Annotated in this window: 46 protein-coding genes; 22 read left to right on the top strand and 24 right to left on the bottom strand. The window is 73.4% G+C overall.

The genetic code is table 11. The annotated features are described in order from the left end of the window. The 15 genes from FHL80_RS13090 to flhA all read left to right on the top strand — a co-directional run. Window positions 1–894, top strand: an 894-nt coding sequence (locus tag FHL80_RS13090; protein WP_216870691.1) for a flagellar hook-length control protein FliK, incomplete at its 5' end; no start/stop codon positions are given. Window positions 895–907: 13 nt separating this feature from the next. Beyond that, on the top strand, window positions 908–1360 hold the full coding sequence (locus FHL80_RS13085; protein ID WP_138733850.1) for a flagellar hook assembly protein FlgD: 453 nt from the start codon (window positions 908–910) through the stop codon (window positions 1358–1360). Between the two features lie 49 nt (window positions 1361–1409). Beyond that, window positions 1410–2678, top strand: coding sequence for a flagellar hook protein FlgE (locus FHL80_RS13080; protein WP_138733849.1), 1269 nt, complete (start codon window positions 1410–1412; stop codon window positions 2676–2678). Window positions 2679–2819: 141 nt separating this feature from the next. Further along, window positions 2820–3107 (top strand): flagellar FlbD family protein, encoded by a 288-nt coding sequence (locus tag FHL80_RS13075; protein WP_138733848.1) that lies wholly within the window; start codon window positions 2820–2822, stop codon window positions 3105–3107. 3 nt (window positions 3108–3110) lie between these two features. Beyond that, the gene (locus FHL80_RS13070; protein WP_138733847.1) at window positions 3111–3881 is read left to right on the top strand and encodes a flagellar motor protein; all 771 of its coding nucleotides are present in this window, start codon (window positions 3111–3113) and stop codon (window positions 3879–3881) included. Continuing rightward, on the top strand, window positions 3878–4846 hold the full coding sequence (locus tag FHL80_RS13065) for a flagellar motor protein MotB (RefSeq protein ID WP_138733846.1): 969 nt from the start codon (window positions 3878–3880) through the stop codon (window positions 4844–4846). The genes FHL80_RS13070 and FHL80_RS13065 overlap by 4 nt, the downstream gene beginning before the upstream one ends. Window positions 4847–4919: 73 nt before the next feature. Further along, entirely contained in the window at window positions 4920–5387 is a 468-nt protein-coding gene (locus FHL80_RS13060) for a flagellar basal body-associated FliL family protein (protein ID WP_138733845.1), read from the top strand. A 142-nt stretch (window positions 5388–5529) separates the two neighbouring features. Continuing rightward, window positions 5530–6504: a flagellar motor switch protein FliM gene (locus FHL80_RS13055; protein WP_138733844.1), complete on the top strand. Its 975-nt coding sequence runs from the start codon at window positions 5530–5532 to the stop codon at window positions 6502–6504. Then, entirely contained in the window at window positions 6501–7247 is a 747-nt protein-coding gene (gene fliN / locus FHL80_RS13050) for a flagellar motor switch protein FliN (RefSeq protein ID WP_138733843.1), read from the top strand. The genes FHL80_RS13055 and fliN overlap by 4 nt, the downstream gene beginning before the upstream one ends. 5 nt (window positions 7248–7252) lie before the next feature. Further along, window positions 7253–7690, top strand: coding sequence for a FliO/MopB family protein (locus FHL80_RS13045; RefSeq protein ID WP_246078650.1), 438 nt, complete (start codon window positions 7253–7255; stop codon window positions 7688–7690). Further along, window positions 7687–8559, top strand: a complete 873-nt coding sequence (gene fliP / locus FHL80_RS13040; protein WP_138733841.1) for a flagellar type III secretion system pore protein FliP — start codon at window positions 7687–7689, stop codon at window positions 8557–8559. The genes FHL80_RS13045 and fliP overlap by 4 nt, the downstream gene beginning before the upstream one ends. Window positions 8560–8640: 81 nt before the next feature. Further along, on the top strand, window positions 8641–8916 hold the full coding sequence (gene fliQ, locus FHL80_RS13030; protein WP_026847580.1) for a flagellar biosynthesis protein FliQ: 276 nt from the start codon (window positions 8641–8643) through the stop codon (window positions 8914–8916). Window positions 8917–8923: 7 nt separating this feature from the next. Then, window positions 8924–9688, top strand: coding sequence for a flagellar biosynthetic protein FliR (fliR, locus tag FHL80_RS13025; RefSeq protein WP_138733840.1), 765 nt, complete (start codon window positions 8924–8926; stop codon window positions 9686–9688). Continuing rightward, window positions 9689–10819, top strand: a complete 1131-nt coding sequence (locus tag FHL80_RS13020; protein ID WP_138733839.1) for an EscU/YscU/HrcU family type III secretion system export apparatus switch protein — start codon at window positions 9689–9691, stop codon at window positions 10817–10819. A 205-nt stretch (window positions 10820–11024) separates the two neighbouring features. After that, a complete protein-coding gene (flhA, locus tag FHL80_RS13015) occupies window positions 11025–13067 on the top strand; it encodes a flagellar biosynthesis protein FlhA (RefSeq protein WP_138733838.1) in 2043 nt (680 codons plus the stop codon). A 629-nt stretch (window positions 13068–13696) separates the two neighbouring features. Here the strand turns inward: flhA and FHL80_RS27075 are convergent. Beyond that, entirely contained in the window at window positions 13697–14629 is a 933-nt protein-coding gene (locus FHL80_RS27075; protein ID WP_216870693.1) for a pentapeptide repeat-containing protein, read from the bottom strand. A gap of 1459 nt (window positions 14630–16088) precedes the next feature. On the opposite strand from FHL80_RS27075, the gene FHL80_RS13000 reads away from it, so the two are divergent. Continuing rightward, entirely contained in the window at window positions 16089–16331 is a 243-nt protein-coding gene (locus FHL80_RS13000) for a hypothetical protein (RefSeq protein WP_138733837.1), read from the top strand. A gap of 56 nt (window positions 16332–16387) precedes the next feature. On the opposite strand, the gene phoH2 is transcribed toward FHL80_RS13000, so the two are convergent. The 7 genes from phoH2 to FHL80_RS12965 form a co-directional block, all read right to left on the bottom strand. Continuing rightward, entirely contained in the window at window positions 16388–17683 is a 1296-nt protein-coding gene (gene phoH2 / locus FHL80_RS12995) for an RNA 5'-3' helicase PhoH2 (RefSeq protein WP_138733836.1), read from the bottom strand. Window positions 17684–17905: 222 nt separating this feature from the next. Further along, on the bottom strand, window positions 17906–18712 hold the full coding sequence (locus FHL80_RS12990; RefSeq protein WP_138733835.1) for an ABC transporter permease: 807 nt from the start codon (window positions 18710–18712) through the stop codon (window positions 17906–17908). Further along, window positions 18709–19737 carry an ATP-binding cassette domain-containing protein gene (locus tag FHL80_RS12985; RefSeq protein WP_138733834.1) on the bottom strand — a complete coding sequence of 343 codons (1029 nt, stop codon included), beginning with the start codon at window positions 19735–19737 and terminating at the stop codon, window positions 18709–18711. The genes FHL80_RS12990 and FHL80_RS12985 overlap by 4 nt, the downstream gene beginning before the upstream one ends. 48 nt (window positions 19738–19785) lie before the next feature. Continuing rightward, window positions 19786–20397 carry a PadR family transcriptional regulator gene (locus tag FHL80_RS12980; RefSeq protein ID WP_138733833.1) on the bottom strand — a complete coding sequence of 204 codons (612 nt, stop codon included), beginning with the start codon at window positions 20395–20397 and terminating at the stop codon, window positions 19786–19788. A 50-nt stretch (window positions 20398–20447) separates the two neighbouring features. Beyond that, window positions 20448–20624, bottom strand: coding sequence for a hypothetical protein (locus FHL80_RS25525; RefSeq protein ID WP_216870690.1), 177 nt, complete (start codon window positions 20622–20624; stop codon window positions 20448–20450). A 4-nt stretch (window positions 20625–20628) separates the two neighbouring features. After that, a complete protein-coding gene (locus tag FHL80_RS12970; RefSeq protein WP_138733832.1) occupies window positions 20629–21846 on the bottom strand; it encodes a DUF885 domain-containing protein in 1218 nt (405 codons plus the stop codon). A 49-nt stretch (window positions 21847–21895) separates the two neighbouring features. Continuing rightward, window positions 21896–22675, bottom strand: coding sequence for an isoprenyl transferase (locus FHL80_RS12965; RefSeq protein WP_138733831.1), 780 nt, complete (start codon window positions 22673–22675; stop codon window positions 21896–21898). Between the two features lie 115 nt (window positions 22676–22790). On the opposite strand from FHL80_RS12965, the gene trhA reads away from it, so the two are divergent. Continuing rightward, window positions 22791–23618: a PAQR family membrane homeostasis protein TrhA gene (gene trhA / locus FHL80_RS12960; protein WP_138733830.1), complete on the top strand. Its 828-nt coding sequence runs from the start codon at window positions 22791–22793 to the stop codon at window positions 23616–23618. Between the two features lie 7 nt (window positions 23619–23625). Here trhA and FHL80_RS12955 read toward each other — a convergent pair whose 3' ends face one another. The 3 genes from FHL80_RS12955 to FHL80_RS12945 are packed head-to-tail and all read right to left on the bottom strand — an operon-like array spanning window position 23626 to window position 27549. Further along, window positions 23626–24870, bottom strand: coding sequence for a geranylgeranyl reductase family protein (locus FHL80_RS12955; protein ID WP_138733829.1), 1245 nt, complete (start codon window positions 24868–24870; stop codon window positions 23626–23628). A gap of 37 nt (window positions 24871–24907) precedes the next feature. After that, entirely contained in the window at window positions 24908–25492 is a 585-nt protein-coding gene (abmR, locus tag FHL80_RS12950) for an ATP-binding transcription factor AbmR (protein ID WP_138733828.1), read from the bottom strand. Between the two features lie 50 nt (window positions 25493–25542). Then, window positions 25543–27549, bottom strand: coding sequence for a thioredoxin domain-containing protein (locus FHL80_RS12945; protein WP_138733827.1), 2007 nt, complete (start codon window positions 27547–27549; stop codon window positions 25543–25545). Window positions 27550–27694: 145 nt separating this feature from the next. On the opposite strand from FHL80_RS12945, the gene FHL80_RS12940 reads away from it, so the two are divergent. Both FHL80_RS12940 and FHL80_RS12935 read left to right on the top strand, forming a co-directional pair. After that, a complete protein-coding gene (locus FHL80_RS12940; protein WP_216870689.1) occupies window positions 27695–28084 on the top strand; it encodes an ArsR/SmtB family transcription factor in 390 nt (129 codons plus the stop codon). 123 nt (window positions 28085–28207) lie between these two features. Beyond that, complete coding sequence (locus FHL80_RS12935) at window positions 28208–29227, top strand: cation diffusion facilitator family transporter (protein WP_138733826.1); 1020 nt, start codon at window positions 28208–28210, stop codon at window positions 29225–29227. Between the two features lie 133 nt (window positions 29228–29360). Here the strand turns inward: FHL80_RS12935 and FHL80_RS12930 are convergent, their stop codons facing one another. The 7 genes from FHL80_RS12930 to FHL80_RS12900 all read right to left on the bottom strand — a co-directional run bounded on the left by FHL80_RS12930 (window position 29361) and on the right by FHL80_RS12900 (window position 37145). Further along, a complete protein-coding gene (locus FHL80_RS12930; protein ID WP_138733825.1) occupies window positions 29361–29993 on the bottom strand; it encodes a DUF305 domain-containing protein in 633 nt (210 codons plus the stop codon). A gap of 91 nt (window positions 29994–30084) precedes the next feature. After that, window positions 30085–30558 carry a DUF6153 family protein gene (locus FHL80_RS12925; protein WP_138733824.1) on the bottom strand — a complete coding sequence of 158 codons (474 nt, stop codon included), beginning with the start codon at window positions 30556–30558 and terminating at the stop codon, window positions 30085–30087. Window positions 30559–30638: 80 nt separating this feature from the next. Further along, window positions 30639–33074, bottom strand: coding sequence for a heavy metal translocating P-type ATPase (locus FHL80_RS12920; protein ID WP_138733823.1), 2436 nt, complete (start codon window positions 33072–33074; stop codon window positions 30639–30641). Window positions 33075–33149: 75 nt separating this feature from the next. Continuing rightward, entirely contained in the window at window positions 33150–35510 is a 2361-nt protein-coding gene (locus FHL80_RS12915; RefSeq protein ID WP_138733822.1) for a heavy metal translocating P-type ATPase, read from the bottom strand. A gap of 45 nt (window positions 35511–35555) precedes the next feature. Beyond that, entirely contained in the window at window positions 35556–36545 is a 990-nt protein-coding gene (locus FHL80_RS12910) for a DUF8832 domain-containing protein (RefSeq protein WP_138733821.1), read from the bottom strand. A gap of 15 nt (window positions 36546–36560) precedes the next feature. Beyond that, on the bottom strand, window positions 36561–36842 hold the full coding sequence (locus FHL80_RS12905) for a metal-sensitive transcriptional regulator (protein ID WP_138733820.1): 282 nt from the start codon (window positions 36840–36842) through the stop codon (window positions 36561–36563). Between the two features lie 93 nt (window positions 36843–36935). Next, on the bottom strand, window positions 36936–37145 hold the full coding sequence (locus FHL80_RS12900; RefSeq protein WP_138733819.1) for a heavy-metal-associated domain-containing protein: 210 nt from the start codon (window positions 37143–37145) through the stop codon (window positions 36936–36938). A gap of 985 nt (window positions 37146–38130) precedes the next feature. On the opposite strand from FHL80_RS12900, the gene FHL80_RS12895 reads away from it, so the two are divergent. After that, window positions 38131–38706 (top strand): AMIN-like domain-containing (lipo)protein, encoded by a 576-nt coding sequence (locus FHL80_RS12895; protein ID WP_138733818.1) that lies wholly within the window; start codon window positions 38131–38133, stop codon window positions 38704–38706. 39 nt (window positions 38707–38745) lie between these two features. Here the strand turns inward: FHL80_RS12895 and FHL80_RS12890 are convergent, their stop codons facing one another. Further along, complete coding sequence (locus FHL80_RS12890) at window positions 38746–39066, bottom strand: hypothetical protein (protein ID WP_138733817.1); 321 nt, start codon at window positions 39064–39066, stop codon at window positions 38746–38748. Further along, a complete protein-coding gene (gene mca, locus FHL80_RS12885; RefSeq protein ID WP_138733816.1) occupies window positions 39063–39950 on the bottom strand; it encodes a mycothiol conjugate amidase Mca in 888 nt (295 codons plus the stop codon). The genes FHL80_RS12890 and mca overlap by 4 nt, the downstream gene beginning before the upstream one ends. Before the next feature lie 232 nt (window positions 39951–40182). Between mca and greA the strand changes: the two genes are divergently transcribed. Then, window positions 40183–40689, top strand: a complete 507-nt coding sequence (gene greA / locus FHL80_RS12880) for a transcription elongation factor GreA (RefSeq protein WP_138733815.1) — start codon at window positions 40183–40185, stop codon at window positions 40687–40689. A gap of 8 nt (window positions 40690–40697) precedes the next feature. Beyond that, window positions 40698–41042 (top strand): RNHCP domain-containing protein, encoded by a 345-nt coding sequence (locus FHL80_RS12875; RefSeq protein WP_138733814.1) that lies wholly within the window; start codon window positions 40698–40700, stop codon window positions 41040–41042. A 120-nt stretch (window positions 41043–41162) separates the two neighbouring features. Here FHL80_RS12875 and FHL80_RS12870 read toward each other — a convergent pair whose 3' ends face one another. From FHL80_RS12870 to ilvA, 4 genes are all read right to left on the bottom strand, one after another. After that, window positions 41163–43247: a M3 family metallopeptidase gene (locus FHL80_RS12870; RefSeq protein ID WP_138733813.1), complete on the bottom strand. Its 2085-nt coding sequence runs from the start codon at window positions 43245–43247 to the stop codon at window positions 41163–41165. Window positions 43248–43385: 138 nt separating this feature from the next. After that, on the bottom strand, window positions 43386–44189 hold the full coding sequence (locus tag FHL80_RS12865; RefSeq protein WP_138733812.1) for an ABC transporter permease: 804 nt from the start codon (window positions 44187–44189) through the stop codon (window positions 43386–43388). After that, window positions 44186–45190, bottom strand: a complete 1005-nt coding sequence (locus FHL80_RS12860) for an ATP-binding cassette domain-containing protein (RefSeq protein ID WP_138733811.1) — start codon at window positions 45188–45190, stop codon at window positions 44186–44188. Before FHL80_RS12860 ends, FHL80_RS12865 begins: the two co-directional genes overlap by 4 nt. A gap of 178 nt (window positions 45191–45368) precedes the next feature. Next, window positions 45369–46595 (bottom strand): threonine ammonia-lyase, encoded by a 1227-nt coding sequence (gene ilvA, locus FHL80_RS12855; RefSeq protein ID WP_138733810.1) that lies wholly within the window; start codon window positions 46593–46595, stop codon window positions 45369–45371. Between the last annotated feature and the right edge of the window lie 129 nt (window positions 46596–46724).

Genomic DNA, 46724 nt, shown 5'->3' with positions numbered 1-46724 from the left:
GCCCCGGCCGCCCCCGCGGTCCCGGCCGCTCCGGCCGCTCCGGCCGCCGTCTCCGCGGCGCCCAGCCTCCCGGCGAGCGGCGCTCCCCCGGCACCGTCGGCGGCGCCCGGCGACGCCCCGTTCACCGTCGTAGCCGCCGTGGCCACCGCGACCCCGGCGTCGGCCGGGGCCGGTCCCTCGCCCACCCCGTCACCCGCTGCCGACGCGCCGGCCCCGGCCGCCGGTGTGCTGCCCGGCAGCGCCGCGGGCACCCCCTCCGGCGGCGGTGCGGCGACGTCCGAGGGAGGCACCGGTGGCTCGGGGGCGGGGTCCTCGCGCACGGCGGCCGCGCCGGCACCCGACGTCGACCCGGTGTTCGCCGGGGCGCCCACCGCGCCGGCCGTCCCGGTCGCGCCGGCGACCGCTGCCCCGGCGGCCGTGGTGCCGGGCGGCGAGCCGCCGGTCGCGGCCCAGCTGGGGCGCCAGCTCGCCGTCCTGACCAACGCCCCCGACGGCAGCCAGACCATGACCCTGGTCATCACCCCCGACGACCTCGGGCCGGTCACCATCCAGGCCACCATCACCAACGGGACGCTGGACCTCACCCTGCACGGCGCGCACGAGCACGGCCGGCACGCCCTGGCCGACGCGCTGCCCGACCTGCGCCGCGACCTCGAGGGCGCGGGCGTCTCGCTCAACCGGCTCGAGGTCGGCGCCGACGCCGGCGAGGAGAGCAGCCCGTGGGCCCGGGCGGCACAGCAGCAGCTGGCCGACTCCCAGCAGCGGCAGGGCCGGTCCGGCCAGCCCGCCGCCGGGCCGCGCAGCTGGGCGCTGACTGGTGACCACCCCGGTGCGGGCAGCACTGCCCGCACCTCCGACCTGTCCACGTCGTCCGGCGTGGACGTCCTCGCGTGAGGGAGACCCCCAGATGACCGCCCCAGTCAGCGGCCCCGGGCAGGTGGCGACCCACAACGCCACCACCCAGGTGAGCGGCGCCAACGGGTTCGACTCCGAGACGTTCCTGAAGCTGCTCGTCGCCCAGCTGAAGTACCAGGACCCCAGTGACCCGGCCAGCAGCAGCGAGCTGATGGCGCAGACCGCGACCCTCGCCCAGGTGCAGAGCCTGGACGCGATCGCGAAGCAGAACAGCCAGTCGCTGACGCTGCAGAAGTCGCTGAGCGCCGGTGCGCTGGTCGGCCAGACCGTCTCCTACACCGACTCCGACGGCGCCACGAGGACCGGCGTGGTGACCGCGGTCAAGATCAGCAGCGACAGCACGGCGGAGTCCCAGGCCGTCATCGGCGGCGTCGACGTCGACCTCGCCCGCATCTCCCAGGTGGCGCTGCCGACCCCCGCCACCGGCACGTCCGCGACCAGCTGACGACGGCGTCCCCGCCCCGCATCCCCGTCACCGACCCGAGGAGCTCCCCATGCTGCGTTCCATGTTCTCGGCCATCTCCGGCCTCAAGGCACACCAGACCAAGCTGGACACCGTCGGCAACAACATCGCCAACGTGAACACGGTGGGCTACAAGTCCAGCCAGACGGTCTTCCAGGACACGCTGTCCCAGGTGCTGAGCAACGGCTCGGCGCCCACCGAGACCACCGGTGGCACCAACCCGGCCCAGGTCGGTCTGGGTGTGAAGGTCGCCGGCATCACCACCAACTTCAGCCAGGGCTCGACGCAGAGCACCAGCCGGTCGACCGACTTCATGATCAGCGGCGACGGCTTCTTCGTCACCCAGTCCGGGAACGAGCAGCTCTTCACCCGGGCCGGCTCGTTCGACTTCGACGGGCAGGGCCGGCTGGTCACCTCCGACGGGTCGATCCTGCAGGGCTGGACGGCCACCGACGGCGTCGTGGACACCAACGGCTCCATCGGCGACCTGTCGGTGCCCTACGGCCAGGTGATGCCGCCCTCGGCGTCGACCAAGGGCGGGTTCACCGGCAACCTCACCAGCGGGGCGGCTCCCAACGACGCGGTGGAGAGCCAGATCACCATGTACGACGCGCTGGGCAACGCGCACCAGGTCACCGCGACGTTCACCAAGACGGCGACCCCCAACGCCTGGTCGCTGACGCTCAAGGACGAGAACGGGGCCGACCTCACCCCGGACTCCGACGCCGGCACCGCCGGCGTGCAGGCCCCGGTGCTGAACTTCGACGCCGGGACCGGCCAGATCGCCGCGGCGGACCGGACGCTGACCTTCCGGCCGTCGGCCGCCACGGCCGCCAGCTGGCCGCAGCCCGCCGGCGGTGGCCTCACCCTGGACCTGAGCACGATCAGCCAGTTCGGTGCGAAGAGCTCGCTGAAGCCCACCACCACCGACGGCTACGCGATGGGCACGCTGCAGTCGTTCTCGCTCAGCTCCGACGGCACGATCGTCGGCGTCTACTCCAACAGCCTGCGCCAGGACATCGGCAAGCTCGCGTTGGCGACGTTCTCCAACCCCGGCGGGCTGGAGAAGTCGGGCAACTCCTCCTACCGGGTGGGCAACAACTCCGGTGTCGCCGTCATCGGCGCCGCCGGGACCGGCGGCGCCGGCACCCTCACCGCCGGCGCGCTGGAGATGTCCAACGTCGACCTGGCGTCGGAGTTCACCGACCTGATCATCGCCCAGCGCGGCTTCCAGGCGAACAGCCGCGTGATCACCACCTCCGACGAGGTGCTGCAGAGCCTGGTCCAGCTCGGCCGCTGAGCACGGACCTCCCTCCTCCCGGCCCGGTCACCTCGCGGGGTGACCGGGCCGGTCCCCGCTCAAGCACCGGCGCCGCGGCGCCGATGACACCACTGCGGCGGCGACGACGCCCGCCACCCCGACCCTGTGAGGACCCCTCCCGTGATCCGTCTGACGCGCCTCAACGGCGAGCACTTCGTGCTCAACGCCGAGCTCGTCCAGCGCGTGGAGGGGCACCCCGACACCGTCATCACGCTGCTGGACGACACCAAGTACGTCGTCGTCGAGGCCGTCGACGAGGTGGTCCGGGAGATCCGCGACTACCGCGCGGGCATCCAGGCCGTCGCCTTCCAGATGGACCGCGGTGAGTACCGCCCGCCGGTCACCCACACCCGGGAGGCGACCACGGACTCCTCCGTCGTCCGCTTCCCCTCGCGCGAGGAGCGCTGACCGATGGACCCGGCCACCCTGATCGGCATCGCCCTGGCCATGGGCGCCATCCTGCTGACGATGATCCTCGAGGGCTCGTCCCCGATGGCGATCATCCTCATCCCGCCGCTGGTCCTCGTCTTCGGCGGCACCTTCGGTGCGGCCATCGGCGGCATCTCGATGAACGACGTCAAGAAGATCGGCGCCTGGTTCAAGCTGGCGCTGATGCCACCGGCCCTCCCGTCGGTCAGCGAGCGCATCCAGACCCTGGTCACCCTGGCCGAGAGGGCCCGCAAGGAGGGCCTGCTGGCCCTCGAGGCCGAGGTCAAGAACATCGACGACCCGTTCCTCAAGCGCGGGCTGCAGATGAGCATCGACGGCACCGACCCGGAGGACCTGCGCATCATCCTCGAGGGCGAGATCTCGGCGAAGAAGTCCGAGGACAAGACCGCCGCGAAGTTCTTCAACGCCATGGGCGGCTACGCCCCCACCATCGGCATCATCGGCACAGTCATCGGGCTGATCCACGTCATGGAGAACCTGCAGGACCCGGAGTCCATCGGCCCGCTGATCGCCAGCGCCTTCGTCGCCACCCTGTGGGGCGTGCTCTCGGCCAACGTCTTCTGGCTGCCGATGGGCGCGAAGATCACCCGCACCAGCGAGCTGCAGGCCGCGGCGATGGAGCTGCTGGTCGAGGGGATCGCGGAGATCCAGGCCGGCACCAGCCCGCGCACCGTCCGGGCCAAGCTCTCCTCGCTCGTGCCGCCGAGTGAACAGCAGCGCGAGGCGGCATGAGCAGGAACTCCGGGCACGGCCACGCCCCCAAGGGCCGGCGGCCCAAGAAGCACGAGGAGGAGGAGCACGAGAACCACGAGAGGTGGCTCGTCTCCTACGCCGACATGCTGACCCTGCTCTTCGCGCTGTTCGTCGTGCTGTTCGCGATGAGCCAGGTGGACGTCACCAAGTTCAACTCCTTCGCCGAGGGCCTGCAGGAGGGGTTCGGCGCGCCGGTCACCATCCTCAGCGACGGCGCGGTGCTGGACGCGCAGAGCCAGACCCCGCTGCAGCCGGTGCAGGTCGCCGAGGACGCCGCCATCGACGGCACGGCGCAGACCGACGCGGAGAAGGCAGCCGCGGCGGAGGCCGCCGCGCAGCAGGCGCAGCAGACCGCCGCCGAGGCCAAGGCGGCCTACGACCAGCTGTCCCAGGCCGAGCAGGCCCTGCAGCAGGCACTGGCGGCGGCCGGCCAGTCCGGCGCGGCCCAGTTCGTCATCGACGAGCGCGGCCTGGTCGTGCACGTGGTGTCGGACCCGGTGCTCTTCGCCCCCGAGTCCGCCGCGCTGCTGGACAGCGGCGCCACCGTGCTCGACGCGCTCGCCCCGACGATCGCCCGGCTGCCCAACCAGGTCCGGGTCGAGGGGCACGCCAACTCGCTGCCGGTCACCAAGGGCGGCCCGTGGCCGTCCAACTGGGAGCTCTCGGCGGTGCGCGCCACCACGGTGCTGCGCCACCTGTCCGAGGCCGACGGTGTCCCCGAGGACCGGTTGTCGGCCGCCGGCTACGGCAGCACCCGGCCGCTGGTGCCCGACTCCGACCCGAGCTACGTCACCGTCAACCGGCGGGTCGACATCGTCGTCGTGTCCACGGCCTCGGCCGACGCCAACGCCCTGCTGCCCGGCATCGAGGCCGCCGCGCAGGGGACCACCAGCACCACCACCGCCAGCCAGGACGACCACGACTCCGAGGGGGGCCACCCGTGAGCGAGCTCGCGAGCGAGCCGATGGACACAGCAGCGGCGCGAACGCGACCGACGAGCGCCAGCGAGGAGGAGCAGTGAGCAGGAAGCAGCAGCAGGAGAAGACAGCGCCCGAGGAGGAGGACGCCCCCAAGGGCGGCAAGAAGAAGCTGCTGATCATCGGGCTGGTCGCCGTCCTGGCGCTCGGCGCCGCGGCGTACTTCTTCGTCTTCAGCGGCGGGTCGGCCGAGGCCGAGCCGGCACCGGAGGCCGGCTCCGTGCTGGCCGTCGAGCCGGTCGCCATCAACCTGGCCGGCGGCAGCTACCTGAAGTTCGGGTTCACGCTGCAGTACACCGTCGCCTTCGACGAGGGCGGCGGCCACGGCGGGACGGTGCAGGACGGCTCCAAGGCGCTGGACATCGCGATCAGCCAGTTCTCCGGGGCCTCGCTCACCGACGTGCAGACCAACCGCGAGGCGATGATGGCCGCGTTCACCGAGGCCGTCGTCCACGCGTACCACGACGAGGTCATGGACGTGTACCTCACCGAGTACGTCACCCAGTAGTCGAAGGACCCCGTTGCCCCCCGGCAACGGGGCCGCTCCAGCGCCTCACCGGGCGCAGCTGCACCAGCCGGGGCCGGCACCGCCGGCACCGGCTGGTCAACGGCGGTCAGGGTCGACCGGGCCCCCGCCGATGAGGACAGGCGTGAGCTTGTCCGACATCGTGGCCGACGCGCCCAGCGTGCCTGCCCCCCGCACCCCCGAGGGACAGGGCCGCTCGCGGCGGCGTCAGCCGCGCACCTACGACTTCCGCCGCCCCACGAAGCTCTCCCGTGAGCACGTCCGGATCCTGCAGATCGCGCAGGAGAACTTCGCCCGCCAGGCGACGACCATCCTGACGTCGATGCTGCGCACCGGCGCCCGGATGGAGCTCGTCGGGATCGAGCAGTACTCCTACGACGACTACATCGCCACGCTGCCGCTGTCCTGCTTCGTGGCGACGTTCACCCTCGAGCCGCTCCCGGGCAAGGGCGTCCTGGCCTACCCGCTGGACACCGCGATGGCCATCGTCGACCACATGCTCGGCGGTGCCGGCGCCGGCGACCAGCCGGTCCGGCCGATGACCGCGATGGAGAGCGCCATCACCAGCCACCTGCTGGAGCGGCTGCTCGGCGAGCTGGCCGAGGCCTTCGCGCACATCACGCCGCTGACCCCGGTGCTCGACGGCGTCGAGTACAACCCGCAGCTGGCCCAGGCCGCCGCGGGCTCGGAGACGGTGATGGTCGCGACCTACTCGATGCGCATCGGCTCCCGCGAGCCCGACGCGACGCTGGTGCTGCCGTTCTCCGCCTTCGCCGCCTCGCTGAACAACGCCGCCTCCCCGCAGCTGTCGGACTCGGCGAAGCACAAGCGGCTGCGCGCCGCCGAGGCGCTCAAGGAGCGGCTGGCCGAGGTCCCGGTCGACGTCAGCGTCCGGTTCAACCCGCTCGAGGTCCCCTCCGGCGACCTGCTGTCCCTCGCGGTCGGTGACGTGCTGCTGCTGCGTCACGCGCAGGACACCCCGCTGGAGGTCACGACCAACGACGTCATCTTCGCGCACGCGCTCCCGAGCAACCACCGGCGCCGCCTGGCGGCCGAGATCGTCCCCGGCACCGCGACCAGCGGGAAGGAAAACGCATGACCACCGCCTTCGGCACTGACCGTTCGTCGGACTCCGAGACCATCGCCACGGCCGTCGCGGCCGCGGCGCGGGCCGCTGCCGCCGCGATGCCCGCCGAGCTGGACCTGCGCCCCGGGGACACGGTGGCCGACCCCGAGTCGGTGCCGCTCCCGCCGGCGCCCGGCGCCGCGGTCACCGCAGCGCTCGGCGGCGAGGTCAGCGGCGACATCGTGCTCGTGCTGTCGGAGGAGATCGTCGGCGCGCTGACCAACTCCCCCGTCGGCGCCATGGACGTCGCCACCGCCCTGCGCCCCGCGCTCGAGGCGGCCGCCGGTGCGCTGGGCCGGGTGCGGGTCGCCGCCGAGCGGGTCGAGGACGTCGTCGCCGCACTGGACGGGCTGCGGGACAAGGGCGTCTTCCTGGCCGTGCCGCTGATCGCCAACGGCGAGGTCTCCGCCACCCTGGCGCTGCAGGTCACCCTGCCGCGGCCGCGCGAGCGCCGCGGCAGCCTGGACCTGCTGCGCAACGTGGCCATGGAGGTCACCGTCGAGATCGGCCGCACCCGGATGACGGTCTCCGAACTGCTCTCCCTCCACCCGGGCGAGGTCATCGAGCTGGACCGCGCCGCCGGGGCACCGGCCGACCTGCTCGTCAACGGCACGCTGATCGCCCGCGGCGAGATCGTCGTCGTCGACGAGGACTTCGGGCTGCGGATCAGCGAGATCGTCACCGACGCCACCGAGTACGGGACGCCGGCGTCGTGACCTGGATGATCCTGCGCCTGGTGCTGTGCCTGGCGTTCATCGCCGCGGTGCTGCTGTTCGCCAGCCGGGTCGCCAAGAAGCGCGGTCTGGGCGGGGCGACCGGTGTCATCGAGGTCGTCGCCCGCCAGCGCATGGGCCGCGCCAGCAGCGTGTCGGTCCTGCGGGTCGCCGGCCGGGTGCTGGTCGTCGGCACCACCGAGGAGCAGGTCACCCTGCTGGCCGAGGTCGAGGACGAGGAGCTGGCGGCCGCCCTGGACGCCCAGCTCGCCCGGTCGGCCACCACCGGTCCGGCCGGCGTGGACGACGACCCGGCCACCGGGGTGCTGACCCGCCGTCCGGCGCTGCCCGCCCGCTCCGGTGGTGCACTGGCCGGCTCGGTGCTCGACCGCGGCACGTGGACGTCGGTGGTGCAGGAGCTGCGCGAGCGGACGGTGCGCCGATGACCGCCGCGCTCCCCGTCCTGCTGCCGGCCGCCCCCCGGACCGCCGAGCAGGTCTCCGCGGCCCGCGGTCGCCGGATCGTCTGGCTGCTGCCGCTGCTGGTGCTGACCGTCGTCGCCCTGTGGTTCCTGCTGGCCGACCCCGCCTCCGCGGCACCCACCGCGCCCACCGCGCCCACCGCGCCCACGGCCCCGACCGCCCCGGTGGTCGACGGCAGCGGGGTCGACATCAACGTCGGTGGCAACAGCCCCAGCCAGGCCGTCACCCTGATCCTGGCGATCACGGTGCTGTCCATCGCGCCGTCGGCGCTGCTGCTGGTCACCTCGTTCACCAAGATGCTCGTGGTGCTGTCGCTGACCCGCAACGCCCTGGGCCTGGCGTCCTCGCCGCCCAACCAGGTGCTCACCGGGATCGCGCTGTTCCTGACGATCTTCGTGATGGGCCCGGTGTTCGGCGACATCAACGACGTCGCCGTCCAGCCCTACCTCGACGGCACGATCACCGCCTCGCAGGCCTACGACGTCGGCGAGGCACCGCTGAAGACCTTCCTGCTGGACAACACCCGGGACGACGAGCTGAAGCTCATGATCGGCCTGTCCGGGGAGGAGAAGCCGGCCGACGAGGAGTCGGTGAGCATGCTGACCCTGATCCCGGCGTTCGTGCTCTCCGAGCTGAAGAGCGCGTTCATCATCGGGCTGGTCATCTTCATCCCGTTCCTGGTGCTGGACATGCTGGTCAGCGCCGCGCTGATGTCGATGGGCATGATGATGGTGCCGCCGTCGGTCGTGGCGCTGCCGTTCAAGCTGCTGCTGTTCGTGATGGTCGACGGCTGGGCGCTGATCACCACGGCGTTGGTGGGGTCCTACTCGTGACCGACAACTCGAAGACGACGGCAGAGCGAGCATCGCAGGGAGCGCCAGCGACCGAGGAGCGGAACGAAGCCGGAGTCGAGAATGACTGACACCGACGTCACCGAGATCGCCACCCAGACGATGCTGGTCGGGGCCAAGGTCGCCGCCCCCATCCTGCTGACCGCCCTGCTGGTCGGGTTCATGATCTCGCTGTTCCAGGCGGCGACCCAGATCCAGGAACAGACGCTGTCCTTCGTGCCGAAGATGATCGCGGTCGCGATCGCGCTGCTGGTGACCGGCAACTGGGTGCTCTCGGAGCTCATCTCCTTCACCCACCAGCTGTTCGACTCGCTGCCGCGGCTGCTCGGCCAGAGCTGAGGCTGCGGTGGACCTCCAGGTCCCCTCGGCGACCCTGGCCGCGCTGCTGCTGGCCACGGTGCGCGCCAGCGGGTTCGTGATCATGGCGCCGCCCTTCAACTCGGCGGCCATCCCGGCCGCGGTGAAGGGCGCGCTGGCCATGGCGCTGGCCATCGTGGTGTTCCCGCACATCAGCGGCGACCTGCCGGCCATCACCGCGGGCTTCCTGATCGTCAGCGCGGTCACCGAGGCGCTCATCGGCGCGGCACTGGGCTTCGTCATCCAGGTGCTGTTCACCGCCGTCCAGCTGGCCGGCGACCTGATCGACCTCTCCGGTGGCTTCTCGCTGCAGCCGGCCTACGACCCGCTGTCGCTGACCACGCACTCCTCGATCGGCAAGCTGCACTACATGCTGGCGACCACGCTGCTGTTCACCAGCGGTGGGCACCTGCTGCTGGTCCGCGGCTTCGTCACCTCCTACGAGGGGCTGCCGGTGGGCGGCTCGATGCCCACCGACCAGCTCGGCTCCACCCTCGTCACCGTCTTCTCGATGATGTTCCTGGCCGCCCTGCAGATCGCCGGACCGATGGTCGCGGTGCTGCTGCTCGCCGACGTCGCCCTGGCCCTGCTGTCCAAGGCCGCCCCGTCGCTGAACATCTTCGCGTTCGGGTTCCCGGTGAAGATCCTGCTCACCCTGACCCTGCTCGGGCTCACCTTCCCGCTCCTGCCGCCCGCCCTCGACGCGCTGATGCACACCGGCCTCGAGGCGATCACCTCCTTCCGGAGCGGGTAGATGGCCAAGGACGGACCGGGTGGTGAGAAGACAGAGAAGCCGACAGCGCAGAAGCTGAAGCAGGCCCGCAAGGACGGGCAGATCCCGCGGACGCAGGAGCTGGGCACCTGGCTCGGCGCGGCCGCCGCCAGCGTGCTGCTGCCGATGATCGTCGGACGTGCGTTCGGGTCGGTCCGCCAGCTGTTCGTGCAGATCGGCACGGTGGCCGACGACCCGCAGCCGGCGGCGCTGTCGGCGCTGATGGGCCAGGCGCTGTTCGCGTTCCTCGGTGCGGTCCTGCCCATCGCGCTCGGCATGATGCTGGTCGGCACGCTGGCCTCGGCCGCCCAGGGCGGGGTGGTGCTCAGCGGCAAGGGGATCAAGCCGACGTTCTCCAAGCTGAACCCGCTGCCCGGGCTCAAGCGGATGTTCGGCACCCACGGGCTCTGGGAGTCGATCAAGGCGCTGATCAAGACGATCGCGCTCGCCGTCGTCATCTGGGCGACGTCGGACAAGGCCCAGCACCTGGTGTCGGCCTCCGGTGCGCTGCCGCTGTCGGAGGTCACCCGGGTCTTCACCGAGTCCGCCGTGCTGATGTTCCGGGTCGTGGGCATCACCGGTCTCGCCATCGCCCTCGCCGACTACCTGGTGGTCCGGCACCAGACCATGAGCAAGCTCAAGATGAGCCAGTACGAGATCAAGCAGGAGCACAAGAACTCCGAGGGCGACCCGCACGTGAAGGCCCAGCGCCGGGCCACCCAGATGGCCATGTCGCGGAACCGGATGATGTCCGAGGTCGCCGACGCGGACGTGCTGCTGGTCAACCCCACCCACGTCGCGGTCGCGCTGAGGTACGAGCCGCTGCGCGGCGCACCCCGGGTGGTCGCCAAGGGCTCCGGGGAGGTCGCCACCCGGCTGCGGGCGCGGGCCGAGGAGTGCCGGGTGCCGATGGTCCAGGACATCCCGCTGGCCCGGGCGCTGCACGGCTCCTGCGACATCGGCCAGGAGGTGCCCGCGCAGCTGTTCACCGCGGTCGCCCGGGTGCTGGCCTTCGTGATGCACCTGTCCAACCGCGGGGTCCGCGGCGGCGTCCACCGGCCGGGCTTCGAGGCCCCCGACGTCGCGGGGCTGCCCCGGGCGAGGCGCCGCTGAAGGAGGCCGCACCTGCACCGTCCGCACCGGACGCCCCACCTGGCCGATCGGTCTGGGGCGCCCGGCACTGGTGGTGCGCGTGGGTCGGGGTGGCGACCCGGCGCGGCCGCTGCGGTACGGACCGTTCCGGGGACTGCCGAGAACGGCGTCGAGGGCGTGATGCGCCCTCTCGCCGTCCGGCGCCGCTGCTCAGGAACGAGGTCTCGTGGGAAAGCTGACGAAGGCCGCCGTCCCCATCGGGGTCGTCTCCATCGTCCTGATGCTCGTCGTCCCGCTGCCGGCCGCCGTGCTGGACCTGCTCCTGGGCTTCAACATCACCGCGTCGCTGCTGATCCTGCTGGTGTCCATGCAGATCAAGCGGCCGCTGGACTTCGCCGTCTTCCCGTCGCTGGTGCTCATCGCCACGCTGATGCGGCTCGCGCTGAACGTCTCCTCGACCCGGCTGGTGCTCAGCGACGGCTACGCCGGCAAGGTCATCGAGTCCTTCGGGCACTTCGTCATCGGCGGCTCGCTGATCGTCGGCCTGGTGATCTTCGTGATCCTCACGATCATCCAGTTCGTCGTCATCACCAACGGCGCCGGCCGCGTCGCCGAGGTCGGCGCCCGCTTCACCCTCGACGCCATGCCCGGCAAGCAGATGGCGATCGACGCCGACCTCAACGCCGGCCTGATCAACGAGACGCAGGCGCGCAAGCGCCGCCAGGAGGTCACCTCCGAGGCCGACTTCTACGGCTCGATGGACGGTGCCAGCAAGTTCGTCAAGGGCGACGCCATCGCCGCGATCATCATCACGATGATCAACCTGATCGGCGGTTTCGCGATCGGGATCATGCAGAACGGCATGGCGCCCGCCGACGCGGTCTCCACCTACTCGCTGCTGACCGTCGGCGACGGCCTGGTCTCCCAGATCCCCGCGCTGCTGATCTCCACCGCGACCGGCCTCATCGTGACCCGCGCCGCCTCCTCCGGCGACATGGGCTCGGACCTGCTGCAGCAGCTGGGCCGCAACAAGCAGCCGGTGCGGATCGCCGGCGGCGCCGCGCTGGCGCTGTGCCTGATCCCCGGCCTGCCCAAGCTGCCGTTCCTGCTCGTCGGTGGTCTCTTCCTGTTCCTCTCCACCCGGCTGACCGAGAAGCCCGAGGACGACGACGAGGCCCTGGCCGCGGCGGACGCCCCGGAGGAGCCGCAGCCGGACTCCCCCGAGGCGATCGTCGAGCGGATGCGCGTGGACCCGCTGGAGCTCGAGGTCGCCTTCGACCTCGTCGAGCTGGTCGACACCGCCCGCGGCGGCGACCTGCTGGACCGGGTGAAGGCGCTGCGCCGCAAGGTCGCCATGGAGACCGGCCTGGTGATCCCGCTGGTCCGCACCCGGGACAACCTGGACCTGCCCGGCTCGCAGTACGTCATCTGGCTCAACGGCGTCCCGGCGGCGCGGGGCAACTCCCCCGCCGGCACCGTGCTGGCCATCGGCGACCACCTCGAGGGCCTGCCGGGCAAGCCCACGACCGAGCCGGTGTTCGGGCTGGCCGCCAAGTGGGTCCCCGCGGAGCTGCAGCGGCAGGCCGAGATGGCCGGCGCGACCGTCGTCGACCGCTCGTCGGTCATCACCACCCACCTGGCGGAGGTGGTCCGGCAGAACGCGTCGGCGCTGCTCGGCCGGGAGGACGTGAAGGTGCTGGTGGAGATGGTCCGGCGCTCGCACCCCGCCGTCGTCGAGGAGCTCACGCCGAGCCTGCTCAGCCTGGGCGAGGTCCAGCGGGTGCTGCACGCGCTGCTGGACGAGGGCGTCTCCATCCGCGACCTGGTCCGCATCTTCGAGGCGCTGTCGCTGCGGGCGAAGAAGTCGACGGACCTCGACGGTCTGGTCGAGGCGGTCCGGGCGGCGCTCGGTGGCGCGATCAGCCAGCCGTACGTGACGCCCGACGAGCGACTGCACGTGATCACCCTGGACCCGGCCTTCGAGCAGCGTCTGCTCGAGGCCGTCCGCCCCACCGAGAACGGTCAGGTGCTGGCCCTGGACGGCCACACCGTCGACACCCTCGTCCGGGGCTGCACCGAGCTGCTCGACCAGGCGGACCGGCTCAACCTCTCCCCCGTGCTCGTCTGCTCCCCGCAGGTGCGCGCCGCACTGTCCCGCCTGGTCCGCCAGGTCCTGCCCCGGCTGTCGGTGATCTCGTACAACGAGGTGTCCCGCACGGCCCAGATCGAGTCCCTGGGAGTGGTGAACGGTGCCTTCGCAGTCCGTTGAGGCCGCCACGCGTGACGAGGCCATCGCCGCCGCGCGTGAGCAGTTCGGCCCCACCGCACGGATCGTCGGGGTGCGCCGCATCCGCTCCGGCGGCATGTTCGGCTTCTTCACCAACGAGCGGTTCATCGCCGAGGCGGAGGTGCCCGAGGCCGACCCGGTCAAGGGCCCCGACACCGGCTCGCTGTTGAAGACCGGCGCCCGGGACGCGCGGCCGGCCGCGTCGCTGGACGACCGCATGCAGGAGCTCGCCGAGCTGCTCGGCTCCGCGTCGCAGGAGCCGCAGCCCGTCGGTCTCTACGGCCGGGCGGGTGTCGCTCCCGCCGCGGCGCCGACGGTCGCCGAGCGGCCGGTGCGGCGCTCGGCTGCGCCTGCCTCGACCGGCGCCACGGCGCCGTCGTCGGTCCGCACGGCCACGCCGGTCCGCGCCGCCGCGCAGGCCCGCGCCGCCACGCCGGTGCGCGCGACCCGGGAGCCCGCTGCCGCGCCGCGCCGGACGGCGGACGCCAAGCCGTTCACCCCGACCAAGCACACCCTGATGCTGTCCCCCGAGGACCTCGCTCCCGAGCCGGTCGAGCCGGCCCAGCCGGTGGCCGAGAAGCCGTCCGGCCCGTCGCCGTTCGCCGCCGCCCTCACCCGGATGGTGGCCTCCAACCCGGTGCAGGCCGCAGCCGAGGCGGCCGCCGAGGCCGCTGCTGCCGAGGCGGCGGCCAGTGAGCTCGCCGCCGCCGATGCGGCTGCTGCCCAGGTCGCCGCGGTCGAGAGCGCTGCCGCAGAGGCGGCGCGCGCCGCCGCTGCCCGGGTCGACGCCGCTGCCGCCGAGGCCGCCCGGCTGCGGGCTGAGGCCGCTGCTGCCGAGGCGGCCCGGCTCCAGGCCGTCGCCGCCGCTGCGGAGGCCGCCCGTCGTGAGGCCGAGGCCGCTGCTGCCGAGGCAGCCCGGCTCGAGGCCGAGGCAACGGCTGCGGAGGCCGCCCGACAGGAGGCGGAGCGGCAGGAGGCGGAGCGGCAGGAGGCGGAGCGTCTCGAGGCCGAGCGCCTCGAAGCCGAGCGCCTCGAAGCCGAGCGCCTCGAAGCCGAGCGCCTCGAAGCCGAGCGCCTCGAAGCCGAGCGCCTCGAAGCCGAGCGCCTCGAAGCCGAGCGCCTCGAAGCCGAGCGCCTCGAAGCCGAGCGCCTCGAAGCCGAGCGCCTCGAAGCAGAGCGCCTCGAAGCAGAGCGCCTCGAAGCAGAGCGCCTCGAAGCAGAGCGCCTCGAAGCAGAGCGCCTCGAAGCAGAGCGCCTCGAAGCAGAGCGCCTCGAAGCAGAGCGCCTCGAGGCCCAGCGTCTGGAGGCCGAGCGGGTCGAGGCAGCCCGGGTCGAGGCAGCCCGGGTCGAGGCAGCCCGGGTCGAGGCAGCCCGGGTCGAGGCAGCCCGGGTCGAGGCCGAACGGCTGGAGGCGGAGCGCCTCGAGGCGGTCCGCATCGAGATCGACCGCCAGGAGGTCGCCCGCCAGGAGGCCGCCCGGATCGTCGCCGAGCGGCTCGCGGCCGAGCGCCGCCAGGAGGAGTTCGCCGCGCAGGCCGGTTCACCGGTGTCCATGGTGGAGTCCGTCCGCAGCGCCGACGAGGCGCTGGCGGCCCTGCTGGAGGAGGTCCTGGCGGCGAACGGCTCCGGCCGCGGCCGGCACCGCCTCCCGGAGGTCGGCGCGGCGCTGACCGTCGCCGAGGCCCCGCTCGCTGCCGAGCAGGACGTCGCCCAGCCCTCCGCCTACGACGCCCGCGGCCTCGAGTCGAGTGCCTACGACACCGGCGCCTACCGGACCGACGCGTGGTCCGGCCCCGGCTGGACCAGCGACGCCCGGGTGGCGCAGCGTGCGGCGCAGGTCGCCGCCGCGCAGGCCCTCGTCGTCGACGCCGTCGTCGTGGCCGAGACCGCCGCCGAGGAGGTCCGGGTCACCGGGCCGCGCCCGATCGAGGTGCCCGTCGCGGTGGCCGTCGAGGAGCAGCGGTTCGCCGTCCCGGTCTCGCTGAGCCCGGTCATGGCGCGCACCGCCAGCGACCCGGCTCCGCTGCCGATGGACGCCACCCTCGTCCTGCCTCGGCTGGGCATCACCGGTGGCTCGTCACCGCGGTCGCAGCGACCCGCCGTCCCCCCGGCCCGCCGCGGACGTCCCCCGCTGCCGGCTGCCCGGCCGGCCGGCGCCGACCGCCCGGCGGTCCTCACCCGGCCGGTGCCGATCCCGGTGCCGATCAGCTCGCGCCGGCCCGCGGCGGAGCTGCCGGCCGTCCCGGAGACCAGCACGCGGCTCGCCACGGTGACGCGGCTGGTCCCGGCGGTGTCGCCGTCGACGGCGCTGGCCCCGTACAGCATGGACGGCGCCGAGGAGCTCGTCGTCCGGCTGCTGACGCTGGGTCTGCCGGACTTCCTGCTCGGCCCGGACTTCACCGACGACGCCGCGGTCCGCGGGGTCTACGCGGCCCTGACCCGGACGCTCGCCGAGCGGCTGCCGACCGCGCCGCACCTGCCCGCGCAGCCGGGCGACGTGCTCATGGTCGTCGGCCCGGGTGCGGAGACCTTCGCCGCCGCCCGGTCGCTGGCCCTCTCCCTGCGGCTCGAGCCGGAGGACGTGCAGTGGGCTGCCTCCGGGGCGCTCGCCGGCCTGGCCCCCGAGGGCAGCCGGATCACCTCCCTGGAGACCGCCGCGGAGCGGCAGCAGGCCAGCACCGTGCGCGGCACGGTCACGATCATCGCCGTGGACGCACCGCTGCGGACCTCGGGCGGCCCCTGGCTGGAGCACATGCTCACCATCTGGTCGCCGACCGCGGTGTGGGGCGTGCTCGACTCGACCCGCAAGCCCGAGGACCTGGTGCCGTGGCTGGACGGGCTGCCCCGGCTGGACGCCGTCGTCGTCCAGGACACCGACTCCACCGCCGACCCGGCGGCCGTCCTCGACCACGTGTCGGTGCCGGTGGCGCTGGTCGACGGCGCGCGGGCCACCGCGCACCGCTGGGCGTCGCTGCTCTGTGAGCGGCTGGAGGAGATGGAGGGGTGACCAGCCCGCTCCGCGGCGACGTCCTGCTGACCGGCTTCGTGCTGGCCGTCCCGGTGTTCCTGCTGGGGCTGCGCGGGGAGCTCACCGCGCAGGAGGTGGTCCACCGGCTGCTGTGGTGTCTGGCCGCCGGCTGGGCCGTGGTCGCCGTGGTGCGGTTCGCAGGCACCCCACCCCCGCCGCCTGACCCGCTGCCCGACGCGCTGCTGGGCCCGACCGATGGCCCCTCCGGTGTGGGCTGAGGCCGGGTCCCCGCACGAGGGACCCGGCCTCAGGCGCACAGGGGCGGTCAGCGCCGTCAGAGGGGCAGGTCCTCCAGCATCTCGGTGACCAGCGCGGCGATCGGCGAGCGCTCCGAGCGGGTCAGGGTCACGTGCGCGAACAGCGGGTGGCCCTTGAGCGCCTCGATCACCGCCGTGACGCCGTCGTGCCGGCCCACCCGCAGGTTGTCCCGCTGCGCCACGTCGTGGGTCAGCACCACCCGGGAGTTGGTGCCCAGCCGCGACAGCACGGTGAGCAGCACCCCGCGCTCGAGCGACTGCGCCTCGTCGACGATCACGAACGAGTCGTGCAGCGAGCGCCCGCGGATGTGGGTCAGCGGCAGCACCTCGATCAGGCCGCGGGCCACGATCTCCTCCACGACGTCCCCGCTGACAAGCGCACCCAGGGTGTCGAAGACCGCCTGCGCCCAGGGCGCCATCTTCTCGCCCTCGCTGCCGGGCAGGTAGCCGAGCTCCTGGCCACCGACGGCGTACAGCGGCCGGAAGATGACCACCTTCTTGTGCGCCCGGCGCTCCATCACCGACTCCAGCCCCGCGCACAGCGCCAGCGCCGACTTGCCGGTGCCCGCGCGACCGCCCATCGAGACGATGCCGATCTCCGGGTCCATCAGCAGGTCCAGCGCGATCCGCTGCTCGGCGGACCGGCCGTGCAGACCGAAGGCGTCCCGGTCACCGCGGACCAGCCGCACCGACTTGTCCGGCAGCACCCGGCCCAGCGCCGAGCCGCGGGCGGACAGCAGCACCAGGCCGGTGTGGGTGGGCAGCTCGGCGGCGGCGGGCAGGTGCGCCGCCCCCCGCTCGTACAGCGCCTGGATCTCCGCTTCCTCCAGCGACAGCTCGGCCATCCCGGTCCAGCCCGCGTCGACCACGCCGAGGCCGCGGTACTCCTCGGTGGCCAGCCCGACCGCGGCCGCCTTGACCCGCAGCGGCACGTCCTTGGTGACCAGGCAGACGTCCCTGCCATCGGCGCGCAGGTTGAGCGCGACCACCATGATCCGGCTGTCGTTGCTGTCGTTGCGGAAGCCGGCCGGCAGCACCGAGGGGTCGCTGTGGTTCAGCTCGACGTGCACCGTGCCGCCCAGGTCACCGATGGGCACCGGGGAGTCCAGCCGGCCGTGCCGCACCCGCAGGTCGTCGAGGATCCGCAGGCTCTGCCGGGCGAACCAGCCGAGTTCAGGGTGGTCGCGCTTGTCCTCCAGCTCGCCGATCACCACGAGCGGGACCACCACGTCGTGCTCGTCGAACCGGGAGAGCGCACCCGGGTCGGAGAGGAGGACGGAGGTGTCGAGGACGTACGTACGGCGAGTGCTCACGAGTCGGCTCCCGTGGGGCGCACAGCGCGCCCCGGCTCGAAGGCGGCCGGGTCCCGGCGCAGGGGCCGGGACACGGCCCCTCTGGCTGACTGACCTCGTCGCACCAACCGGGCCTCCCGTGGAGGACGAGGTCAGCTCGCCCTCCACCGCGGACGCTAGGCCCAACCGCCGACAAAAGGAGCCCCTCGACACGCCAACGGGTGACACGTGGGACCCAGTTCTTCAGCTCGACTCCTGCCGGAAACGTCGGACGCCGAACCACCAGCCCAGCAGCCCCATCGCCACCGTCAGCCCGGCACCCCACCAGGCGGTGCTGCTGCCGTAGTCGCCGTCGAAGAAGGACCGGGCGCCCTCCACGACGTGCTTGAGCGGGTTGACGTCGCTGACCGCCTGGAGCCAACCGGGGGCCAGCGTCATCGGCAGCAGGATCCCCGACAGCAGCAGGACCGGCAGGACGACGGCGTTCAGCAGCGGCGCGAAGGCGTCCTCGCTCTTGAGCGTGAGCGCGAGCGCGTAGGAGACCGAGGCGAACGCCGCCCCGAGCAGCGCGATGACGACGAGGGTGAGGACGACCCCCAGCACCGGCGCACGCAGCCCGAGCGGGATCGACACGAGCACCAGCAGCGTGCCCTGCACCAGCAGGACGACGACGTCGCGCATCACCCGGCCGAGCAGCAGCGCCGTGCGGCTGGCCGGGGTGACCCGCTGGCTCTCGATGACCCCGGCCCGGTACTCGGCGATCAGGCCGAAGCCGACGAACAGCGCGCCGAAGATGCCCAGCTGCACGAGGATCCCCGGCACGAACAGCTGGTAGGCGTTGCCCGAGCCCAGCTGGCTGCTCAGCGGCTCCAGCAGCGGCCCGAACAGCACGATGTACAGGACGGGTTGCATCAGGCTGATCACCAGCCACGCGGGGTTGCGCAGCGACATCCGCATCGCCCGGGCGAACACCGTGTAGGTGTCCCGGGCGACGCTGCTGGTCGGCCCGGTCGTCGCCGGGCTCGGCGGGGCGGTGGTCGCGGTGCTCATCGGGCCATCTCCTGCGGCTGCTCGGCGGCGGCGCGGCCGGCCGGGGCGGCCGGAGCACCGGGCCCTCCTGGGCCGCCGCTCTCCCGCAGCGACCGGCCGGTGAGGTCGAGGAAGACGTCGTCCAGGCTGGGCCGGCGGCTCTCGATCCCGGCGACGGGGATCCCGGCGGCGTCGAGCTCGCGGACCAGCCTCATCAGCGCCGCGCCGCCCTGCGGCGCGCGGCCGACGACGCGGGTGTCGAGCACCTGCGGGACCTCGGCGCCCGGCAGCGCGGCCATCAGCGCGGCGACCCGGCCGGCGGTCTCCGCGCGCTCGACGGTGACGGTGAGGACGTCCCCGCCCACCTGCGACTTCAACGCGTCTGGGGTGCCCTCGGCGACGATCCGGCCGGCGTCGATGACCAGGATGCGGTCGCAGAGGGCGTCGGCCTCGTCCAGGTAGTGCGTGGTGAGGAACACCGTCGTCCCCCGCTCCTCGCGCAGGCCCCGGATGTGCTGCCACAGGTTGGCCCGCGCCTGCGGGTCCAGCCCGGTGGTCGGCTCGTCGAGGAACACCAGCCCGGGCACGTGCACCAGGCCGACGGCGATGTCCAGCCGGCGCCGCTGGCCGCCGGACATCGACTTCGGCTGCCGCTCCCACAGGCCGTCGAGGTCGAGCTCGCGGAACAGCTGCTTGCCGCGGGCCGTCGCCTCGGCGGTGCTGATCCCGTACAGCCGGGCGTGGTCGACGACCTCCTCACCGGCACGGGCGTCGGGGTAGGTGGCGCCGCTCTGCGACACGTAGCCGATCCGCCGGCGCACGCCCACCGGGTCGGTGACCAGGTCGCAGCCGGCGACGGTGGCGGTGCCGGCGGTCGGCGCGAGCAGGGTGGTCAGCATCCGCAGGGTGGTGGTCTTGCCGGCCCCGTTCGGGCCCAGGAAGCCGACGATCTCCCCGGCCTCGACGTCGAGGTCCACGCCGACGACGGCGTGCACCTCCTGCTTCTTCTTCCGGAACGTGCGGGCGAGCCCGCGGGCGTGGATCACGCTGCCAGTGTTCAAGTTTGACTAACCAGGGTCAAGCGCGTTCTCGGGTCAGGCACCGCCCGGCGGGTCGGGGACGGCGGCCGGCCAGAGCCCCTCGACCGGCCGGTCCGGGCCCTGCGGGTCGTCGGCGAACCGGTAGTGGCCGGCGTCGATGCGGGCGCAGACGTCCCGGACCCAGCCGCGCTCCCCGTCGACCCAGGAACGGGTCGCATGGAACAGCTCCACTGTGCTGGCCGGTGCCATCCGGGACGACTCGACGCCGCGCACCGCCGAGTCCATGCCGGACACCATGGCCTCCAGCACGAGGTCCCGGGCGCGCAGCGCCTCGCGGACCTCGTGGCGGGGCAGCGTGGTGAAGAAGCACAGGCCCCCGAGCAGCCGGCTCGGGTCGCCGGGCTCGGGCTGGCGCAGCGCACTGCTCAGCAGGCGCTGGTACTCGACCTCACCGTCCGCGGTGAGCCGGTAGGACACCGGCTCACCGTCGGTCTCCTCCAGCAGCCCCCGCTTGGCCAGCGTGCGCAGACCGGAGTAGATGGACCCCGGGTTCAGGTGCGCCCAGTCCTGGACCTGCCAGGTCAGCAGCTCGCGGCGGAGCAGGTAGCCGTGCACCGGCTGGAAGATCCGCACCGCCCCGAGCAGGAGCAACCGCGTGGTCGACATGGGCCAACTCTGCCCGCTGCGCCGCGCGACCGGCGGCACCGGTCCGCGGGTCACCCCTCCCGGCGGGGCCGCAGCGCCACCAGCGCCCAGACCACCGGCACCAGCAGCACCGGCCACTCCACCCCGACGTTGCCCACCCAGAACAGCCCGATGAGCAGCAGCAGCGCCAGCCAGCCCGCCGTCCACAGGCCCAGCAGGCGCCGCTCCTGCGGCGTCCCCCGTGCCACGGCGTCAGGCGACCGGGAGCTCGGCGGTGATCCCGGCAGGGGTCAGCGGCTCGTCCAGCAGGCGCACGAAGCGGTCGGCCAGCGACTGCTCCGCGGGGCGGGCGGCCAGCCAGGACGACAGCAGGTCGAAGCCCTCGACGTAGGTGGAGATGTAGGCCCGCCACAGCGGGTCGGTGAGGAAGCGCAGCTGCTGGGCGGCCCGGTCGGCGCTGACCAGCGCCCAGCGCTGCAGGTGGGCGATCACCTCGTCGGGATCGGCGCCGCGGTCGTGCAGCATGATCGCCGCGTCCTGCCGGACCCGGTTCAGCGGCGCCGCCGCCACGGCCACCTGCTCGGCCAGGTGCCCGTCGAAGCGCAGCCCGAGGTCGCCCAGCACCTCGGCCGCCCACGGCCCCCAGCCCGCCCCGATCGACGCCTCGACCCCGAGGTCGGCCAGCCCCTCGGCCATCAGGCACTCGGGGGTGTTGACCAGGAAGACGGTGTGCTCCAGGTGCTGGTCGCGCTCGACGAGCCCGCGCTCCTTGCGGCAGTGCTCGGTGTGGTGGCCGGGGTAGGCCTCGTGGGCGACCAGGTGCGGCAGCTGGCTGAGCCGGTGCGGCAGGTCGGCGTTGATCGCCACCCGGGAGCGGTAGTCGCCCTCGTAGTAGTTGAAGCCCGACCACGGCTTGTCGGTGACCACCTCGTACCGGACCGTCTCGACCTCCGGCAGGCCGTACTGGCCGCGGACCCGGTCACGCAGGGCCGAGGAGAGCGCGTGCACCGCGGCCTCCAGCCGCTGCGGCGGGCACTCCTCCCGGCGCCGGTGCGCCGCGTAGCGCTCGGCCAGCCTGCCGCTGCCGGGCAGCAGCTGGTCCAGCGCGGCGTGCGCGGCGGCGTAGTCGGCCGGGTCGCCGAGGGTGACCTGCACCTGGAAGTAGGCCTGCACCTCGGCGATGAACCCGACCGGCTCCCCGCCCAGCTTGCGTGCGCTGCACTCCAGCCCGGTCAGCTGCCCGCGCAGGTACGCGGCCCGGTCGGCCGGCAGCTGCGCGGAGTCCAGCTCGCCCAGCAGCGCCCGGGCCTGGTCGCGGAGCCGGTGCGGGGTCGGCGCCGGCTCGTCCGCGACCGCGGCGCGGAGCCGCGGGTCGCCGGTGTACGCGTCGACGAAGCCGGGCTCCAGCCGGTCGAAGCGCAGCCCCAGCCGCACGTACTCGAGGGGGACGTCGACCGCGCCGGCTGCCATGCCGCCGATCCTCTCAGCGCCCTCCCCCGCCCTCTGCTGCCGGGGCAGGTCAGCTGCCGAAGCGGCGGTGCCGGGCGGCGTAGTCCCGCAGCGCCCGGAGGAAGTCGACCCGCCGGAAGTCCGGCCAGTACACGTCGGTGAAGTGGAACTCGGCGTTCGCCGTCTGCCAGAGCAGGAAGCCCGAGAGCCGCTGCTCGCCGCTGGTGCGGATCACCAGGTCCGGGTCGGGCTGGCCGCGGGTGTAGAGGTGCTCGGCGATGTGGTCGACCTCCAGCGCCTCGACCAGCTCGGGCAGCGTCGTCCCCCGTCCGGCGTGCTCGGCCAGCAGCGACCGGACGGCGTCGGCGATCTCCTGCCGGCCGCCGTAGCCGACCGCCAGGTTGACCGACGCGCCCGGCCGGCCCCGGGTGTCCTCCTCGGCCTTCTTCAGCACCGCCGCCGTCTCCGCCGGCAGCAGCTCGAGCGCGCCCATCGCACGCAGCTGCCACCGCCGGCCGGGCCGGGAGAGGTCGGTGGCAACGTCCTCGATGATCGACAGCAGCGCGCTGAGCTCTGGCTCCGGCCGGCCGAGGTTGTCGGTGGAGAGCAGGAACAGCGTCACCACCTGCACGCCCGCGTCGTCGCACCAGCCGAGCAGGTCGACGATCTTCTCCGCACCGCGGCGGTGCCCGTGGGCGACGTCCTCGAGACCGATCGCCCGCGCCCAGCGGCGGTTGCCGTCCATGATCACGCCGACGTGCCGGGGCAGGTCGGCGCCGGTCAGCGATCGGGCGATCCGGTGCTCGTACAGCACCGTGAGCCTCTCGCGGACCCACGCGCGCACCCCCACGCAGCCACCCTAGGACCCGGGTGCCCCACCGGCTGACCGCAGGGGCGATCGAGGGCCGGGAAGCTCACAGTGCCTCCAGGATGACGGCCCTCCCACCCCTCCGTAACCTCGGGTCATGACCGTCTCCTCGGACCGCGACGACTCCGTCCGGGTCACCGCCGACGGCGCGGAACTGGAGGCGCCGCTCCGCGACGCGCTGAGCGCCGTCCGCGACGAGGGCGTCCCGGTCGAGGGGATCACCCACCAGGGCGACTGGGCGCTGACCGACTACGGCGACCGGGACTACGACCACCCCGACACCCGCCCCCGGATGCGGGGCTGGTTGCACCTGTTCGCGTTCTTCGGCGCGATCGCCGCGGCGGCGGTGCTCATCCCGCTGGCCTTCGTGCAGGGGCCCCGCGCGGGCTGGCCGGTGACCGTCTACTGCCTGACCATCCTGGGGCTGTTCGGGGTCAGCGCGCTCTACCACCGCCGCCGCTGGTCACCCCGCGGCTGGAAGCTGATGAAGCGCGCCGACCACTCGATGATCTTCGTGTTCATCGCCGGCACGTACACGCCCTTCTCGTTCCTCGCCGTCCCGGAACCGACCGGCTGGTGGCTGCTGGGCACGGTGTGGACCGGAGCGCTGCTCGGCGTGGCGCTCAAGATGGTCTGGCCGAACGCCCCCCGCTGGCTCGGCGTGCCCATCTACCTCGCGCTGGGCTGGGCGGCCGTCTTCGTGCTGGTCGACATCCTGGACCTCGTCGGGGTGACCGTCCTGGTGCTGATGGCGGTCGGCGGGCTGCTCTACAGCGCCGGGGCGATCGCCTACGCGTCCAAGCGCCCCAACCCCTGGCCGGGGACCTTCGGCTACCACGAGGTCTTCCACGCGATGACGATCGTGGCCGCCACCTGCCACTACATCGCCGTCTACTTCGCGGTCTACAACAGCCCGTTCGTGTAGGCGGAGCTCAGCTGAACGGCTTGCGGTCGTCCAGCCGCACCGAGAGCCGCCCGGCCAGCCGCCAGGCGCGGGCCACCACGTCGCGGTCGGCGTCGGTGACCAGGTTGCCCATCACCCGCAGGGCCACCGTCATCAACGCCCGGGACCGCATGCCCACCGGCCCGGCCGCCGGCAGCAGCCGCGGCACGGTGAGCAGCCCGGCCAGCCGCCGGGCGATGGAGAACGCCTCGCCGTAGTGCCGGCGCAGGACCGCGGGCCAGGCGCCGGTCCAGTCGTCGGTGCCGAGGAGCTCGACGACGCTGCGCCCGGTCTCCAGGCCGTAGTCGATGCCCTCCCCGTTGAGCGGGTTCACGCAGCCCGCCGCGTCGCCGATCAGCGCCCAGTTGCGCCCGGCGACCCCGGAGACCGCCCCGCCCATCGGCAGCAGAGCGCTGGCCGGGGCGCGGACGGCGCCGTCGAACTGCCACTCGTCGCGCCGCTGATCGGCGTAGAGGTCGAGCAGGCTGCGCAGCCGGACGTCGGCCGGGCGGCGCTCGGTGGCCAGGGTGCCCACACCGACGTTGACCTCGCCGTCCCCGAGCGGGAAGACCCAGCCGTAGCCGGACAGCAGCTCACCCTCCGCGCCGCGCAGCTCCAGGTGCGAGGAGATCCACTCGTCGTCGCTGCGGCCGGAGCCGATGTAGCCGCGGGCAGCGACACCGTAGGCGGTGTCCCGGTGCCACTCCCGCCCGAGCACCCGGCCCAGCGGGGAGCGGGCGCCGTCGGCCACGACCAGCCGACGGCAGCGCACCGTCGTCGTCGACTCGTCGGGACGGCGGAAGACCACCCCGGCCACCCGGTCGCCGTCCCGCTCCACGTCCACCGCGCGGGCACCCTCCAGCGGCTCCGCCCCCGCGGTCAGGGCCACGTCGCGGACCTGGGCGTCGAGCTCGGTGCGCGGCACCGCGCCGCCGTGGTCGGGCAGCGAGCCGCCCGGCCAGGGCAGCAGCAGCTCCTGACCGAAGCCGGCCGCGCGCAGGCCCCGGTTGCGGCCCCTGGACCGCACCCAGTTCCCGAGGCCGAGCCGGTCCAGCTCGCCCATCGCGCGCGGGGTCAGCCCGTCGCCGCAGGTCTTGTCCCGCGGGAAGACCGCTGCGTCGGCGAGGACGACATCGGCGCCGGCGCGGGCCGCCCAGGCAGCGGCAGCGGACCCGGCCGGTCCGGCTCCGACGACCAGGACGTCGGTCTGGGTGGGCACGACGTCGGTGGTCACACGGCCCAGTGTCCCAGGTGACGCGCGGGGTCCTCGCTCAGTCGACCCGGGGTCCCTGCGCGCGGACCTGCTCGACCGCGGCCATCGCCTCGCGCAGCTGGGACAGCCAGTCGTCGGTGTGCTGCCCCACGAGCCGGACCGCCCAGGCGAGCGCCTCGGACCGGGAGCGGGCGACACCGGCGTCGACGAGGGTGTCCAGGACCAGCCGCTCGGGCTGGCGCAACCGGGTCATCACCGGTACGGACAGCGTGGTGAACAGCTCGCGGACGTCGCCGCAGGAGGCCCCCCAGGCGACCGAGCGGCCGTACCGCTCCTGCGCCGCGTCGGCGATCGCCATCCGGGCCGAGCGGGTCTGCTCGCGGAACCGGGCGATCCGGCCGGCGCGGGCGGCCGCCGGGTCGCCGTCGCCGGCGTCCGGTTCAGCCACGGCACCGATGACGGTGATCTCGTCCCGGTCGATGACCAGCTCGACCGGGCCGGTGAACCACTCGTCGGGCAGCCGGCCGGCGAACCAGCCGGCGACCTCGGCGCGCTCGACCGGCGGCGGGGCGTCGGCGGCGCGGCCGCGGGCGCGGCCACGGCCAGGGAAGCCCTCGGGCGGGAAGCGGTGGTGTGCGTGCACGGTGCCCTCCTCAGGACGACGGCTCTGCGTGCACCACTGTAATCGTGTAATCAGTCAGCCGCAGGAGTCATCGCTGCGCTCAGAGCGGACACGTCGGTGACCGGCGCGGAGCAGACGAAGCCGCGGCAGACGTAGGCCGCCGGAGCACCGCCGACGAGGGGACGGTCGGCCAGCAGCGGCACCCCGGGCGCGCCCGGCTCCCCCGCGACCACCACCGCGCCGGGGCTCGTCGCGCGGCGAGCGACCTGCTCGAGGGCCGCGCGCTCCGCGCCGGCCGGCCCGCTGACCGCTACCTCCAGCGGGCCGGCGAGCAGCGCCTCCCCCACGGCCGCCGCCCAGCCGCCGGCCTGCGGCGCGTGCGCGACCAGCCGGGCCAGCGACCCCAGCGCCTCCTCGCCCCGGGCCCGGTGCTCGGGCGACCCGGCCAGGGCCGCGTGGGTCACCAGCGCGCCGGCCGCCGCCGCGACCCCGGCCGGGGTCGGCCCGTCGGCCGGGTCGAAGGGCCGGTGGACGAGCGCCTCGGCGTCCGCGGCCGTGTCGTGCCACTGACCGTCGGCGTCGACGAACTGGGCGGCCACCACGTCGAGCAGCTCACCGGCCCAGCCCAGCCAGCGGGGCTCGGCAGTCGCGGCGTGCAGCGCGAGCAGCCCCTCGGCCAGGTCGCCGTAGTCCTCCAGGACGCCGGCGTGCGCACCGACCGCGCCGCCGCGGGAGGCCCGGCGCAGCCGTCCGTCGACCCAGTGGACCCGGTGCAGCAGGTCGGCCGCCCGACCGGCCGCACGGACCAGTCCGGCATCGCCGGTGAGCGCACCGTGGTCGGCGAGCGCCGCGATCGCCAGCCCGTTCCAGGCGGTCACCACCTTGTCGTCCCGGGCCGGTTGGGGGCGCCCGGCCCGGGCCTGCGCCAGCGCGGCACGCACCCGGGCCAGCCGCTCGCCGTCGTCCGGGTCGCGCGGCAGCTGCAGCGTGGACGCGCCGTGCTCGAAGGTCCCCTCGGGCGTCACGCCGAACACCTCCGCGGCCCAGGCGCCGTCGTCGTCGCCGAGCACGTCGCGCAGCTGGGCCGGCGTCCAGACGTAGGTGAGCCCCTCGACGCCCTCGGTGTCGGCGTCCAGGGCGGAGGCGAAGCCGCCCTCGGCGGTGCCCAGGTCCCGCGTCAGGAAGGCGGCGGTCTCGTCGGCGACCCGCCGGGCCCAGTCCACGCCGGTCGCGCGCCAGAGGTGCGAGTAGACCCGCAGCAGCAGCGCGTTGTCGTAGAGCATCTTCTCGAAGTGCGGCACCACCCACCGGTCGTCGACGGAGTAGCGGGCGAAGCCACCGGCCAGCTGGTCGTAGATGCCGCCGCGGGCCATCGCCTCCGCGGTGACCTGCGCCATGCCGAGGGTGTTGGCGTCCCCGCGGCGGGCGTGCGCGCGCAGCAGGAACTCGAGCACCATCGACGGCGGGAACTTCGGCGCACCGCCGAAGCCGCCCGCCTGCCGGTCGTACCGGTCGGCCAGGGCGCCGACCGCATCGTCGAGCAGGTCCGCCGACAGCGGCGTCGGGGCGCCGAGGTCGAGCCGGCTGGAGATGCCCTCGACGATCCGCGACCCCGCCGTCTGCAGCTCCGCGCGCCGGCTGGTCCAGGCGTCCGTGACCGCGTCGAGCACCTGGCGGAACGACGGCATCCCCGGGTGCGGGCGGGGTGGGAAGTAGGTGCCGCAGTAGAACGGCGCGCCGTCCGGGGTGGTGAACACGGTCATCGGCCAGCCGCCCGAGCCGGTGAGTGCCTGGGTGGCCGCCATGTAGACGCTGTCGACGTCCGGCCGTTCCTCGCGGTCCACCTTCACGCAGACGAAGCCGGCGTTCAGCTGCGCCGCCGTCGCCTCGTCCTCAAAGGACTCGTGCGCCATCACGTGGCACCAGTGGCAGGCGGCGTAGCCGATGCTGATCAACAGGGGTCTGCTGAGACGCCGCGCCTCGTCGAACGCCTTCGGTCCCCACTCCCACCAGTCGACCGGGTTCTCCGCGTGTTGCAGCAGGTACGGGCTCGTGGCGCCGGCAAGACGGTTCGGCATGCCCCCTTCCTTCCCCCAATGGTCCGCGTGCGAACGAACGCCGAGTGATCCCGGGTCCGCACGTTCCGCCGCATGACCACCACCGCGATGCCCGGCGCACCGGGAGTCACCGTGAGCCTTTGCGTTCTCGCGTACATTCGCAACGGTGCACACGAGCATCCACGACTTCGCCATGCCCCGGTCGGAGCGGGTGGCGGCCTTCGCCGATCGGCTGCGGCTGCTGGGCGATCCTGTCCGTCTGACGATCTGCTGTGCGCTGGCTCAGGGCGAGACGAACCCCACCTGCCTGGCCGAGCTGGCCGGGGTGCCGGTCCAGGGGGTCAGCCAGCACCTGTCCCGACTGCGGCTCTCCGGTGTGGTCCGGGCCCGACGGGACGGGCAGCGGGTCTGGTACGAGCTGATCGACGCCCATGTCCGCGCCCTGGTCCAGGAGCTGCTGGACGCCCCTGGTCCGGACGCCGCCACGGCCACCGGCATCGGGGCGGCCGCAGGCGCCACCGGCGAAGCAGCTGCAGGGACGCCGGTCCGGGCATGAGCCACGCCGCCACCCGCCGGACCGACGGTCACGACTCCGAGCACAGCAGTTCCAGCGTGCCCGGGCACCACCTCCCCGACAGCGACCCGGCCCATCTCCACCGCAACGCTGAGGGCGCCTGAGGTGCACGACGTCAACCAGCAGGGCGACGACCACCACGACCACGACCACGAGCACGAGCACCACGGCGGGCTACGCGGCTTCGTGACCGGGCTGTTCCGACCGCACAGCCATGACGCTGCCGACTCGGTGGACACGGCGCTGGAGTCATCGGCGCAGGGCGTCCGCGCGGTGAAGGTCAGTCTGGTGGCCCTCGGCGTCTCGGCCCTGCTCCAGGTACTGGTGGTCGCCGTCAGCGGTTCCGTGGCACTGCTGGCCGACACGATCCACAACTTCTCCGACGCGCTGACCGCCGTACCGCTCTGGATCGCCTTCGTCGTCGGCCGCCGCGCGGCGAACCGCCGCTACACCTACGGCTACGGCCGAGCAGAGGACCTGGCCGGGCTCTTCATTCTCGCGATGATCGCCCTGTCCGCCGTCGTCGCCGGGGTGGAGGCCGTCCGCCGCCTGGTGGACCCCTCCCCCGTGGAGCACCTGGGTTGGGTGGCGCTGGCCGGCCTGATCGGCTTCCTCGGCAATGAGCTGGTCGCGGTCTACCGGATGCGGGTGGGGCGGCAGATCGGCTCGGCCGCCCTCGTCGCCGACGGGCTGCACGCCCGGACCGACGGCTTCACCTCACTGGCCGTTCTTGCCGGCGCCGGCGGCGTCGCAGCCGGCTACCCGCTCGCGGACCCGATCGTCGGCTTGCTGATCACCGTCGCCATCCTCGCCGTCCTCCGCACCGCCGCACGAGACGTCTACCGACGACTGATGGACGCCGTGGACCCGGCCCTGGTCGACCAGGCCGAACGGTCGTTGTGCGCCACCCCAGGCGTCGTCGGAGTCCGCACACTCCGGATGCGCTGGATCGGTCACCAGATCCATGCCGAGGCCGACCTCGACATCGACGCGCGGGCCACGCTGGTGGACGCGCACCGGCTCGCGCACGACGCCGAGCACCGGCTGACCCGCGACGTGCCCAAGCTGCGCAGCGCGGCGATCCACGCCTACCCCGCCCACCCTCAGGAGCTCGCAAGCCACTGACCGGCGGGCCTGCGGCCGGTGCGGCACCCCGGGCGACAGCCCGACGACCTCCCTCACGACACGTGGGGCGTGGCCACGAGCGCGCGGGGCCGCGGTGGGACCACCTGACGAGCCGGTCCCACCGCGGCGCGGATCAGCCGCCGAGCTCGGCCAGCAGCCGCTGCATCTCGGCGATCTCGGCGGTCTGGCTGCCGCGGATGGACTCGGCCAGCGCGATCGCGGCGGTGTCCTGCCCGTCGGCTGCTTCGGTCTCGGCCATCTGCACCGCTGAACGGTGGTGCTCGATCATCATGGTCAGGAACATCCGGTCGAACTCGGCTCCGGACATGCCGGCCAGGGCACCGGTGTCCATCCCGCCCATGTCACCGTGGTCCATGCCGCCCATGTCCCCCATGCCGTCGTCGCCGGCGCTGCTGGGGGCGGCTGCACCCCAGTCAGCCAGCCACCCGGACATCGTGTCGATCTCCGGGGCCTGGGCGGCCTCGATGCCGGCGGCGAGGTCCTCCACCCGCGGGTCGGCGGCCCGATCCTCGGCCAGCTGCGCCATCGTGATCGCGGATCGATGGTGCGGGATCATGCCGCTGGCGAAGGCGACGTCAGCGTCGTCGTGGTCGGCCTCGGCGCTGGCCGAGGAGCTGACCGAACCGCTGGCTGTCGAGTTCTCGCCAACGGCGTTGGAGGGGTCGTCGGCGCAGCCGGCGAGCAGCAGGGTGCCGGCGACGAGGGCGCCGGCCAGGCCGGTGATGCGTGCGGTGGTGCTGGTCATGTCGTGCTTCTCCTGACTGGGTGGGATCGAGGGCGCGCGAGACCGCCGCCGGAGCCAGCGGGTGCTGGGGCGGGGCGGTCGGGCGGTCGGCCTAGATCCGCAGCAGGCAGAGGGCGGACAGGTCCGGTGGTCGGGGCGGGACCAGCCAGCCGGAGGCGCGGGCGCTCGGGCTCCGCAGAGCCGGGGGTCCCAGCCGGACGAGTCGGGGAACGAGCAGCGCGAGCAGGACGGCGAGAGCGGCCGCGAGCACTGCCAGGCAGGCCGTCCACAGGTGCGCGGCCCAGTCGTGCGGTGCGCTGCCGTGACCCGCACCCACCGGAACGGCAGCGGCAGCGACCGTGGTGTGGGCGGACGTCGCGTCGTCTGCGCGGGCCGCTCCAACGGCCGGAAGTGCCTGGCCGGGGGCGAGCGCGGTCATCGCGGAGGAGCCGCTGTGTGCCGGGGTGACGACGTGCACCGTGGTCGCGGCGGAGGTTGCGCTGTCGGCCGCCCCGGCGCACTGCACGCCGTGCATGGCGAAGACAGCGGCCAGCATCAGAAGCGCCGTCCACAGTCGTGCCGCCATGACCACTCCCTCCGTCTCCGAGGCTACGAGGCCTCCGCGGCGTCCGTCGCACGTGGCCCCGTGACCGCGGTGTGGAACCGTCAGCGGGACACCGGCTCCGGCTCGGGTGCCGTGGCCGTCTCGGCCGCGGGCGTCTCCGGGGCGGCGGGCAGCCGCAGCCGCCTGAGCAGCAGCGCGTTGACCGCGACCAGGAACGACGAGCCCGACATCGACAGGGCGGCGATCTCCGGCCGCAGCACGAGGCCGAACGCCGGCTCGAACACGCCGGCCGCGATCGGCAGCGCGATGGCGTTGTAGCCGACGGCCCAGCCCAGGTTCTGCCGCATCTTGCGCAGGGTGCCGCGGCCGATGGTCAGCGCAGTCGGGACGTCGAGCGGGTCCGACCGCATCAGGACGACGTCGGCGGTCTCGATGGCCACGTCCGTTCCCGCACCGATGGCGATGCCCAGGTCCGCCTGCGCCAGCGCCGGTGCGTCGTTGACCCCGTCGCCGACCATCGCGACCCGCTTGCCGGACCGCTGCAGTTCGGTGATCTTCGCGGCCTTGTCACCGGGCAGGACCTCGGCGATGACGGTGTCGATGCCCAGCTGTCCGGCGATCCGCCGGGCGGTGGCCTCGTTGTCGCCGCTGAGCATGACGACCTCGACACCGGCCTCGTGCAGCGCAGCCACGGCCGCAGCCGACGTCTCCCGCGCGGCATCAGCCAGGGGGATCACACCGACGCCCCGCCCGTCGACGGCCACCAGCACGGCGGTGCGGCCGCTGCCGGCCAACTCGTCCCGGCGCGCGCCGAGCGTCCCCAGGTCGACACCCTCGTCGGCCATGAGCTTGGCGCTGCCGACGAGCACCCGGTGACCGGCGACCTCGGCGGAGGCTCCGTGGCCGGGGACGTTGCGGAACCCGGTGGCGGTCAGCGCCGGCACGCCGAGGCTGTCGGCGTGCCCGGCGACGGCAGCGGCCAGCGGGTGCTCGGACTCCCGCTCCACCGCAGCAGCCAGCGCCAGGACGTTCTCGGCGTCCATGCCGTCGACCACGACGTCGGTGACCTCCGGCTCGCCCTTCGTCAGCGTGCCGGTCTTGTCCATCACCACCGTGTCGATCCGGGCGGAGGTCTCCAGCGCGGTGGCGTTCTTGAACAACACCCCCCGCCGGGCACCCAGGCCGGTGCCGACCATGATCGCGGTTGGCGTCGCGAGGCCCAGTGCGTCCGGGCAGGTGATCACGACGACGGTGATGGCGAAGAGCATCGCCGTGGTGAAGGAGGCCCCGGCCAGGAGCCACACGACCAGGGTGAGGCCGCCGCCGAGGAGGGCGACGAGCACCAGCCAGAAGGCGGCCCGGTCGGCCAGCCGCTGGCCGGGTGCCTTCGAGTTCTGTGCCTCCTGCACCATCTGCACGATCTGTGCCAGCGCGGTGTCGGCGCCGACCTTCGTCGCCCGGGCCCGCAGCGTGCCGGTCGTGTTCACCGAGGCGCCGATCACCGCGGCACCGGGCGCCTTGTGCACCGGCAAGCTCTCGCCGGTGACCATCGACTCGTCGACCTCGGAGTCGCCGTCCTCGACCGTCCCGTCGACGGGGATCTTGGCACCCGGGCGGACCAGCAGCAGGTCTCCGACGACGACGTCGGCCGTGGGCACCTCCACCGGCTGCCCGTCGCGCAGCACCACCGCGCGCGGGGGCGCCAGCTCCAGCAGCGTGCGGATGGCGTCGTTCGCCCCACCGCGGGCGCGCATCTCGAACCAGTGCCCGAGCAGCACGAAGGCGGTCAGTACCGAAGCCGCTTCGTAGAAGACCTCGCCACCGCCGCTCAACGTGATGACCAGGCTGTACGACCAGCCCGCGCCCACCGCGACGGCGACCAGCACCATCATGTCCAGCGTCTTCGCGCGCAGCGCCCGCCAGGCGCCGTCGATGAAGATCCAGGCGCTGTAGAAGACCACCGGCAGCGACAGGACCAGCGAGAACACGTCGTCGCGCAGGCCGAACGGTGCGGCAGCGGTGAAGCCGAGGACCTCCCGGCCGATCGGCGACCACAGCAGGATCGGGATCGACAGCAGCGCCGCCACCAGGAACCGGTTGCGCATGTCGCGGACCATGCCGTCCATCGACATGCCGGCGTGGTGCCCGCCGTGGCCCATCGCGTCCTGCGGGGTCATCCCGGCGTGACCGCCCTGCCCTGCCTCCTCCTGGCCGCCGTGGTCGGCGTCCGCGTCCGGCCGGTGGCCGTCGTGGTGCCCGACCGGCCCGCGGGGCTGCGGCTCGACCGCTGGGTCGCACACGTGCTGAGGAACCGACCGACCGGCGCAGTGGTAGCCGCACTCACGGATCCACCCGGCGAGGTCCGCCACCGAGGTCCGCGTGGGGTCGTAGGTCACCGTCGCGGTCTGGCCGACCGGGTTGGCCTCGACGCGGAGCACGCCGGGGCGTCGGCCGAGCACGCGCTCCACCGTCGCCTTCTGCGTCGCCCAGTGCACACCGGCGACCTCCAGCACGGCCGTCGTCTGCTGCGATGCCATGACCTCTCCTCCCCCGGTCTCCGCGGCCGGATCAGCCCCTCGGCGTTCGTGGGGTAGCGGTGTCCATGCAGGTGGTCAGCCGGCCGTCGCGGTCTCCCTCGCGGCACTGCCGGCGGCGTCAGCTCCGCCGCCGAGGCGATCGGTGGTCGCTGCCGAGCCGTTCGCGCTGCGGAAGCGGCGCAGCCGAAGGCTGTTGGAGACGACGAACACCGAGGAGAACGCCATCGCCGCACCGGCGAGCATGGGGTTGAGCAGGCCGGCGGCCGCCAGCGGCAGCGCGACGACGTTGTAGGCGAAGGCCCAGAACAGGTTGCCCTTGATGGTGCTCAACGTCATCCGGGACAGCCGGATGGCGTCCGCGGCTGCTCGCAGGTCACCGCGCACCAGCGTCAGGTCGCTGGCCTCGATCGCGACGTCGGTGCCGGTGCCCATCGCCAGGCCGAGGTCGGCCTGGGCGAGGGCCGCGGCGTCGTTGACACCGTCCCCCACCATCGCCACGACCTTGCCCTGTTCCTGCAGCCGGCGGACGACGTCCACCTTGTCCGCGGGCAGCACCTCGGCGATGACCTCGTCGATGCCGACAGCGGTGGCCACCGAGCGGGCGACGGTGGCGTTGTCGCCGGTCAGCAGGACCGGGGTCAGGCCCAGGGCCCGCAGCTGGCGGACGGCCTCGGCGGAGGTGTCCTTGACGGCGTCGGCGACCACGAGGACGCCGCGCGCGGAGCCGTCCCAGCCGACGGCCACGGCCGTCCTGCCCTCGGCCTCGGCCGCGGCCTTCGCCCGCTCCAGGTCCCGCCCGAGGGGCTGGGACCACTCGGCCAGCAGCCGGGTGCTCCCGACCAGGACCGCGTGCCCGTCGACGACGCCCCGCACGCCGAGGCCCTCGACGTTGGTGAAGCCCTCGACGGGCGGCAGGGTGCCGACCTGCTCGGCGGCGTGGGTCGCGATGGCCTGGGCGATGGGGTGCTCGGAGGCGTCCTCCAGCGCACCGGCCAGCCGCAGCACCTGCTCGCGGTCCTCGCCGGGAGCGGCGACGACGTCGAGGAGGGTCATCCGGCCGGTGGTGACGGTGCCGGTCTTGTCGAGTACGACCGTGTCGATCCGACGGGTGTTCTCCAGCACCTCGGGGCCCTTGATGAGGATGCCGAGCTGCGCGCCGCGGCCGGTGCCGACCATGAGCGCGGTCGGCGTGGCCAACCCCAGCGCGCAGGGGCAGGCGATGATCAGGACGGCGACGGCGGCGGTGAAGGCGGCCGCCAGCCCGCCCCCGGTGCCCAGCCAGAAGCCGAGGGTGCCCGCGGCCAGGGCGATGACGATCGGCACGAAGATGCCCGAGACGCGGTCGGCGAGGCGCTGCACTTCGGCCTTGCCGTTCTGGGCGTCCTCGACCAGCCGGGCCATCTGCGCCAGCTGGGTGTCCGCGCCGATGCTGGTGGCCCGGACCACCAGCCGACCGCCGGCGTTGACGGTGGCGCCGACGACACCGTCGCCGAGGCCGACCTCGACGGGCATGGACTCGCCGGTGAGCATCGAGGCGTCCACGGCCGAAGAGCCCTCGGTGATGACGCCGTCGGTGGCGATCTTCTCGCCGGGGCGGACCACGAACGAGTCGTCGACGGCGAGCTGGTCGACCGGGATGCGCTGTTCGCGTCCGTCGCGCAGGACCGAGACCTCCTTCGCGCCCAGCTCCAGCAGCGCCCGCAGGGCGGCGCCGGCGCGGCGCTTGGACCGGGCCTCGAAGTAGCGCCCGGCCAGGATGAACGTCGTCACCCCGGCGGCGGCCTCGAGGTAGATGTTCCCGGCCCCGTCGGTGCGGACGACGGTGAGCTCGAACGGGTGGGTCATGCCCGGCTCGCCGGCGGTGCCGAGGAACAGCGCGTACAGCGACCAGGCCAGCGCGGCGAGGGTGCCCATCGAGATGAGCGTGTCCATCGTGGACGCGCCGTGGCGCAGGTTGGTCCAGGCCGCCTCGTGGAACGGCCAGGCCCCCCACACCACCACCGGGGCGGCGAGGGTGAGTGACAGCCACTGCCAGTAGGTGAACTGCAGCGCGGGGATCATCGCCATCGCCACGACCGGGACGGTGAGGACCGACGAGATCAGCAGCCGCCGCCGCAGTCGGAGGACCCCGTCCTCCTCACCCCTGGCAGGCTCGGGGTGAGCCTCGGGACGGGGCCGCGGGGGCTCGGGCAGGTGCGCGGTGTAGCCGGTCTTCGCCACCGTCGCGATCAGGTCGGCGGGCGTGACGTCGCCGGTGAAGCTGACCTTCGCCTTCTCGGTGGCGTAGTTGACCGTGGCCGAGACGCCGTCGAGCCGGTTGAGCTTCTTCTCGATGCGCGCGGCGCAGGAGGCGCAGGTCATCCCACCGATCGCCAGCTCGACGTGGTTGTCGCCGACCGGGGCCGAGGGGGTCTTGTTCTGTGTCGCGGAGTTCATCGTCTTCTTCCTCGGAGCGCGCTCGCGGTGGTGCAGGAGTGGGCGTCAGCCGTGGGCGTGGCCGTCGTCCGCATGCCCACCCGCGTCACCGGTGGCAGCGGTCCCGCTGCCGGTCGGGGCGGCGGCGGGATCACCGGCGCGAACGGTGAAATCGGCGGTGCGGACGACGTCGCCGTGCTGGAAGTCCAGGAACAGCCGGTAGTCCCCAGCTGAGGGAGCGGTGGCGTAGAAGGTGATGTCCGGGCCGGGCGCGGTGGCACCGTCGCCGGGCTCCCCGGCGGGGTGGACGTGCAGGTAGGCCAGGTCGCCGTCGCGCAGCGCGACCAGGTGCCCGTAGGCGGCCAGGTAGGGCTGCAGGTCGGTGACCGGGCGGCCGTCCCGGCCGACCGTCAGAGTCAGCTCGGACTCCTGACCCGGAACCAGCTCGCCGTCGAGGGTGACGGTGTACCCGTCGACCTCGGCCGTGGTCGACGGCTCGGGCAGCGGCTGCGGAACGTAGTCGCCGGCGACGGCGACGTCGGAGCCCAGGACGAGCCCGGCGTCCTTGCCAGCGGGATCGAAGTCGGCGAACAACCGCCACTCACCGGCGGTCAGGTCCAACGGGATCGACCAGGTGCCGTCGGCGGCCAGCTCTGGATGCACGTGCTGGTAGCCGGTCAGGTCCCGGCGCACCGCGATCAGGTGCAGGTCCTCGTCGTGGGCGGTGTCGTAGGCGGTCAGCGGCCGCCGGTCGGGGCCGAGGATCCGGAAGGACACCGGAGTGGCCGCACCCGCCGGAAGGGAGCCGGCGGCGTCGAGGGTGTAGCCGTTCTGGGAGACCTGGAGGCCACCGGGCAGGTGGGTGGTGGAGGACTGCTGGGCGCCGGTGTCCAGCGGCGACTCCGCATGCGTCTCGCCGTGCGGAGCGGCGTCGTGGGTGGCCATGTCGTCGGCGACCGCGCCGACCGGACCGACCACCGAGCCGATGCCGGCGGCCGCGCCGAAGACGGCGACCAACCCGAGCGTGTAGGCGCCGAGCTTGGCGGCGGTGTGCATCGCAGGTCCTCCTCGTCAGGAGCGGACGAGCCGGGCGATCGCCTCGGAGGCCTCGCGGACCTTCGCGTCGGCCTCGGGGCCACCCTTCTGCGCGGCGTCGACCACGCAGCCGGCCAGGTGCTCGTCGAGCAGGCCGAGGGAGAACGACTGCAGGGCGCGGGTCGCCGCGGAGACCTGGGTCAGGACGTCGATGCAGTACTTGTCGTCCTCGACCATGCGCTGCAGCCCGCGGATCTGGCCCTCGATGCGGCGCAGCCGCTTGAGGTGCTCGTCCTTCGCATGGGTGTAGCTCGCCATGTCGATCGACCTCCTCGTGATGCGGGACGGATGAGCCGGCGGATCGGGGCGGAGCACCACTCATGGAGGGAGGCACCCACCCCGAGTCCGGACTCAGGCCGTGACGACCTCGTAGCCGGCCTCCTCGACCGCCTCGGACACGGCCTCGTCGGACACCGCACTGCTGCTCTGGACGGTGACCCGACCTGACGCCACGTCCACCTCCACGTCGGTGACCCCCGGGATCTTCGTGACCTCCTCGGTCACGGCGGCAGCGCAGTGCCCACAGGTCATGCCTCGGACGGCGTACTCGGTGCTCGTCACTGCAACTCTCCTCTTCTGTGTACCCCGTTGGGGTATGCAGTACAAGTAGTACCCCCCCGCGGTATGTTCCGCAAGTCCGGTCGGTCGCGGACGAGCCGCTGTTCCACGGCGATGGCGTGGTCCGTGCTCCAGCTCGCGGGCCGTGACCCCGCCGACAGCGTGGAGGCCGCTCGGCGCGAGCGTCACCTCCTTCGCCCACCGTCCGTCTTCAGGTGACCTGTACTGGGCGATCGACGTGATCCAGACCCCCGGCCCGCTCGTGGTCACGACTTCTCCCGGCACCGTCGACGCGCGGCGGGCCACCGCACCGCCTCCCACCGGCGGTCGGGCCCGACCACCGGTGGCGGACCAGTTGGGCGTGAGCCCTGTGCCCGCTCGGACAGCACGGTGACCAGCAGCCGGGCGCCCCCGGTCCCCGGCGGCATCGGCGCGTGATCGTCGTCGACCGGCTCGGCGAGGACCAGGTCCTCGAACAGGTGCAGCTTCGGCGTGGGAGGCGCACTCGGCGGCGATGCCGCCGGTCTCGGTGGCGGCGTACACGTCGAACGGCGGCACACCCACGCCCGCGTGGCGAGCTCGCGTGTGACGGCGTGAGCACCTCGGAGGCGGAGCTGACCGCCCGCGGCGCGATCGCCAGCCGCCCAGCCGGCTGCTCCTCGGCCAGTGACCGGATCATCGAGGCGTAGCCGATGAACACCTTCTGGGACTGCAGTCGGGGAGCAGCGCCTCACCGACTGAGCGTGCCGGTGTCGCCAGCCGCCGCCGGTGCTCATCCTCGTCGATGTCCCCGGGCGGCGGAGCCACCGGCCGGGTGTCCTACGCAGCGCGACACCTCGATCATCAACCGCTCCGGCACACCGCATGCCCGACGAGATCTGCCAAGCGACTCGCCGAGACTCAGCTGTTGTGCAGCCGCTGCGCATCTGGTAAGAGGCGGCGTGTCGCGGGACTCTGCGGGTGGCTCACAACACCTCTGGAGGAAGCCGTGAACAGCCCCCGCTACCGCTCCGTCGCCCTCGTCCTGGCCGTCCTGACCGCGGTCGCCGCGGTCCTGGTCGGGGCCACCCCGGCCGGCGCCGCCGACCGCTGCAGCGTGTCGTGGGGCTCGCTGCCGAAGGTGCACGACACCCATGCCGACACCGAGACGCTCAACGGCGTCCGCGCCGGCCGGCACGCCTGCTTCGACCGCCTGGTGATCGACATCGGCGGCCAGGACGCCACCTTCGGCTCGTACGACGTGCGCTACGTCCGCACCGTCCTCGCCGAGGGGTCGGGCGCCGTCGTCCCGCTCCGCGGCGGCGCCGCGCTGCAGGTCGTCGTCAAGGCACCGGCGTACGGCGAGCACGGCGCGACGTTCCAGCCGCGCAACCCGCGTGAGGTCGTGGCCGTCGGCGGGTTCACCACCTTCCGGCAGGTCGCCTGGGCCGGGTCCTTCGAGGGTCAGACCACGCTGGGGCTCGGCGTGCGCGCCCGGCTGCCGTTCCGGGTCTTCACCCTCGACGGCACGCCGAACACCGACCACACGCCCCGCTTGGTGATCGACGTCGCGCACCGCTGGTAGTTCCACAGCAGGCGACCCGGGCCACGGCCCGGGTCGTCCTCATGCCCGGGGCGCGGAGCTGCCGTCGTCGGGGCGACGGGGCGGCTCGATGGCCAGCGGCGCACGCCGCAGGGTGTCGAGCAGCTCCTCGCCCGGATCGCGGGCGGGGACGTCGATCAGCTCGGCGGGGGTGTCGGGCACCTGGTCCGCCGGGTCGAAGCTGCGCGGGACGCGCTTGAGGTGGCGGCCCATCGACCGACCGAGGAAGAGCACGGCGATCAGCAGGACGACGATGAGCAGCAGGCCGAGCGGGCCGGACTTGCCGACGTCCTCGGGCAGCTGCTGCTGGTCGACCGCGAGCAGGGTCAGTGCGGCGGTCACGACACCTCCGCCGAGCTGCGGACGCCGGCGAACAGGTCGTCCTCGGGCAGGTGTGAGTCGACCAGCGAGCGGGCCAGCTCGTAGTCCTCGGTCGGCCAGGCCTGGCTCTGCACGTCCAGCGGCACGGAGAACCAGCGGCCGGTCGGGTCGATCTGGGTGGCGTGCGCGATCAGCGCGGCGTCGCGCACCGGGAAGTACTCGGCGCAGGGCACCTGGGTGGTCACCCGGTGGGAGATGTCCTTCTCCGGGTCCCAGTTGGCCAGCCACTCGGTGTACGGGGACTCGCCACCGGTCGCCAGCACCGCCTCGTGCAGCGCCTTCGTCCGCGGCAGGGTGAAGCTCATGTGGTAGTAGAGCTTGCTGACCTGCCACGGTTCGCCGAGCTCCGGGTAGCGCTCCGGGTCACCCGCCGCTTCGAAGGCGTGCACCGAGATCTCGTGGGTCCGGATGTGGTCGGGGTGCGGGTAGCCGCCCCGCTCGTCGTAGGTGGTCATCACCTGGGGCTTGAACCGGCGGATCAACGCGACCAGCGGAGCCGCGGCCTCCTCGACCGGCACCAGGGCGAAGCAGCCCTCGGGCAGGGGCGGCAGCGGGTCGCCCTCGGGGAGGCCGGAGTCCACGAAGCCGAGGAACTCCTGCTCTATCCCGAGGATCTCCCGAGCCCTCGCCATCTCGGCGTTGCGGATCTCGGCCATCCGCTCCCACACCTCGGGACGGTCCATGGCGGGGTTGAGCACGGAGCCGCGCTCGCCTCCGGTGCAGGTGGCCACCATGACGCGCACGCCCTCGGCGACGTACTTGGCCATGGTCGCTGCGCCTTTGCTCGACTCGTCGTCGGGGTGGGCGTGCACCGCGAGCAGGCGCAACTGGTCAGCATCGATCACCCGGCCATTGTCCCCCTCGACGGGGCGGCGTGGCGCGGGGCCCGGAGCACCGGGCGTGTGCCGGTCGCCACTCCCCCGGCGACCTGGTCAGCGCCCGGCCCGCACCGGGTCACGGCCGGATCCGTTCCGCGAACGGCTGCACAGGCAGGCCGAGCGGTGTTAGGTTGCCCGGATTGACCACCGGTGGCCTTCCTGACGGAGGGTCGCGCTCTCGAGCACCAGGAGTGATCCCGTGTCCACCCCGACTGACCAGCAGGACCAGGGCGTCTGGCTGACGCAGGAGGCCCACGACCGGCTGCGCGCCGAGCTCGACCAGCTGATCGCGAACCGTCCGGCGATGGCCAAGGAGATCAACGACCGCCGCGAGGAGGGCGACCTCAAGGAGAACGGCGGCTACCACGCGGCTCGCGAGGAGCAGGGCAAGCAGGAGGGCCGGATCCGCCAGCTCACCGACCTGCTGCGCAAGGCGCGGGTCGGCGCCGCGCCGACCACGGCCACCCACGCCGCGCTCGGCACCGTCATCACCATCGCCTTCGACGGCGACGAGGACGACACCGAGAAGTTCCTCCTCGGCTCCCGCGAGATCGCCGGCACCACCGACCTCACCGTCTACTCCCCCGAGTCGGCGCTGGGCGCGGCGATCGTCGGTGCCGCACCGGGCACGACGGTCACCTACACGGCTCCCAACGGCAAGGACATCTCCGTGAAGGTCCTGGCCGTCGAGCCGTTCGCGTCCTGACCGACCGCATGACCACGACCGTGGACGGCGGACGGGGACGCTCACGGCGGGCGGAGAACACCGACTTCGTGTGCGGGCACTGCTCGACGCTGGTGCCCGCGAACACCGACGGGCACTACCGCAACCACTGCCCGTGGTGCCTGTGGTCGCTGCACGTCGACGAGCTGCCGGGTGACCGGTCCAGCGACTGCCGGGCCCTGATGGAGCCGGTCGGTCTGGTGGAGAAGTCAGGGAAGGGCTGGCAGGTGGTGCACCGCTGCACGCAGTGCGGCCACCGCCAACCCAACCGGCTGGTCCGCGACGGCGCCGCCCCCGACGACCTGGACCTGGTGCTCGCGCTCCCCTGGCTGTGACGCGCCGGGCCGGCCGGCGGTGATCAGGTCACCTGATCACCGCCCGTCCTCCCGCAGCAGCGTTGGTGCGGGAGGAGGACCTTTGATCAGGTGACCTGATCCACGTTCCGGACGGCGGGGTCAGGCGGCGGGACTCAACCCGCGGCGGCGGAGCAGCGGGGCGGTGTCCGCGTCGCGGCCGCGGACGGCGCGGAACGCGGCGAGCGAGTCGACGGACCCGCCTCGGGCGAGCAGCCGGCTGCGGAAGACGTCGCCGTTGTCGCGGCGCAGCCCGCCGTTCTCCTTGAACCACTCCACAGTGTCGGCGTCGAGGACCTCGGACCAGATGTAGGAGTAGTAGCCGGCCGAGTACCCACCGGCGAACACGTGCTGGAAGTACGTCGTCCGGTACCGGGGCGGGACCAGGTCGAACGCGACCCCGGCAGCGGCCAGGGCGGCCGCCTCGAACGCCTGCGGGTCGTCGACCAGGGTGTCGGCGTCCAGCCGGTGCCAGGCCTGGTCCAGCAGGGTCGCGGCCAGGTACTCCAGCGTCGCGAAGCCCTCCCCCCACAGCGAGGCGGCCTCGATGGCCTGCACCGTCTCCACCGGCAGCGGCTCGCCGGTCTCGACGTGCGTGGCGTAGTGGGTGAGGACCTCCGGCCACAGCGCCCACATCTCGTTGACCTGGCTCGGGTACTCCACGAAGTCCCGCGAGACGCTGGTGCCGGAGAACCGCGGGTAGGTCACCGCGGAGAAGAGCCCGTGCAGGGCGTGCCCGAACTCGTGGAAGAGCGTGGTGACCTCGGACAGGGTCAGCAGCGTCGGCTGACTGGCTGCCGGGCGGTTGACGTTGAGGTTGTTGAACACGACCGGCCGGGTGTCCAGCAACGTCGACTGGGTGACGAAGGAGCTCATCCAGGCGCCGCCGCGCTTGCCCTCGCGGGCGAAGTAGTCACCCAGGTACAGCCCGACCGGCTCGCCGTCGGCGCCGAACACCTCCCAGACCCGGGTGTCGGGGTGGTAGCCGACGAGATCGGGGCGCGGGCGGAAGGTGTAGCCGTAGAGCAGCTCGGCCGCCCGGAAGACGCCATCGACCAGCACCCGGTCCAGCTCGAACCAGGGGCGCAGCGCGGCGCTGTCCACCGCGTAGCGCTCCGCCCGGACCCGCTCGGAGTAGAAGGCCCAGTCCCAGGCGGCCAGCTCGACGCCGTCGGCGCCGGCCAGCTCGCGCAGCACCTCGGCCTCCGCCCTGGCGTTCGCCAGGGCCGGACCGACCAGCTCACCCAGCAGCGCGTCCACCGCGGCCGAGGTCTTCGCGGTCTGGTCGGCGGCGATGAGGTCGGCGTGGGTGTCGAACCCGAGGAGCCGGGCCCGGACCGCTCGCAGGTGGGCCATCTCCGCAGCGATCGGCCCGTTGTCGTGCTCACCGCTCGACGCCCGGGTCACCGACGCCTCGTACAGCCGCCGGCGCAGCTCCCTGCTCCGCAGCTTGGCCAGCGCGGGCTGGCCGCTGGGCAGCACCAGGGTGAGCAGGTGGGCTCCCGCCCGGCCACGCTCCGCAGCCGCCCCGGCTGCGGCGGCGACCTCGCCCTCGGACAGGCCGTCGAGGGCGGCGACGTCCTCGACCACCACCGCGGCGGCCTCGGTCGCGGCCTGCAGGTTCTGGTCGAAGGTGGTGCTCAGTTCCGCCAGCCGCTGGTTGAGCTCGCTGAGCCGGGTCCGGCCGGCGTCGTCCAGGCCGGCGCCGGCGAGCACGAAGTCGAGGTGGTAGCGCTCGATGAGCCGGACCGACTCCTCGTCCAGGCCGACGTCGCGCCGACGGGCGTGCACCGCGTCGACCCGGGCGAACAGCGCCGGGTCGAGCCGCAGGGCGTCGTCGTGCACGGCGGCGAGCGGGGCGACCTCCCGCTCGATCTCGCGGATCCGGTCGGAGGAGACGGCCGAGGTCATGTTGTGGAACACCCGCTCGGCGCGGGCCAGCAGCTGCCCGGACCGCTCCAGGGCGAGGACGGTGTTGTCGAAGGTGGGCTCGGCCGGGTCGGCCACCAGGGCGGCGACCTCGGCGCGCTGCTCGGCCATGCCGGCCAGCAGCGCCTCCCGGACGAGCTCCGGGGTGATCTCGGCGAAGGGCGGCAGCTGGTAGGGCAACGCCGACGGGGCGGCCAGCGGGTGGGAGGCGGACAGGGACGCGGGGGCCGGCGACCCAGCCGGGGCTTCGGTGCTCATCGGCACCATCCTCGCCCTGGGTCACCGGCCCCCACCAGACGGGGCTCGCCCGCCTTCCTGCAGGTTCCCGGGGTCGGCCCCGCCCGGGGCCGCTCGAGCGGAGCGGGGGTCGGGGGCGCGGGGGTGCTTCGACGGCCCTCAGCGGCTGGCGGTGCGGAGGTAGGTCCGCACCGACAGCGGAACGAACACCACCAGCAGCACGATCACCCACGCCAGCACGTAGGGCACCGGGTGCTGCATCGGCCACGCGTTCGACGTCTCCAGGCTCGGCGCCGTGTTGCCGAACAGCTGGCGAGCCGCCTGCACCACCGCCGACACCGGGTTCCAGTCCGCGATCGTCTTGAGCACCGTCGGGAAGTTGTTGGTGGGCACGAAGGTGTTCGCGATGAACGTCAGCGGGAAGATCACGATGAAGCTGGCGTTGTTGACCACCTCCGGCGTCCGGACCAGCAGCCCCACCAGGGCCATGACCCAGGAGATGGCGAAGGCGAACAGCAGCAGGATGAGGAACCCGGCGAGCGCCTCACCGACCGAGGAGTGGATGCGCCAGCCGACGACCAGGCCGGTCAGGGCCATCACGACGATGGTGATGACGTTGAGCCCCAGGTCGGCCACGGTGCGGCCGACCAGGACGGCTGAGCGGGCCATCGGCAGCGACCGGAACCGGTCGATGAGCCCCTTCTGCTGGTCGTCGGCGAGGCTCGCCCCGGTGATCGTGCTCCCGAAGACGACCGTCTGGGCGAAGATCCCCGGCAGCAGGAACTCGGCGTAGGAGATGCCCTCGATCGGGATGGCGCTGCCGAACACGTAGCGGAACAGCAGCACGAACATGATCGGCGACAGGGTGGCGAAGACGATCAGGTCCGGGACGCGCTTGACCTTGATCAGGTTCCGCCGGGTGATGGTGACGCTGTCGCTGACGGTCTCGGCCAGGGTGGTCATCGGGAGGCTCCTGCACTGACAGCGGTCGGGGCGGCCGGCTCTTCCGCCTCGGCGGCGGACTCCTCGGCGGCGTGCCCGGTGAGGGTGAGGAACACGTCGTCCAGGTCGGGGCGACGGAGGCCGATGTCGAGGACCTGCACGTCGGTGACGGCCAGCCGGCGCAGCCCCTCGGCCAGGGTCTCGGTGCCGCCGGTCACCGGCAGGGACAACCGCCGGGTCTGCTCGTCCCGGTGCGGTTCGGCCTGCGCCAGCGGGCGCAGCGCCTCCGCGGCGGCGCCCAGCTGCCGGCTGCTGGACACCGTGAGCTCCAGCCGCTCGCCGCCGACCTGGGCCTTCAGCTCGTCGGCGGTGCCGCGGGCGATCACCTTGCCCTTGTCGATGACGACCATCCGGTCGGCGAGCCGGTCGGCCTCCTCCAGGTACTGCGTGGTGAGCAGGATCGTCGTCCCGTCACTGACCAGGTCGGCGATGAACTCCCACATGCCCAGCCGGCTGCGCGGGTCCAGGCCGGTCGTCGGCTCGTCGAGGAACAGCACCCGGGGCCGGGCGATGAGGGAGGCGGCGATGTCGAGCCGTCGGCGCATGCCCCCGGAGTAGGTCTTGGCCGGGCGGTTCGCCGCGTCGGTGAGCTCGAAGCGCTCGAGCAGCTCCCCGGCCCTCAGCCGGGACTCCTTGCTGCCGAGCCGGTAGAGCCGGCCGACCATCTCCAGGTTCTCCCGGCCGGTCAGGTACTCGTCGACCGCGGCGTACTGGCCGGTGAGCCCGATGGTGGCCCGGACCTGGTCGCCCTGGGTGACCACGTCGAGCCCGTTCACCTCGGCCCGCCCGGCGTCGGGCCGCAACAGGGTGCTCAGGATCCGGACGACGGTGGTCTTGCCCGCCCCGTTGGGTCCCAGCAGCCCGAGGACGGTGCCCTCGGACACGGTGAGGTCCACCCCACCGAGCGCGGTGTTCTCCCCGAAGCGCTTCACGAGCCCCTCGACGACGACGGCGTTGGTCATGCCGGGCACGCTAGGCCCGCCGTCCGACAGTTCTCGCGTGCTCTTCCGCGCACCCGGCGGGTCCGTTGCATGAGAGTTCCTCCGACGTCACGTCGCCCGTCCCGGCCCCTGCGGTGCGGGGGCTCACCGGTCTGGACCGGGGCCGTGCGGAGAAGTCATCGGCGCCCGCGGCGCGCGGTCAGTCGACGCGGGGCGCGTACCCGGCGGCGGACAGGGCCGCCAGCACGTGCTGCTCGTGGTCGGGCCCGCGGGTCTCCAGGTGGACGCCGACCTCGACCTCCCCGAGGTCCAGCCGGGCCGTCGTCCGCTCGTGCTCGACCGACAGCACGTTGGCCGACAGCCCGGCCAGCTCACGCAGCAGGGCGGCCAGCGAGCCGGGCCGGTCGGGGACCTGGACGCGCAGCGACAGGTAGCGCCCGGCCGCGGCCATGCCGTGCTGGACGACCTTCATCATCAGCACCGGGTCGATGTTGCCGCCGGAGACGACCGCGACCACGGGCGGGGCGAAGGCGGCGGGGTCGGCCAGCACGGCGGCGACCCCGGCGACCCCGGCCGGTTCGACGACCAGCTTGGCCCGCTCCAGGCAGAACAGCAGGGCCCGGCTGAGGTCGCCCTCGGTGACGGTCCGCACCTCGTCGACCAGGCCCGACACGTGGGCCAGGGTGAGGTCGCCGGGAGCGGCGACGGCGATGCCATCGGCCATCGTGGCCATCGTGGTCAGCGGCACCGGGTGGCCCGCGGCCAGCGACGCGGGGAACGCCGCGGCGGCGGCCGCCTGGACGGCGACGACCCGGACGTCGGGACGGCGGGCCTTCACCGCGGCGGCGATCCCGGAGACCAGCCCACCACCGCCGGTGCAGACGACGACCGTGGCCACGTCCGGGCACTGCTCCAGGACCTCGAGACCGACGGTCCCCTGACCGGCGATGACGTCGGGGTGGTCGAAGGGGTGGATGAACACCGACCCGGTCTCCGCGGAGAACCGCACCGCGTCGACGATGGCGTCGGTGAGCGTCTCGCCGCCGAGCCGGGCGTCCGCGCCGTAGCCGCGGGTGGCGGCGACCTTGGGCAGCGGCGCGGTCTCCGGCATGAACACGGTGGCCGCCGCACCGAGCTCCCGGGCGGCCAGCGCGACTCCCTGGGCGTGGTTTCCGGCGCTGGCGGCGACGACGCCCCGCGCCCGCTCCTCGGCGGTCAGCCGGGCGATCCGGGTGTAGGCACCGCGGATCTTGAACGAGCCGGTGCGCTGGAGGTTCTCGCACTTGAGCCACACGGGGCCGCCGACCCGTTCGGCGAGGGCCCGCGAGTGCTCCAGCGGGGTGCGCCGGACCACGCCGTCCAGCAGGCGTGCGGCCTTCTCGACGTCGGCTCCGTTGACCAGGGGGACTGCACCGGGGACGGACACCGCACGATCTTCGCAGCCGGGGCGCGGCCGACGACGGGGCGGGACGACGAGAGCCCCGACTGTCACCTCCCCGTCGTACCGTGGTCGAGGTGACGGACGCCGCACCGCTGGGGACACAGTCCCCCACCC

Origin of the sequence: Modestobacter excelsi (assembly GCF_005930495.1) — a bacterium.
GTDB lineage: Bacteria > Actinomycetota > Actinomycetes > Mycobacteriales > Geodermatophilaceae > Modestobacter > Modestobacter excelsi.
This window is presented reverse-complemented; position numbering and strand designations above follow the sequence as displayed.

Excerpts from the sequence above, each read along its gene's own strand:
- FHL80_RS13085 (WP_138733850.1), top strand. The coding sequence starts at position 908 with ATGACCGCCCCAGTCAGCGGCCCCGGGCAGGTGGCGACCCACAACGCC.
- FHL80_RS13080 (WP_138733849.1), top strand. The coding sequence starts at position 1,410 with ATGCTGCGTTCCATGTTCTCGGCCATCTCCGGCCTCAAGGCACACCAG.
- FHL80_RS13070 (WP_138733847.1), top strand. The coding sequence starts at position 3,111 with ATGGACCCGGCCACCCTGATCGGCATCGCCCTGGCCATGGGCGCCATC.
- FHL80_RS13065 (WP_138733846.1), top strand. The coding sequence starts at position 3,878 with ATGAGCAGGAACTCCGGGCACGGCCACGCCCCCAAGGGCCGGCGGCCC.
- fliN (WP_138733843.1), top strand. The coding sequence starts at position 6,501 with ATGACCACCGCCTTCGGCACTGACCGTTCGTCGGACTCCGAGACCATC.
- FHL80_RS13045 (WP_246078650.1), top strand. The coding sequence starts at position 7,253 with ATGATCCTGCGCCTGGTGCTGTGCCTGGCGTTCATCGCCGCGGTGCTG.
- fliP (WP_138733841.1), top strand. The coding sequence starts at position 7,687 with ATGACCGCCGCGCTCCCCGTCCTGCTGCCGGCCGCCCCCCGGACCGCC.
- fliQ (WP_026847580.1), top strand. The coding sequence starts at position 8,641 with ATGACTGACACCGACGTCACCGAGATCGCCACCCAGACGATGCTGGTC.
- FHL80_RS13020 (WP_138733839.1), top strand. The coding sequence starts at position 9,689 with ATGGCCAAGGACGGACCGGGTGGTGAGAAGACAGAGAAGCCGACAGCG.
- FHL80_RS12990 (WP_138733835.1), bottom strand. The coding sequence starts at position 18,712 with ATGAGCACCGCGACCACCGCCCCGCCGAGCCCGGCGACGACCGGGCCG.
- FHL80_RS12980 (WP_138733833.1), bottom strand. The coding sequence starts at position 20,397 with ATGTCGACCACGCGGTTGCTCCTGCTCGGGGCGGTGCGGATCTTCCAG.
- FHL80_RS12970 (WP_138733832.1), bottom strand. The coding sequence starts at position 21,846 with ATGGCAGCCGGCGCGGTCGACGTCCCCCTCGAGTACGTGCGGCTGGGG.
- trhA (WP_138733830.1), top strand. The coding sequence starts at position 22,791 with ATGACCGTCTCCTCGGACCGCGACGACTCCGTCCGGGTCACCGCCGAC.
- FHL80_RS12945 (WP_138733827.1), bottom strand. The coding sequence starts at position 27,549 with ATGCCGAACCGTCTTGCCGGCGCCACGAGCCCGTACCTGCTGCAACAC.
- FHL80_RS12930 (WP_138733825.1), bottom strand. The coding sequence starts at position 29,993 with ATGACCAGCACCACCGCACGCATCACCGGCCTGGCCGGCGCCCTCGTC.
- FHL80_RS12925 (WP_138733824.1), bottom strand. The coding sequence starts at position 30,558 with ATGGCGGCACGACTGTGGACGGCGCTTCTGATGCTGGCCGCTGTCTTC.
- FHL80_RS12920 (WP_138733823.1), bottom strand. The coding sequence starts at position 33,074 with ATGGCATCGCAGCAGACGACGGCCGTGCTGGAGGTCGCCGGTGTGCAC.
- FHL80_RS12915 (WP_138733822.1), bottom strand. The coding sequence starts at position 35,510 with ATGAACTCCGCGACACAGAACAAGACCCCCTCGGCCCCGGTCGGCGAC.
- FHL80_RS12910 (WP_138733821.1), bottom strand. The coding sequence starts at position 36,545 with ATGCACACCGCCGCCAAGCTCGGCGCCTACACGCTCGGGTTGGTCGCC.
- FHL80_RS12905 (WP_138733820.1), bottom strand. The coding sequence starts at position 36,842 with ATGGCGAGCTACACCCATGCGAAGGACGAGCACCTCAAGCGGCTGCGC.
- FHL80_RS12875 (WP_138733814.1), top strand. The coding sequence starts at position 40,698 with ATGACCACGACCGTGGACGGCGGACGGGGACGCTCACGGCGGGCGGAG.
- FHL80_RS12870 (WP_138733813.1), bottom strand. The coding sequence starts at position 43,247 with ATGAGCACCGAAGCCCCGGCTGGGTCGCCGGCCCCCGCGTCCCTGTCC.
- FHL80_RS12865 (WP_138733812.1), bottom strand. The coding sequence starts at position 44,189 with ATGACCACCCTGGCCGAGACCGTCAGCGACAGCGTCACCATCACCCGG.
- FHL80_RS12860 (WP_138733811.1), bottom strand. The coding sequence starts at position 45,190 with ATGACCAACGCCGTCGTCGTCGAGGGGCTCGTGAAGCGCTTCGGGGAG.